Origin of the sequence: Rhodococcus sp. F64268, assembly GCF_023015605.1 — a bacterium.
GTDB lineage: Bacteria > Actinomycetota > Actinomycetes > Mycobacteriales > Mycobacteriaceae > Rhodococcus.
This window is the reverse complement of record NZ_JALKAI010000004.1, coordinates 112,802-167,838: the sequence shown is the minus strand read 5'-3', so window position 1 is coordinate 167,838 and position 55,037 is coordinate 112,802. Positions and strand designations below refer to the sequence as shown.

Annotated in this window: 63 protein-coding genes (2 of these 63 running past the window's edge); 33 read left to right on the top strand and 30 right to left on the bottom strand. The window is 66.5% G+C overall.

Features of this window, described 5'->3' with window-relative positions:
- The 3 genes from MWU77_RS11165 to MWU77_RS11155 form a co-directional block, all read right to left on the bottom strand.
- On the bottom strand, positions 1–131 hold the beginning of the coding sequence (locus MWU77_RS11165) for a MarR family winged helix-turn-helix transcriptional regulator (protein WP_247273697.1). Its footprint begins 391 nt before the window's first position; 131 of the gene's 522 nt are visible here — the first part of the coding sequence; the start codon lies at positions 129–131; the stop codon falls past the left edge of the window.
- Between the two features lie 97 nt (positions 132–228).
- Positions 229–597 carry a RidA family protein gene (locus tag MWU77_RS11160; RefSeq protein WP_247273696.1) on the bottom strand — a complete coding sequence of 123 codons (369 nt, stop codon included), beginning with the start codon at positions 595–597 and terminating at the stop codon, positions 229–231.
- A gap of 76 nt (positions 598–673) precedes the next feature.
- A complete protein-coding gene (locus tag MWU77_RS11155; protein ID WP_247273695.1) occupies positions 674–1,468 on the bottom strand; it encodes a DUF427 domain-containing protein in 795 nt (264 codons plus the stop codon).
- Positions 1,469–1,553: 85 nt separating this feature from the next.
- Between MWU77_RS11155 and MWU77_RS11150 the strand changes: the two genes are divergently transcribed.
- From MWU77_RS11150 to MWU77_RS11140, 3 genes are read left to right on the top strand one after another with little or no spacing between them, the layout of a single operon-like run.
- Positions 1,554–2,306, top strand: a complete 753-nt coding sequence (locus MWU77_RS11150; RefSeq protein WP_247273694.1) for an ABC transporter permease — start codon at positions 1,554–1,556, stop codon at positions 2,304–2,306.
- Positions 2,307–2,358: 52 nt separating this feature from the next.
- On the top strand, positions 2,359–5,541 hold the full coding sequence (locus MWU77_RS11145; RefSeq protein WP_247273693.1) for a carboxyl transferase domain-containing protein: 3,183 nt from the start codon (positions 2,359–2,361) through the stop codon (positions 5,539–5,541).
- A gap of 15 nt (positions 5,542–5,556) precedes the next feature.
- Positions 5,557–6,198 (top strand): UdgX family uracil-DNA binding protein, encoded by a 642-nt coding sequence (locus MWU77_RS11140; RefSeq protein WP_247273692.1) that lies wholly within the window; start codon positions 5,557–5,559, stop codon positions 6,196–6,198.
- Positions 6,199–6,205: 7 nt separating this feature from the next.
- Here the strand turns inward: MWU77_RS11140 and MWU77_RS11135 are convergent, their stop codons facing one another.
- The 5 genes from MWU77_RS11135 to MWU77_RS11115 are packed head-to-tail and all read right to left on the bottom strand — an operon-like array spanning position 6,206 to position 9,563.
- The gene (locus MWU77_RS11135) at positions 6,206–7,135 is read right to left on the bottom strand and encodes a CopD family protein (protein ID WP_247273691.1); all 930 of its coding nucleotides are present in this window, start codon (positions 7,133–7,135) and stop codon (positions 6,206–6,208) included.
- Between the two features lie 5 nt (positions 7,136–7,140).
- On the bottom strand, positions 7,141–7,683 hold the full coding sequence (locus MWU77_RS11130) for a copper resistance CopC family protein (RefSeq protein ID WP_247273690.1): 543 nt from the start codon (positions 7,681–7,683) through the stop codon (positions 7,141–7,143).
- On the bottom strand, positions 7,680–8,345 hold the full coding sequence (locus tag MWU77_RS11125) for a YcnI family protein (protein ID WP_169689197.1): 666 nt from the start codon (positions 8,343–8,345) through the stop codon (positions 7,680–7,682). Before MWU77_RS11125 ends, MWU77_RS11130 begins: the two co-directional genes overlap by 4 nt.
- Positions 8,346–8,374: 29 nt before the next feature.
- A complete protein-coding gene (locus tag MWU77_RS11120) occupies positions 8,375–8,869 on the bottom strand; it encodes a hypothetical protein (protein WP_247273689.1) in 495 nt (164 codons plus the stop codon).
- A 7-nt stretch (positions 8,870–8,876) separates the two neighbouring features.
- Positions 8,877–9,563 carry a DUF6474 family protein gene (locus tag MWU77_RS11115; RefSeq protein WP_247273688.1) on the bottom strand — a complete coding sequence of 229 codons (687 nt, stop codon included), beginning with the start codon at positions 9,561–9,563 and terminating at the stop codon, positions 8,877–8,879.
- 111 nt (positions 9,564–9,674) lie between these two features.
- On the opposite strand from MWU77_RS11115, the gene MWU77_RS11110 reads away from it, so the two are divergent.
- Positions 9,675–11,270: a TM0106 family RecB-like putative nuclease gene (locus tag MWU77_RS11110; protein WP_247273687.1), complete on the top strand. Its 1,596-nt coding sequence runs from the start codon at positions 9,675–9,677 to the stop codon at positions 11,268–11,270.
- Between the two features lie 28 nt (positions 11,271–11,298).
- Here MWU77_RS11110 and MWU77_RS11105 read toward each other — a convergent pair whose 3' ends face one another.
- From MWU77_RS11105 to MWU77_RS11075, 7 genes are all read right to left on the bottom strand, one after another.
- Positions 11,299–12,066 (bottom strand): SDR family NAD(P)-dependent oxidoreductase, encoded by a 768-nt coding sequence (locus MWU77_RS11105; RefSeq protein ID WP_169689201.1) that lies wholly within the window; start codon positions 12,064–12,066, stop codon positions 11,299–11,301.
- 82 nt (positions 12,067–12,148) lie between these two features.
- On the bottom strand, positions 12,149–13,366 hold the full coding sequence (locus tag MWU77_RS11100; protein ID WP_247273686.1) for an MFS transporter: 1,218 nt from the start codon (positions 13,364–13,366) through the stop codon (positions 12,149–12,151).
- Entirely contained in the window at positions 13,363–13,779 is a 417-nt protein-coding gene (locus MWU77_RS11095) for a MarR family transcriptional regulator (protein WP_247274100.1), read from the bottom strand. Before MWU77_RS11095 ends, MWU77_RS11100 begins: the two co-directional genes overlap by 4 nt.
- Positions 13,780–13,905: 126 nt before the next feature.
- Positions 13,906–14,604, bottom strand: a complete 699-nt coding sequence (locus MWU77_RS11090) for a TMEM165/GDT1 family protein (RefSeq protein ID WP_247273685.1) — start codon at positions 14,602–14,604, stop codon at positions 13,906–13,908.
- A gap of 253 nt (positions 14,605–14,857) precedes the next feature.
- The gene (locus MWU77_RS11085) at positions 14,858–15,379 is read right to left on the bottom strand and encodes a peptidase (protein WP_169689204.1); all 522 of its coding nucleotides are present in this window, start codon (positions 15,377–15,379) and stop codon (positions 14,858–14,860) included.
- 100 nt (positions 15,380–15,479) lie between these two features.
- Positions 15,480–16,340 carry an SMP-30/gluconolactonase/LRE family protein gene (locus MWU77_RS11080; protein ID WP_169689205.1) on the bottom strand — a complete coding sequence of 287 codons (861 nt, stop codon included), beginning with the start codon at positions 16,338–16,340 and terminating at the stop codon, positions 15,480–15,482.
- 115 nt (positions 16,341–16,455) lie between these two features.
- A complete protein-coding gene (locus MWU77_RS11075) occupies positions 16,456–17,079 on the bottom strand; it encodes a superoxide dismutase (protein WP_169689206.1) in 624 nt (207 codons plus the stop codon).
- A gap of 245 nt (positions 17,080–17,324) precedes the next feature.
- Between MWU77_RS11075 and MWU77_RS11070 the strand changes: the two genes are divergently transcribed.
- From MWU77_RS11070 to MWU77_RS11060, 3 genes are all read left to right on the top strand, one after another.
- A complete protein-coding gene (locus MWU77_RS11070) occupies positions 17,325–18,470 on the top strand; it encodes an acyltransferase (protein ID WP_247273684.1) in 1,146 nt (381 codons plus the stop codon).
- Positions 18,471–18,479: 9 nt separating this feature from the next.
- The gene (gene msrA, locus MWU77_RS11065; RefSeq protein ID WP_247273683.1) at positions 18,480–19,148 is read left to right on the top strand and encodes a peptide-methionine (S)-S-oxide reductase MsrA; all 669 of its coding nucleotides are present in this window, start codon (positions 18,480–18,482) and stop codon (positions 19,146–19,148) included.
- A gap of 115 nt (positions 19,149–19,263) precedes the next feature.
- A complete protein-coding gene (locus MWU77_RS11060) occupies positions 19,264–19,857 on the top strand; it encodes a hypothetical protein (RefSeq protein WP_247273682.1) in 594 nt (197 codons plus the stop codon).
- Between the two features lies 1 nt (position 19,858).
- Here MWU77_RS11060 and MWU77_RS11055 read toward each other — a convergent pair whose 3' ends face one another.
- Entirely contained in the window at positions 19,859–20,791 is a 933-nt protein-coding gene (locus MWU77_RS11055; protein WP_169689209.1) for an LLM class F420-dependent oxidoreductase, read from the bottom strand.
- 190 nt (positions 20,792–20,981) lie between these two features.
- Between MWU77_RS11055 and MWU77_RS11050 the strand changes: the two genes are divergently transcribed.
- The 4 genes from MWU77_RS11050 to MWU77_RS11035 are packed head-to-tail and all read left to right on the top strand — an operon-like array spanning position 20,982 to position 24,009.
- Positions 20,982–21,323 carry a rhodanese-like domain-containing protein gene (locus MWU77_RS11050; protein WP_247273681.1) on the top strand — a complete coding sequence of 114 codons (342 nt, stop codon included), beginning with the start codon at positions 20,982–20,984 and terminating at the stop codon, positions 21,321–21,323.
- Complete coding sequence (locus MWU77_RS11045) at positions 21,323–22,315, top strand: DUF4328 domain-containing protein (RefSeq protein WP_247273680.1); 993 nt, start codon at positions 21,323–21,325, stop codon at positions 22,313–22,315. Before MWU77_RS11050 ends, MWU77_RS11045 begins: the two co-directional genes overlap by 1 nt.
- Positions 22,312–23,085, top strand: coding sequence for a glycerophosphodiester phosphodiesterase (locus MWU77_RS11040; protein ID WP_169689211.1), 774 nt, complete (start codon positions 22,312–22,314; stop codon positions 23,083–23,085). The genes MWU77_RS11045 and MWU77_RS11040 overlap by 4 nt, the downstream gene beginning before the upstream one ends.
- A 9-nt stretch (positions 23,086–23,094) precedes the next feature.
- Positions 23,095–24,009 (top strand): DUF5926 family protein, encoded by a 915-nt coding sequence (locus MWU77_RS11035; RefSeq protein ID WP_247273679.1) that lies wholly within the window; start codon positions 23,095–23,097, stop codon positions 24,007–24,009.
- Positions 24,010–24,086: 77 nt separating this feature from the next.
- Here MWU77_RS11035 and MWU77_RS11030 read toward each other — a convergent pair whose 3' ends face one another.
- From MWU77_RS11030 to MWU77_RS11015, 4 genes are all read right to left on the bottom strand, one after another.
- Positions 24,087–24,632: a ferritin gene (locus MWU77_RS11030; RefSeq protein ID WP_374229875.1), complete on the bottom strand. Its 546-nt coding sequence runs from the start codon at positions 24,630–24,632 to the stop codon at positions 24,087–24,089.
- Between the two features lie 138 nt (positions 24,633–24,770).
- Positions 24,771–26,027, bottom strand: a complete 1,257-nt coding sequence (locus MWU77_RS11025) for an LCP family protein (protein ID WP_247274099.1) — start codon at positions 26,025–26,027, stop codon at positions 24,771–24,773.
- 166 nt (positions 26,028–26,193) lie between these two features.
- Positions 26,194–27,000 (bottom strand): CPBP family intramembrane glutamic endopeptidase, encoded by an 807-nt coding sequence (locus MWU77_RS11020; RefSeq protein WP_169689214.1) that lies wholly within the window; start codon positions 26,998–27,000, stop codon positions 26,194–26,196.
- A gap of 43 nt (positions 27,001–27,043) precedes the next feature.
- Positions 27,044–27,811: a DUF2470 domain-containing protein gene (locus MWU77_RS11015; RefSeq protein WP_247273678.1), complete on the bottom strand. Its 768-nt coding sequence runs from the start codon at positions 27,809–27,811 to the stop codon at positions 27,044–27,046.
- A 108-nt stretch (positions 27,812–27,919) separates the two neighbouring features.
- On the opposite strand from MWU77_RS11015, the gene MWU77_RS11010 reads away from it, so the two are divergent.
- Genes MWU77_RS11010 through MWU77_RS11000 form a run of 3 tightly spaced genes read left to right on the top strand, consistent with a single transcriptional unit; the run spans position 27,920 to position 30,226 of the window.
- Positions 27,920–28,597, top strand: a complete 678-nt coding sequence (locus MWU77_RS11010; protein ID WP_281499341.1) for a hypothetical protein — start codon at positions 27,920–27,922, stop codon at positions 28,595–28,597.
- 55 nt (positions 28,598–28,652) lie between these two features.
- Positions 28,653–29,567 (top strand): prephenate dehydratase, encoded by a 915-nt coding sequence (gene pheA, locus MWU77_RS11005; protein WP_247273676.1) that lies wholly within the window; start codon positions 28,653–28,655, stop codon positions 29,565–29,567.
- Positions 29,564–30,226 carry a histidine phosphatase family protein gene (locus MWU77_RS11000; protein ID WP_247273675.1) on the top strand — a complete coding sequence of 221 codons (663 nt, stop codon included), beginning with the start codon at positions 29,564–29,566 and terminating at the stop codon, positions 30,224–30,226. The genes pheA and MWU77_RS11000 overlap by 4 nt, the downstream gene beginning before the upstream one ends.
- A gap of 11 nt (positions 30,227–30,237) precedes the next feature.
- On the opposite strand, the gene MWU77_RS10995 is transcribed toward MWU77_RS11000, so the two are convergent.
- A complete protein-coding gene (locus MWU77_RS10995; protein ID WP_247273674.1) occupies positions 30,238–30,831 on the bottom strand; it encodes a TetR family transcriptional regulator in 594 nt (197 codons plus the stop codon).
- Positions 30,832–30,968: 137 nt separating this feature from the next.
- On the opposite strand from MWU77_RS10995, the gene MWU77_RS10990 reads away from it, so the two are divergent.
- The 3 genes from MWU77_RS10990 (at position 30,969) to MWU77_RS10980 (ending at position 33,412) form a co-directional block, all read left to right on the top strand.
- Positions 30,969–31,211, top strand: a complete 243-nt coding sequence (locus MWU77_RS10990; RefSeq protein WP_247273673.1) for a ferredoxin — start codon at positions 30,969–30,971, stop codon at positions 31,209–31,211.
- 4 nt (positions 31,212–31,215) lie between these two features.
- Positions 31,216–32,499 carry a cytochrome P450 gene (locus MWU77_RS10985; RefSeq protein WP_247273672.1) on the top strand — a complete coding sequence of 428 codons (1,284 nt, stop codon included), beginning with the start codon at positions 31,216–31,218 and terminating at the stop codon, positions 32,497–32,499.
- 73 nt (positions 32,500–32,572) lie between these two features.
- Complete coding sequence (locus MWU77_RS10980; RefSeq protein ID WP_169689220.1) at positions 32,573–33,412, top strand: mycofactocin-coupled SDR family oxidoreductase; 840 nt, start codon at positions 32,573–32,575, stop codon at positions 33,410–33,412.
- A gap of 100 nt (positions 33,413–33,512) precedes the next feature.
- Here MWU77_RS10980 and MWU77_RS10975 read toward each other — a convergent pair whose 3' ends face one another.
- Entirely contained in the window at positions 33,513–34,178 is a 666-nt protein-coding gene (locus MWU77_RS10975; protein ID WP_247273671.1) for a FadR/GntR family transcriptional regulator, read from the bottom strand.
- 11 nt (positions 34,179–34,189) lie between these two features.
- Between MWU77_RS10975 and MWU77_RS10970 the strand changes: the two genes are divergently transcribed.
- Together MWU77_RS10970 and MWU77_RS10965 are read left to right on the top strand one after the other, a co-directional pair.
- Positions 34,190–35,407, top strand: a complete 1,218-nt coding sequence (locus MWU77_RS10970; RefSeq protein WP_247273670.1) for an MFS transporter — start codon at positions 34,190–34,192, stop codon at positions 35,405–35,407.
- A gap of 107 nt (positions 35,408–35,514) precedes the next feature.
- Positions 35,515–36,156, top strand: coding sequence for a TetR/AcrR family transcriptional regulator (locus MWU77_RS10965; protein ID WP_247273669.1), 642 nt, complete (start codon positions 35,515–35,517; stop codon positions 36,154–36,156).
- Positions 36,157–36,183: 27 nt separating this feature from the next.
- Here MWU77_RS10965 and MWU77_RS10960 read toward each other — a convergent pair whose 3' ends face one another.
- Complete coding sequence (locus tag MWU77_RS10960; RefSeq protein WP_247273668.1) at positions 36,184–36,978, bottom strand: enoyl-CoA hydratase; 795 nt, start codon at positions 36,976–36,978, stop codon at positions 36,184–36,186.
- Between the two features lie 24 nt (positions 36,979–37,002).
- Positions 37,003–37,974, bottom strand: a complete 972-nt coding sequence (locus tag MWU77_RS10955) for an NADPH:quinone oxidoreductase family protein (protein ID WP_247273667.1) — start codon at positions 37,972–37,974, stop codon at positions 37,003–37,005.
- A gap of 167 nt (positions 37,975–38,141) precedes the next feature.
- Between MWU77_RS10955 and MWU77_RS10950 the strand changes: the two genes are divergently transcribed.
- The 9 genes from MWU77_RS10950 to MWU77_RS10910 all read left to right on the top strand — a co-directional run bounded on the left by MWU77_RS10950 (position 38,142) and on the right by MWU77_RS10910 (position 45,340).
- Complete coding sequence (locus MWU77_RS10950; protein ID WP_169689226.1) at positions 38,142–38,942, top strand: crotonase/enoyl-CoA hydratase family protein; 801 nt, start codon at positions 38,142–38,144, stop codon at positions 38,940–38,942.
- Positions 38,943–39,024: 82 nt separating this feature from the next.
- Positions 39,025–40,218 carry a thiolase family protein gene (locus MWU77_RS10945; RefSeq protein WP_169689227.1) on the top strand — a complete coding sequence of 398 codons (1,194 nt, stop codon included), beginning with the start codon at positions 39,025–39,027 and terminating at the stop codon, positions 40,216–40,218.
- Positions 40,219–40,246: 28 nt separating this feature from the next.
- A complete protein-coding gene (locus MWU77_RS10940; protein ID WP_169689228.1) occupies positions 40,247–41,008 on the top strand; it encodes a 3-hydroxyacyl-CoA dehydrogenase in 762 nt (253 codons plus the stop codon).
- Positions 41,009–41,042: 34 nt separating this feature from the next.
- Positions 41,043–41,666 carry a TetR/AcrR family transcriptional regulator gene (locus MWU77_RS10935; protein WP_247273666.1) on the top strand — a complete coding sequence of 208 codons (624 nt, stop codon included), beginning with the start codon at positions 41,043–41,045 and terminating at the stop codon, positions 41,664–41,666.
- 25 nt (positions 41,667–41,691) lie between these two features.
- Positions 41,692–42,675: a nitronate monooxygenase gene (locus MWU77_RS10930; RefSeq protein ID WP_308198791.1), complete on the top strand. Its 984-nt coding sequence runs from the start codon at positions 41,692–41,694 to the stop codon at positions 42,673–42,675.
- Positions 42,676–42,700: 25 nt separating this feature from the next.
- On the top strand, positions 42,701–43,858 hold the full coding sequence (locus MWU77_RS10925; protein ID WP_247273665.1) for an acyl-CoA dehydrogenase family protein: 1,158 nt from the start codon (positions 42,701–42,703) through the stop codon (positions 43,856–43,858).
- 23 nt (positions 43,859–43,881) lie between these two features.
- The gene (locus MWU77_RS10920) at positions 43,882–44,640 is read left to right on the top strand and encodes an SDR family NAD(P)-dependent oxidoreductase (protein ID WP_247273664.1); all 759 of its coding nucleotides are present in this window, start codon (positions 43,882–43,884) and stop codon (positions 44,638–44,640) included.
- 91 nt (positions 44,641–44,731) lie between these two features.
- Positions 44,732–45,019: a putative quinol monooxygenase gene (locus tag MWU77_RS10915; RefSeq protein ID WP_247273663.1), complete on the top strand. Its 288-nt coding sequence runs from the start codon at positions 44,732–44,734 to the stop codon at positions 45,017–45,019.
- Positions 45,020–45,178: 159 nt separating this feature from the next.
- A complete protein-coding gene (locus tag MWU77_RS10910; RefSeq protein WP_169689233.1) occupies positions 45,179–45,340 on the top strand; it encodes a hypothetical protein in 162 nt (53 codons plus the stop codon).
- A gap of 46 nt (positions 45,341–45,386) precedes the next feature.
- On the opposite strand, the gene MWU77_RS10905 is transcribed toward MWU77_RS10910, so the two are convergent.
- On the bottom strand, positions 45,387–45,725 hold the full coding sequence (locus MWU77_RS10905) for a metallopeptidase family protein (RefSeq protein WP_169689234.1): 339 nt from the start codon (positions 45,723–45,725) through the stop codon (positions 45,387–45,389).
- Between the two features lie 13 nt (positions 45,726–45,738).
- Positions 45,739–46,788, bottom strand: a complete 1,050-nt coding sequence (locus MWU77_RS10900; RefSeq protein ID WP_169689235.1) for a septum formation family protein — start codon at positions 46,786–46,788, stop codon at positions 45,739–45,741.
- Between the two features lie 47 nt (positions 46,789–46,835).
- Between MWU77_RS10900 and MWU77_RS10895 the strand changes: the two genes are divergently transcribed.
- Entirely contained in the window at positions 46,836–47,228 is a 393-nt protein-coding gene (locus MWU77_RS10895; RefSeq protein ID WP_169689236.1) for an ankyrin repeat domain-containing protein, read from the top strand.
- 11 nt (positions 47,229–47,239) lie between these two features.
- Entirely contained in the window at positions 47,240–48,502 is a 1,263-nt protein-coding gene (serS, locus tag MWU77_RS10890; protein ID WP_169689237.1) for a serine--tRNA ligase, read from the top strand.
- Positions 48,503–48,506: 4 nt separating this feature from the next.
- On the opposite strand, the gene MWU77_RS10885 is transcribed toward serS, so the two are convergent.
- Entirely contained in the window at positions 48,507–49,004 is a 498-nt protein-coding gene (locus MWU77_RS10885) for a PaaI family thioesterase (RefSeq protein WP_247273662.1), read from the bottom strand.
- 146 nt (positions 49,005–49,150) lie between these two features.
- On the opposite strand from MWU77_RS10885, the gene MWU77_RS10880 reads away from it, so the two are divergent.
- Positions 49,151–50,287, top strand: coding sequence for an MFS transporter (locus MWU77_RS10880; protein ID WP_247273661.1), 1,137 nt, complete (start codon positions 49,151–49,153; stop codon positions 50,285–50,287).
- A gap of 24 nt (positions 50,288–50,311) precedes the next feature.
- The gene (locus MWU77_RS10875; RefSeq protein ID WP_247273660.1) at positions 50,312–51,274 is read left to right on the top strand and encodes a hypothetical protein; all 963 of its coding nucleotides are present in this window, start codon (positions 50,312–50,314) and stop codon (positions 51,272–51,274) included.
- On the opposite strand, the gene MWU77_RS10870 is transcribed toward MWU77_RS10875, so the two are convergent.
- From MWU77_RS10870 to MWU77_RS10860, 3 genes are all read right to left on the bottom strand, one after another.
- A complete protein-coding gene (locus MWU77_RS10870; RefSeq protein ID WP_247273659.1) occupies positions 51,243–52,259 on the bottom strand; it encodes an enterochelin esterase domain-containing protein in 1,017 nt (338 codons plus the stop codon). The genes MWU77_RS10875 and MWU77_RS10870 overlap by 32 nt on opposite strands.
- A gap of 101 nt (positions 52,260–52,360) precedes the next feature.
- Positions 52,361–53,956, bottom strand: a complete 1,596-nt coding sequence (locus tag MWU77_RS10865; protein ID WP_247273658.1) for a Rieske 2Fe-2S domain-containing protein — start codon at positions 53,954–53,956, stop codon at positions 52,361–52,363.
- A 55-nt stretch (positions 53,957–54,011) separates the two neighbouring features.
- A complete protein-coding gene (locus MWU77_RS10860; protein WP_240959633.1) occupies positions 54,012–54,866 on the bottom strand; it encodes a hypothetical protein in 855 nt (284 codons plus the stop codon).
- A gap of 64 nt (positions 54,867–54,930) precedes the next feature.
- Here MWU77_RS10860 and MWU77_RS10855 point away from each other — a divergent pair, with 64 nt between their 5' ends.
- Positions 54,931–55,037, top strand: partial view of a lysophospholipid acyltransferase family protein gene (locus MWU77_RS10855; protein WP_169689242.1) — the 5' portion only. It continues 709 nt past the right edge of the window; 107 of the gene's 816 nt are visible here — the first part of the coding sequence; the start codon lies at positions 54,931–54,933; the stop codon falls past the right edge of the window.

Sequence of the window (55,037 nt, the reverse complement as noted above, 5' to 3'; positions counted from 1 at the left end):
TAGCGCAGGTAGGTGCGGTGGAGGCGTCCGAGTACCTCGAGGGGCGTGACGTCAAGGCCGGGCCATTCGCGAGCCCACTGACTCACGATGTCGTCGACGGCGTCATGGTCGGGTACGTTGTCGCGCCCCACGCGTGCCTCCTCGTGTCCTCGGCTTGCCGCTCGATTGTTGAGCGCCAAAGCATTGTTCACGATACGGCCTGCGCGGGGCGCGTGGGGATGTCAGGGATCAGCGTGGTGCTGTGGCAGTGGCGACTGCGTCGATCTCGACCGTCGCGCCGTATGGAAGCGCACTCACCTCGACGAAGGTCCGGGCCGGGCGCGGTTCGGCGAAGAGCCGCTCGAACTGGCGGTTGGCTTCCTCTCTCAGCGACAGGTCGGTGACGAAGTAGGTGAGTTTGACGACGTCGGAGAGCTTTCCTCCGACGACGGCGAGCCGATCGGTCATCCGGTCGATGGCGGCATCGAGTGCTTCGGTGCGGCCCTCGACGGCGGTGCCCTCGGGATCGATGGACAGCGCGCCGGAGACGAAGACGAGCCCACCGGCGACGTAGGCGGGGCTGTACGGATGGTGAGAGCTGACGGAGGTGAGTGACATCGGTGATCGCTCCTGAGGTCGGGTCGCGGTTCACCAACTATCTTAGCGCTAAAATATTATCTGTGAAGCGGACTTCTCATACCGATACGGACACGTCCACCGCGTCGTCGTAGAAACACACGTGCCCTGCGATCGGTTCCATCCCGGCGAGAGGTTCCTCGTACGACCACGCGACGTTCTCGGCGGGCTGCTGCCCCGAGAACGGCTGCTCCGTGAACGACCAGTACCGAGCCGTGCCCTTGTACGGGCATCCCGTCCGCAGCACCGATTCCTCGAGCCGGGAGAAATCCACATCGGCAGGGGGAATGTAGTAGCGCGTCGGCAGGCCTGTCTCGAAGACCAGCACCGGGTTGCGCGTCTCGGCGACGACCGTGCCGTCCACCGTGACACGGACGTGCCGGGAACTGGGAAGCGCGTCGACACGATGATGGGGGTCGCGTGGATGGGTGAACACCTCGGCCTCCTCCTCGAACCAGTGCTCGTCCTCATCGACGTAGACCGTGTCGCCCGGCTCGGGCTCGCCCTGCCGGAACCAAGCGAACGCCAACCGGTCGTCGAGGCCGTCGATGTCCAGCTGGAACACCGGCGAATACGCGCGCTGACCGTCGACCACGATGTCGTACCACTGCCACACGTCGGGACGGCTGCGGCTCGGTGATAGTGACGCCGACAGCAGATCGAAACGCACGTCGTCGCGCGGGAACGCATAGAACGGCACGGGTTTGCCCGGCGCCCACACCAGCACCGCGCGGGTGCTGTCCACAACCGTCCGCCCGAACCACTTCCCCCGGATCCTGCGCTCGCAGGGTTCGTACAGGTAGTTGTCGGATTCGAGGGTGGGCCGGGGCGCGGCGATCTTGCGGGCAGACATACATCGACCGTATCGCGCATGAACACGACGCGGCCGTATCCTGCGTGGACTTGTGGAGGCGATCTGCGGGATACGCTGCTCGGCGATGATCGATGACGCGCTCGAACTCATCCGGACACTGGTGGGAGTCGCGGTGCTCGCAGCCGTGGCCACCGCCGTCCTGTGGGCATTCGGCGTTCCGCACCGGTTTGCACCGGTGTACGCAATCGCGCGCGGCACAGTGCAACTCGCATTCGTTGCTCTCGTGCTCACGGGAGTCATCGCCGACGCCCGGTGGGTCGCGCTGGTGCTCGTGATCATGTTCGGCGTTGCGCTGTGGACCGCGTCGCGGCGGGTCGGGCGAGGAATCGGAACGACAGTGCTGGTCGGTGTGTCCATGCTTCTCGGAATCGGTACCGCTCTTGCCATCGTGTTCGTCAGCGGTGCAATCGAGCTGACACCCCGCTACGCCCTCGCGCTCGGCGGAATCGTGATCGGCGGCGGGATGACGGTCGCCGGACTTGCCGGCCGGAGATTCACCGAGATCGTCGACGACCGGTGGACCGAGGTCGAAGGGTGGCTCGCGCTCGGCGCGACCATGCGGCAGGCAACGCTCGGCCATGCCCGGCTCGCGGTACGGGCAGCGCTGATCCCGTCCCTCGACCAGACGAAGACCACCGGATTGGTGACGCTGCCGGGGGCCTTCGTCGGCGCGATCTTCGGCGGGCTGTCGCCCCTCGAAGCCGGTCGTTTCCAGGTGGTGGTGCTCGCGGCGATCATGGCGGCGGGATCGATCACCGCGGTGGTTCTCGCGATCGGCCTCGGACGTCTGCGGGTGCGTCCGAGACCCCAGGAGTGAGCTGCGGTATGAATTGAGTTCGACGTCAACTTCGACCTGGGGGTGCATAGGCATGCTGCTCGTAGCCAACCGCGGTGAGATCGCCCTGCGAATCATCCGAACGGCCACTGAACTCGGCCTCGATACCGTCGCCGTCTATGCGGAGGACGACTCCGCGAGCCCGCATGTCGGTGCCGCCACCAGGGCCGTTCCGCTCGCGGGCTCCGGGCCCGCCGCCTATCTCGACCAGGACGCGATCCTCCGCATCGCCTGCGACACGCACTGCACCCTCGTCCATCCCGGCTACGGTTTCCTCAGTGAGAACGCCGCGTTCGCGGACCGCTGCGCCGACGCGGGCGTGACGTTCGTCGGACCCGACGCGGACGCGCTGCGTACCTTCGGCGACAAGCAGACCGCCCGCGACGCTGCGGCAGGCCTGGGCATTCCCGTGGTGCCCGCGTCGGGTTCGGGTGACCCGGAGGAACTGCGCACATTCCTTGCGCAGCACCCCGACGGCATCGTCGTAAAAGCTCGCGCAGGAGGCGGCGGCCGAGGAATGCGGATCGTGCGCGACGCCGACGACCTCATCGACGCCCACCGGTCGGCCGCAGCCGAAGCGCTGGCCGCCTTCGGCGACGACCGCCTCTACGCGGAAGCGCTCATCGCGGCGGCCCGCCACATCGAAGTGCAGATCGTCGGCGCACCCGACGGCGTCGGTGGGACCGTCGCGCGTGTACTCGGCGACCGTGACTGCAGCGTGCAGCGCCGCCACCAGAAACTCGTCGAGATCGCTCCCGCCCCCGCGCTGAGCGCGGCGCTGCGACGCGACCTGCACATCGCGGCCGTCCGGCTCGGCGTCGGCACGCATCTGCGCGGGCTGGCGACCGTCGAGTTTCTGGTGGCAGGGCCGACGATGGTGTTCCTCGAGGTGAACCCGAGGATCCAGGTCGAGCACACCGTCACCGAAGAGGTCACCGGCATCGATCTCGTGACCGTGCAGATCGCGGTCGCGCGCGGAGCCGTGTTCGACGAACTGGACCTGCCCGACGGCATCACCGCGGACTCACACGGTGTCACCGGAGCACCTACCCGTGCCAGGGGAGTGGCTGTGCAGGCACGCATCAACACCGAGACGTTGCGTCCGGACGGGCAGACCGTCGCCGCGACCGGAATCCTCACCGCATTCACTCCACCTTCCGGACCCGGGATTCGCGTCGACACCCACGCCCGCCCGGGGCTCGAAGTGGGTGCCCGCTACGACTCGCTGCTCGCGAAGACCATCGCGCACGTGCGGGTCTCCGATCCTGCCGCCGCGTTCCGCAAACTCGATGCCGCGCTCGGTGAGTTCATCGTCGACGGTGTCGCCACGAACCGGGATGTGCTCCGGAAGGTACTGACCGACAGGGAATTTCTATCCGGTCAGGTCACAACGACGTGGCTCGGTGAGCGTCTCGCAGAGTTCGTTGCCCCGCACGTGGACACGGCAACCCCGGAGCAGGTACCCGAACTGAGCGCCGGTGAGCATGCGGTGTGCGCCGAAATGGTGGCCACCGTCGTCGAATCCGCTGCCGAGGGCGACACCGTGCAGTCGGGCAAACCCATCGTGATCCTCGACGCGATGAAGATGCAGCATGCGATCACCGCGCCGGGCACCGCCACCGTCGTCCGGATGCTCGTGCAGCCCGGGCAGACCGTGCAACCCGAAACGGTGCTCGCCGTGGTCCACCTCGACGACGAAGCCGGGTCGGACACCGCCGCAGCTACATTCGACCTCGATGACGAGCGCGCCGACCTCGACGAGATCCGTGCGCGACACGCTGCCACGCTCGACGCCGCCCGTCCCGATGCGGTCACCCGCAGACACCACCGCGGCAGGCGCACCGCGCGCGAGAACATCACCGATCTCGTCGACGCCGACAGCTTCGTCGAGTACGGCGGTCTCGTCCTCGCCGCGCAACGCGCACGGCGCAGCGAAGAAGACCTCATCGCGAACACCCCCGCCGACGGACTCGTAGGAGGCACGGCACGCATCGACGGAGCCGACGTCGTCGTCATGTCGTACGACTACACCGTGCTCGCCGGAACCCAGGGCAGGTACAACCACAGCAAGACCGATCGGCTCCTCGAACTCGCTGCGCGCCGCGAGGTTCCGGTGGTGCTGTTCGCCGAGGGCGGCGGCGGACGGCCGGGAGACGTCGATGTGGCGCACGGCGCGGGCCTGGAACTGTCGACCTTCCGATCGATGGCGGCGCTGCGCGGTCGGGTGCAGACTGTTGCCGTGGTGTCGGGCCGGTGCTTCGCGGGTAACGCCGCACTCGCCGGGGTGTGCGATGTACTCATCGCGACGCCCGACGCGAACATCGGGATGGGTGGGCCCGCCATGATCGAGGGCGGCGGACTCGGAGAGCACCGGCCCGAAGAGATCGGTCCGATCGACGTGCAACGCCGCAACGGCGTCGTCCACCTCGCCGCGCGCGACGAGGAGCATGCCGTCGCGCTGGCCCGGCAGTACCTGTCGTATTTCACCGTCGAGGCAACCGGATTCGAGGCGCCCGATCCGCGTCTCGCGCGACACGTGGTTCCCGAGAATCGCCTCCGCGCCTACGACGTTCGTGCCGCTCTCACTGCGGTCGCCGACGTCGATTCGGTGCTCGAACTGCGCGCGGACTACGGAGTCGGTATCGTCACCGCTCTCGTGCGGGTCGAGGGCAGAGCCTACGGTGTGCTCGCGAACAGCAGCCACCATCTCGGGGGCGCGATCGACGCCGAAGCCGCCGACAAGGCCGCTGACTTCCTCGAACTGTGCGAAGAGCATCGGCTCCCCGTGGTGAGTCTTTGCGACACACCGGGTTTCATGGTCGGTCCGGAATCGGAGAAACAGGCGACGGTACGGCGATTCGGCCGGTTCTTCATCGCGGGTGCGCGCTTGACGGTGCCGTTCGGCACGATCATCCTCCGCAAGGGATACGGGCTCGGTGCCATGGCGATGGCCGGTGGATCGTTCCACTCACCGCAGTTCACGATCGCGTGGCCGACCGGTGAAATCGGCGGGATGGGACTCGAGGGCGCGGTGCGGCTCGGCTTCCGTAAGGAACTCGATGCCGCGCCCACCGCGGAGGCTCGCGAGGAACTGTTCGGGCAACTGGTCGCGGCGGCGTATCAGCGGGGTAAGGCATTGCAGGCGGCGACGATCTTCGAACTCGACGACGTCATCGACCCCGCCCACACCCGAACCTGGATTTCTCGGCTGCGATAGGGGTACTCCACCGCCATGGTCACGTATCCCGGGGCTCAGGAATATCTCCCCGACACCCTCGACCTTCTCTCGCTCGAGACAGCGGCCCGGGGGTGTCGCGGGTGCGACCTGTTCAAGGCCGCCGAGCAGACGGTCTTCGGTGCCGGCCCGGAAGACGCACGTCTGATGCTCGTCGGCGAACAACCCGGCAACGAAGAAGACCTCGAGGGGGAGCCGTTCGTCGGCCCCGCAGGCCGATTGCTGGACAAGGCGCTCGCAGCGGCCGGTGTCGAGCGCGACACCGTCTATGTCACCAATGCGGTCAAACACTTCCGATTCGACCGGGCTGCGGGCGGGAAGCGGCGCATCCACAAGAAGCCGTCGGGCGGGCAGATCATCGCGTGCCGGCCATGGCTCGCCGCGGAACTCGACGTGGTGCGCCCCGATGTCGTGGTGTGCCTCGGTGTGACGGCTGCCCGCGCGTTGATCGACAAGGATTTCAAGCTCACCGCGCATCGGGGTGAAGTGCTGCAGCTCGACGGGCAGGTGCGGGGCACGATCGACCCGACGGTGGTGGCCACGATCCATCCGTCGGCGGCGTTGCGCGCCCACGTGGACCGCGACGACGTCTTCGAATCACTCGTGCGTGATCTTCAGCGTGCCGCCGGGTTCCTGTGAGCGGCGATCATGCGGTGGTGGCGAGCGCGGCCGCGAGCCCGAACGCCACCGACATCGCACAGACTTCGATGACGGCGTTGCGCAGGGAGGTATCGGCGGCGGCTCGGTGCACTTCGGCCGCGGGCACCCATGTGCGCCGCCAGATCCACGCCAGCGCGAGCAACGCCACGAGCACCGCCACCTTGGCGAGCAGGACGCGCCCGTAGCCGGTGTCGACGAGCGCAGCGACCGATTCGAGGCGAACCGCCGCGTCGATCACGCCGGTCACGCCGAGCACGACGACGCATATCGTCGCGAGCTTCGAATAGCGCGGCAGCAGCCGGGACCAGGCCCCGCGGCCCCGGACCAGCAGGGCGAGCGCGGTGAGCACCCCCAGCCAGACCGCGGCCGCGAGGACGTGCGCAGCGTCGAGCAACGACCCGAACGGCTGCTGCGACATGTGCCCCGTGACCGGTCGCGCGACGAGAGCGAGAGCCGCGGCGACGAGCACCGGCGCGCTCGACCACGACGCTTCGAGCCGGAAGGCGAGGGCAGCGGCGACGGTGAGCGCGGCGACGCAGACCCACGCGGCTCCCGCGACCCGGCCCGACCCTGCGGTGCCCAGATATTCGACGAAGAGTCCGGAGCTGAGCCGGACCACTGGCACATCGACGGTCGCGGCGGCCTCGAGGACGAGCTGAACGGTTTCGAGCAGCAACCACACCCCGCCGAGCACGGTGAGCGCGCGCCACACGTCGTCGCCGGACACATCGGGGCGCCTTCGACCGCGCATCATCGCCGCGAGCGTGGCGACGCCGAGCACCGTCGAGCCCACCCCGAGCGACAGCGCCCGTACCCATGCCGACAGCTCCGGCGCGGCCAGCAGCATGCCGAGCGCGACCCCAGCGACGGCGCCGGCGGCGGCCCCGAGGAGCCACCGCCGGCGAACGATCGGCACGAGTGTCAGGCCTTCGGCTTGCGCAACACGAACCACAACGCAGCGACGACCACGACCACACCTGCGACGACGAACCACCACACGGCGGGACCTCCGTCGCTGTCGGTGTCGGCGTCGGATGCAGGCGCGGCATCGCCGGCCGCGGCCTCACCTGGGGTGCCGGTGCCTTCCTGGGTAAGTGTGAAGGTGCGTGTGCCGCTGACGGGATGCCCGTCGGCCGACGTCACGCGGTAGGCGATCGTGTATTCGCCGACCGGGCCGAGGCCGTCGATCTCGACGCTGACCGTGGGCCCGTCGACGATCGGGTCGCCCTTGGACCACAACAGGCCGTCGGGCCCGACCACGGTGAGCGCTGCGAACTGCTCCTGCAACGCTTCGTTGAACGTCACGCTGACCTGCTCGGGCGCTGTCGCGATCTGCTCACCCTGCTCGGGAGAGCTGCCGAGGACCACCGAGTGCGCCGCGGCGGGGCCTGCCGCGAGCGTCAACGCGCCGACGAGCGCGACGAGAACAGTGACGAGACGCTTCCTGATTCCGGTGTCCGTCATGCTCGCCGTCCCCGGATCACAGCGCCCAGGCCCAGTGCGGCGCCGAGCGCGCCGAGCACCAGACCGATGCCGCCGAGCCACCGCGCGGTGTTGTCGGTGCTGCTGCCCGACTCGGTGGTCGCGGTGGTGTCGGTGCTGTGGGCAGCACCGCTTGCGTGCCCGTCACCGCTGCTCGCTGCAAGTGTGAGGGAGGGCGCGGGCTTCTCCGGTTCCTCGTCGCCGGTTGCGATCTGATCCCACGCGACGACTTCCCCGTCGCTGTAGGTCTGGGTTGCCGCGAACGCTACTTCGTCTTCCTCGGGGAGCGGCCCGACGGAGAGGACGAACTGCTGGAACTGGCCCGGCCCGACTTCGACGCCGGGGTCGGCAGTCCAGGTGACCGACGTTGCGAGCTGCGTCTCCGGGTTCTTCTCGACTGTTGCCGTCCATCCGGGCAGCGGCTCGGTGCGAGCGGACCGCAGACCGGGCAGTTCGACGGTAAGAGCGGTGGTGCCTGCCGTCTCGGACTCGGTGGGGACGCGGAATGTCAGGACGGAGTAGCCGCCTTGCTCGGCGCCCGGAGCGACGACGGTGACGTGGGCGGCAGCGATGCCGGAACCGGCCAGCAGCAGCGCCGCGGTGGCACCGGAGCCGACGACGGCCCGGATGAGGGTGTTCTTCATGAAGATGTGGTTGCTTTCTCGAAAGAGGATCAGGACACGGCGAACCGCGCGCCCGGTGGACCTCGTCGAGAGATGCAGGAAGGGAAAGACCTGGCGATGTAGTTGTGGGTGTCGATGCGCGGTACGAGAACCGTGGCTGCGGTGATCGCGGGACGCCACGCCCGCACGCGCCGAACAACCGAGGTACACGCAGCGTAGAGGCGGTCGGCGATGCCGATCAGCAGTGCGCACCCGACGACCGCGACCGCGTGCGCGGCCAGCATCGCCGGAGAGAGATGCAGGTGCCCATCCGACAGCGACGACAGGACGAGGTGGGTTCCGAGCTGGCCGGCGGCAAGCAGCGCGGCCGGTGACGTCCTCGGTCGCCCGGCCCCCACGATGCCGACCCCGACGGCAACCGCCGTCAGCAACGCGACGGCGGGGTTCGTCGGTATCGAACCTCCGGCCGCACCGTGCGCTGCGACGGCGAGCGCCGCGGTGGAAACCCCCGCGGTGCCGCCGAGCAGGGCCGGGTTCGTCGTCACTCGGGTGTCAGCGCACGCCGAGACGGGCCAGCAGGTCCGCCTCGATTCCGTCGAGCTCGTTGCCGATAGCGGTGTGCGCGGCCTTACGACGCGCGGCAGGCATCTGCTCTGCGGCAGACACTGCAGCGGTCAGGTCGGTGAGGCGGCCACGGATGGCCTCCGCGAACTTCTTCGTCTCGGCGTCCTTGGAATGCAGCTCCTCGGTTTTCGTGACCGACTGCTCCGCCGCCGCGATGCGGGCGCTGAGCCGCGCGCCGTGACCGGTGAACTCGCCGAGCTGTTCGACACCGACACCGAGTTTGTGGGCGCGGCGAACGTCGAGTTGCCCGCGGACAGCAGTCGCGGCCTGGTAGACGAGGGGCGCGAGCACGGGCACGAGCAGGCGGGCGACTCCGAGGTAGCGACGGATCTTCGCCGCGGTCAGGCCCTGATTCTCGGCAGCTTTCTTCTGAGCCTTGAGGGTGGCGATCTGCTCTTTTTCTACCTTGGCCTGCGACTTCACGAGCTCCTTGTCGAGCTTGGCCTGCGACTTCGCGAGTTTTTTGGCGAGCTTTTCCTGGGACTTCGCTGTACGCCGATCACTCTTGTACTGGTTCTTCGCGCCGAGCTTTGCCTCGAGCTTCGCCTTGTGCTTGAGAGCAGTGGCCTCCGCCTTGCGGGTGGCACGCCGCTTCCGCCGTGTGAACAACCCCATCGAACAGCACCCTCCATTCGGTACGACCGCAGCGCGCCCGCGCTCGTCGTCAGCCTAACGTGACGGTGCTGCTTCGAGGCGCCGCACGTCCAGCGAATACCCTGGACTGTTGTGGACAAGACCGGGGAGCAGCGACGCAGGCCCGTCTCGATCGAGGCGAGCGCGCTGACGCGGTGCCGCCACCGGGTGTTTCTCGACGCCACGTTCCCCGAGGAGCTCTCTGCGGCTCCCAGGAACCCGGGCGCTGTCCAACGTCAGGAAGCCGCCGCAGCGCACCGTGAGGCGATCCGGCAGCGGATGTTCGACGCCGACCCCGACGGCTGGGTGCACATCGTCGCGGAGGGGACCATGGCGCAGCGCGCCGACCGGACCCTCGAGGCGTGCCGATCCGGTGCCGACCGCATCTGGGGCGCGGTCCTGCCCATCGAGCCCGACACGGGCCGGCGAGGACGATCCGAGATCCTGCTCCGCGACGCGGAACGCGGCGGCTACATTCCCGTGATCGTCGTCAACCACAAGGTCACCGACCCGGGACGGGGTGCCGTCACCACCGATCTGTTCGGCTGGGCGCCGGCGGTCGACGAGAGCCGCAAGGTGCGGGCGCATTCGGGTGATCAGATGCGTGTCGCGCATCTGTACCGGATGCTCGAACGCCACGGGCTGGCCAGTCCCGCGCAGGTGGCCGGAGCGATCGGATACAACGCCGACTGCATACTCGTCCATGACCTGAGCGCCGTCCTCGACGACTACGACGCGCGGCTCGCCGATCGCCTCGACATCGCGCGCGGCATGGTGCCGACGGCGCCGTCGCAGATAGGGGAGTGCCGCACCTGCCCGTGGTGGGACAGGTGCCGTTCCGAGCTGGCCGAACGGCGCGACGTGTCGCTGGTCGCGCCGGGGCAGCGCGCCGACGTGCTGCGCGAACTCGGCGTCACCACGATCGAGGGGCTGGCCGGCTGGACCGGCGAACAACCCGAGGTATGGCCGCAAGGACCGTTCGAGGACGCGGTCGTGATCGCGAAGGCATGGCTTGCGGAGGCGCCCTTGGTGCGCCGCTACCGGCAGGTGCATGTCGCGCGCGCGGATGTCGAAATCGATATCGACATGGAGAGCTACCACGAACACGGCGCATACCTGTGGGGGACGCTGCTCAACACCGACGTGCAGTCGGCGTACAGACCGTTCTCGACCTGGCAGCCGGTGCCCACCACCGACGAGGCCCGGTCGTTCGGTGAGTTCTGGATGTGGTTGTCGGCCGAGCGTCGCGCGGCGGAGCGTCGTGGGAAGAGTTTTGCAGCCTACTGCTATTCGCGGTCAGCGGAGGACAAGTGGTTGTTGTCGTCGGCCCGCCGCTTTCACGGGTACCCGGGTGTGCCGTCTGAAGCGGAGATCAAGGAATTCATCTCGTCGCCGCAGTGGGTGGACGTCTATCAGGCCGTGACAGATCAGTTCGTATGCCCGAACGGTAAGGGCCTCAAGAAGATCGCTCCGATCGCAGGCCACCACTGGCGCGACGACGAAGCGGGCGGCGAGGCGTCGATGGCCTGGTATCGGGAGGCCGTCGGCTACGACGGCGGTGAGCCGGTGCTGTCTCAACGCACTCGCCTGCTCGAGTACAACGAGGACGACGTGATCGCCACCAAAGTTCTGCGCGAGTGGATGAGTGATCGTGCAGTGCTGGATATTCCGCATATCGACGACCTCTGATCCAACCGCGCACGAGCGGCGTAGCCGCCTATCGCGGCGCCATACGCAGCGCTCCGTCCATGCGGATGGTCTCGCCATTGAGGTAGTCGTGCTCGACGATCATCTGCGCAAGCTGCGCGTATTCGGCGGGCTGCGCGAGCCGCGACGGGAACGGCACACCCGCTTCGAGACCCTTGCGGTAGTCCTCGGTGACACCGGCGAGCATCGGGGTGTCGACGATGCCGGGGGCGATGGTGTTGACGCGGATACCGAACTGCGCGAGATCGCGTGCCGCGGGCACCGTCATGCCGTGCACGCCACCCTTCGACGCCGAGTACGCGATCTGGCCGATCTGGCCTTCGAACGCGGCAACGGACGCGGTGTTGATGATGACGCCGCGTTGGCCGGAATCGTCGACTGTGTCGGTCTTGGAGATCGCGTCGGCAGCGAGGCGCATGACGTTGAAGGTGCCGAGCAGGTTCACCGTGATGACCGTGCGGAACAGCTCGAGGTCGTGCGGGCCGTTCTTGGACAGGATTCGCCCCGCCCAGCCGACACCGGCGCAGTTGACGACGATGCGCAGCGGCACTCCGGATTCGGTGATGCGCGCAATCGCGGCGTGCACCTCGTCGCCGCTGGTGACGTCGGTGGGAATGAGGGTGACGCCCGCGGGCGCGTTGTCGCCGACCCGTTCGATGGACTGTTCGAGATCGAGTCCGAACACCGTCGCCCCGGCCTCGGCGAGGCGGCGAGCGGTAGCGGCACCGAGACCCGATGCAGCACCGGTGACGAGCGCGGCAGAACCTTGTATTTCCACAGTCTTGCTCCTGTTCCGGGGGACACGCGTTTCGCGTCGAACCTTAGCGCGACAACGTCCCCGAATCTGCTGCGTCGCTGCTCTACTGCGCCGGTCGCCGCAGTACGGCAGTGCCGGTCAGCGCGGCCACCACACACGCACCGGCACCGAGAAGCAATCCGGCACGGCCACCCCAATGTTCGACGACCCATCCGGCGATCGGGCCGCCGATCGCTGTGGATCCGAGGAATGCGACTGCCCACAGCGCCATCACCCGGCCCCGCATCTGCGGCGACGCGGCGAGTTGCAGTGTGCTGTTCGCGCTCGTCGTGAACGTGACACTCAATGCGCCGACGATCACCATGAGCCCGATCAGGACCGGTAGGGACGGTGCTGCGGCCGCGACGGCCATGGCCACGCCGAATGCGAGGGCGGCGAGCACGAGCGGCCTGATGCCCGTGCGACCCCACGTGGCGACGACGAGGCCGCCCACCACGGATCCGGCACCCATCGCGGCGGTGAGGAAGCCGTACGCGCCGGCCCCTGCCTCGAAGGTGTGGTCTGCCAAGACCGGAAGCACAACCTGGAATTCGTATGCGAGACAGCCGACGAGCGCCATCATCGCCAACGGTACGGCCAGATCGGGCGTCCGTCGCACATACGCGAGTCCTTCGCGCAGCTGACCGCGGGCGCGCGCGGTCGGGGGAGAGGGGCGCAGTTTCGACACGTCGAGGGTGAGCAGCGAGGTCACCACCGCGACGAAGCTCGCTGCGTTGAGCAGGAAGCAGATCCCGATGCCGCCCGCGGCGATGACGAGGCCGGCAACCGCGGGGCCGATCATGCGCGAACACGCGGCCAGGGTGGACTGCAGGCTCACTGCGTTGCGCAGATCCTCGGGTCCGACCATCTCGAGCATGAACGACTGCCGCGCCGGATTCTCGAAACATTGGTTGAGACCGAGCCCGAGGGCGAGGACGTACACGTGCCACAGCTGGACGGTGTCGGTGATGACGAGCAGGCCGAGGATCAGTGCGAGCAGCCCCATCGTGGACTGCAGCCCGATCATGAGCTTGCGTTTGTCGGAGCGGTCGGCGACGACGCCACCGTACGGACCGAGCAGCAGCATCGGGACGGTCTGCAGAGCCAGCACGATGCCGATCGCGGTGGCCGATCCGGTCAATTGCAGGACGAGCCACGATTGTGCGACGGTCTGCATCCACGTCCCGACGAGGGAAATCGCCTGGCCGGTGATGTAGCGGCGGAAGTTGGGACCGCGCATGGCGGCGAAGGTGGTTCCACGGAGGTCGGCGAGGACTGTCAATTGCGCGCCTCGTTTCTGCCGCACCCCATGCTCTCGGCGAGTGCTTCGAGGGCGGGGAGTGCGTCGTGCAGTGCGTCGACGTGATGTTCGTTCAGTTCGGTGAGGTGTTCGGTGAACAGCGCGGTGCGTCTGATCCGCAGTTCTTCGGCGAGCGCAGCGCCGTCGGTGGTGATGTAGGCGAGGACGACGCGTTTGTCGTCGGTGTCCGACGAACGCGACACGAGTCCGGCGTCTTCGAGTTTGCCGAGCATGCGCGAGCACATCGTGGGATTGAGGCCTTCGAGGTCGGCCAGTTCGCGTACACCGACGGTTTTCCGTCGCGCGACGGTGCCGAGGAGGGATGCCTGGGACGGGGTCAGGCTGCCGTCGCCTGCCGGTCGTGAGACACGGCGTGCGATGCGGCCGAGTGCGATGCGAAGGCGGTTGACCTCATCGGGATCGAACGATTCTCTGCTCACCGGTGTGCGCACCTCCAAGTATTTGCCTATCGGCAAGCATATACCTGTGAGTGCCGCGGCGCCGCCGGTCGGCGTCGAAGGTCACACGTGCGTGGCGGGAGCAGCCTTGGTGGGGTCGGTCCGCTTGGTCCGACGGGTGAACAGGAACATGACCAGTGCGGTGACCACGAGGGTGACGCCACCGGCAACGGGGCCGACCGCAGGTGCGTCGGGAGCGATACCGGACCCGAGCATCCACGCGCCGAAGGCGAAGAACAGTGCCGCGGCCCCGAAGCGGATCGCATTGTCCGGCAAATGTCGTCCGAGGAGGACACCCGCGACGATCGCGAGCGCGTCGGCAGCGACCATGCCCACCGTCGACCCCACCCAGACGCCGATCCAGTTGTTGTCGGTCGCGAGCGTGATGGTCGCGAGCATCGTCTTGTCGCCGAGTTCGGCGAGAAAGAACGCCGAGGTGACAGCCAGGAACGCCGACCGGGTGACACGGCCGGCCTTCGACTGCTCATCGTCGTCGAGGGAATCGCCACGCAGCGTCCACGCGCCGAACAACAGGAAGGCGACGCCACCGACGAGTGAGATGGCCACGGTCGGGATCGCGACACCGAGATAATGGCCCACCGCCACCGAGACGAGGTGGACGGCGGTGGTGGCGAACAGGATCCCCGACAACACCACCCACCAGCGATAGCGCAACGCGAATGTCATGGCCATCAACTGGGATTTGTCGCCGAGTTCGGCGATGAAGATGATTGCGAAACTCAGAACGACTGCGGACCACATGAGCGGCTTTTCCTCCTTCGTCTGTGGAGGAATCGGGCTTCCTCCGGACGCCGGACGCGTGGTGCGTCGACGACCGAAGGTCTCGCCCACCGGAGGTCGTCCGGTTCGCCGTGCCGGGCCGATGGCGGCCAGTGTGTCGACAGGGCGATTGGGGGCTACTCCCCTTCGCTTCCACGACACTAGCCCGCGGAAGCTGCGGGTGTAAAGGTAATGCTAAGTTTAGTAGAACCGAACTCTCGTTTGCGGCATAGCGTCATGCCGTGAGCAGCATGGCCAGAACTGCGGTGTCGGGATCCCTGTCGGGATCCACGTTCACCTTACTGACCAGCGACGTCACGGTTCCGTCCGCTTCGGCCTCCACCCATGCGGCGCGATGGTCGAGCCCGAGATACGGCAACCCGGGCAGGAGCACACACCCCGAGGCTGCGCCCGCATTCTCGGGCAACGACGGCGTGGTCTCCGACGGAGGGTGCAGCATGATCAGTGCAGGGGGCTGATGCTGCGCGAAGCATCCCGGCTCTACGGCGGTCTCCCCGAGGACCGGTCCGGCGGCAAGGACCAGCCCGACGGTGCCCGGCTCCGGATCGTCCGGAAGTTCCTCACGGACCCCGAACACCGTCGAGGTCGGCAGCAGTCCCGGCAGCGAGGCCACACGCACGGTCAGCGCGAGCAGCTGTGCCCATTCGCGGGTGGTCGAAGGCCACCGTCCCGTCACTACGAATCCCCGCAGCGACCCACCGGAATGAAACGCGGCAATCCCGATCCGATCCCTCATGGCGTCCCTCCGATCCCTCTCGGGCGATGAGGGAAGAATGCCCGTTTTTCTCGTTGGCACACAAGAGGCGTCGAGTGCCAGGTGTATTCGGTACCCGGTGTCAAGCGTGTGGCCGGCCCGGCACGTCGACACGCAGCCGCACGATCGCCCCGGTGCGTTCTCGCGCCGCGACCTCGGGCTGCCAATTCTCGGCGGTGCAGACGAACAGGTCGCGGCCGTCATGACCGCCGAGTGCCACCGCATAGGGATTCGCGACGGGCACCCGATCGGTGATCGCCCCGGACTGCGACACCCGGATCACCTCGTTGCCGAACGGCGATGCGACCCACACGGCGTCGTCCCGGTCGATGGCGAGCCCGTCCGGGAACACCGACCGATCGAACTCGATCAGCGTGCGACGGTCGGTGAGGGAACCGTCGTCGCCCACCGTGAATGCGGTGAGCCGGCCCGGGATCGCGCGGGTCTCGGCGACGACGAGCGTGCGACCGTCGGCCGTCGCGACCATCCCGTTGGCGAACAGCAGGTCGTCGGCGACAGCCCGGACCGTTCCATCCGGTTCGACGAGCGTGAGCACCGCGGGCCGGACCGGGTCGGGTGGGGCGCTGCCGTCGCCGTAGTTACCCACATATGCGCGACCGGCACCGTCGACATACATGTCGTTCAGATGCCAGGTCGCGAACCCCGACAGATCCGCATGCGGGGCGAGCGTGCCGTCGGACTCGCGCCGCATCACCGTGCGGGTGTGGCCGACGGCGACGAGCAGGCGCCCGTCGGGAAGGAACCCGAGCCCCGCTGGGTGCCCGTCGATATGGGCGACGATCTCGGACGATCCAGTGGACGGATCCAGGCGATGTACGTCGTTCGCGTACACATCGGAGAACCAGAGGCGGTCGTCGTGCCAACGTGGGCATTCGGGAAATGCCAGGCCGGAGCACACCGTGTCGAGCGAGGGAGTCGTCATGGCCGCACACGATAACTGTCGGCCGGAGGCGATGGTGTCCCGAAACGCTGAATGTCCCGAAACGCTGAAGAGGGCCACCCCGCGGGGTGACCCTCTTCTTCCATGGTGCCGGTGACTAGACGATCAGGCCGGCGGTCTGGGTGCGCGCGCGCTCGAAGCGAGCCTGCACGTCGGCCCAGTTGACGATGTTCCAGAACGCCTTGACGTAGTCGGCCTTCACGTTCTGGTACTGCAGGTAGAACGCGTGCTCCCACATGTCGAGCATGAGCAGCGGGGTCAGGCCGATCGAGATGTTGCCCTGCTGGTCGTAGAGCTGGACGATGATCAGACGCTGCCCGATCGAATCCCACGCGAGGATCGACCAGCCGGAGCCCTGAATGGAGTTCGCGTTCGCCGAGAAGTGATCGCGGAACTTGTCGAACGATCCGAATGCGTCGTCGATAGCTGCTGCGAGTTCACCCGTCGGCTTGTCGCCGCCCTCGGGGGAGAGGTTCTGCCAGAACACCGAGTGGTTGGTGTGGCCACCGAGGTGGAATGCGAGGTCCTTCTCGAGCTTGGTCGCCTGAGCGGCCATGGTGCCGTTCTCACGGGCCTCGGCCAGCTTCTCGAGTGCAGTGTTGGCGCCGGCGACGTAGGCCGCGTGGTGCTTGTCGTGGTGCAGCTCCATGATCTTCGCCGAGATGTGCGGCTCGAGCGCTGCGTAGTCGTAGGGCAGTTCCGGAAGCGTGTACTCAGCCACGAAGGGTCCCTTCTTTGCGGGCCTGTGAGCCCGTTCGATTTTTTCCGTGCCTATATGGGTATCCACCCAAACCCATAACTACACGCTGCGCAACATTCGGCCTCACGCGGGACGTCGTGCCCTACCGGGGACGTGCGGGGAACGGTATGCGCAGAAAACGGAACGGAATCGCCCCTACCTGCACCGACTCTCCGGATCGCGTGTGCGATTGGGAGCGCTGGTGAACGGGACCTTAACATTGTGGGGTGTCACGGCCGCTCTTCGACGTTCCGGCACGCGGAGCCGAGGCACCACGTGTCCAGCTGCCCGGGCTCGACCTGCTGAGATTCCTCGCCGCGATCGCGGTCGTGTACTCGCACATCTGCTTCTACCTGATCGACGATCTGGGCACCGGCTGGTGGTTCATCGACGTCACCCACATCGTGTTGACTCAGGGCGTCGGTCTCAACATGCACCTGTCGTTCGTCGGTGTCTCGGCGTTCATGATGCTCACGGGGCTACTCATCACGCGGTCTGCGATCCGTCAGCCGCCAGGTCAGTTCCTCATCGCACGGGCGGCGCGGCTCGTCCCCGCCTTCTGGGTGTGCATCCTTGCGGCGATACTGCTGGTCCGTTTCGGCATCAACGGCATGTTCAGCGGCCACACCACCGTCACCGGCGGCGAGGCCGCCCTCAGCTTCTTCCTCGGTGCGTTCTTCCTGAAACCGCAGGTGGCGGTGCTCGGAGTCGCGTGGACGCTCGCGGTGCAGATCATGTTCTACCTGTTCTGCGTGAGCGGGCGATCGCTGCTGCGGACCAAGCCCATCGTCATGCCGCTGCTCGGGGCAGCGCTGTGCATGCTCGTGATCATCTACAACCTGTACGTCCCGGAGCCGTACACGGTGCCGTTCCTCTCGAAGATCGCCGCGACGCTGCCCACTGTGTTCCTGGGTCAGATCGCCTATCTTGCGTGGGCGCGGCTGATCTCCGTCCGCGGCTTGCTCGTGGCTCTGATCGCCCAGGTTCAGGTGATCGTTCTCGCCACCGACATGCAGGTGTACTGGGCAGGCAGCCACTATCTGTGGACCATCTGCGTGGTATTCGCGGTCGTGGTCCTGCTGTCCCGGTACGACGGCAGGCTCGGTCGTCTGCGCGTCGTGCACTGGGTCTCGACCCGCAGCTACGCGATCTACCTCGTGCACACGCTCGTCATGTACCGGATCTACGAGAACACCGTCGGATTCGTCGGTATGACAGGTGCCGTGATCTGCCTGATCATCGGTGTCGCGCTGGTTTCCGAGCTGGTATATCGCGGCGTCGAAGTGCCTGCGGCGCGGTGGATCGGCAGCAGGTGGCTTCACTCGAAGCGGCCCGCTGCCGCGGAAAAGGTCGCAGCGCGGACACACGCGTAGCATCGGGTCATGTCCTGGTTCGACGACATCCTCGCCCATGCAGGCTCGAAGTCCCAGATGGTCGCAGCCGAAGCATCGCTGCCCGGACGGTCGGAGCCGATGCCGGTTCCCGAGACGCATCACGTCAACGGTCACCGCATCGTGCCGCCCTTCCCCGAAGGCCTCGCCACCGCCGTGGTGGGTATGGGGTGCTTCTGGGGAGCCGAGAAGGAATTCTGGCAGCTCGACGGCGTGTATTCGACCGCTGTGGGATACGCAGGCGGCTACACCCCCAACCCCACGTACGAGGAAGTGTGTTCCGGTCGCACCGGGCACACCGAGGTCGTGCTGGTCGTCTTCGATCCCGAGGTGATCGACTTCGAGGGGATTCTGAAGCAGTTCTGGGAGAACCACGATCCCACCCAGGGCATGCGACAGGGCAACGACCACGGAACCCAGTACCGATCGGCCGTCTACACGTTCGACGAATCGCAGATCGAGGTCGCCGAGGCGACCGCAGAGTCGTTCGCGACGCGCCTCGCGGAAGCGGGATTCGGCAAGATCACCACGGAAATCGCTCCGCTCACCCAGTTCTACTACGCCGAGGATTACCACCAGCAGTACCTCGCGAAGAACCCCAACGGGTACTGCCCGGTTCACGCGACGGGTGTGAGCTGCCCGGTCGGTCTCGGGGCATAGTAGCGCTGTGCGCAACCGCACAATGTGAGATGGATTGGGATACCTTGAATTTCGCCCGGTCGGCGAGCACTCTGGAGTGTAAGAGTGTCGACCGGGGGAAGGATCGGGGTACCGAATGACGTCCACAGGGGGATATCTACGGCGCACCCGCCGGAGTCTGCGTGGGCGTAGTCCCCTCGTCCGCCGCACCGACCGCTTCGAAGCCCGTGTCTTCTCATTGCTTGTCGCCGCGATGCTCATCATGGTCCCCGTCGCCGGGATCGTCATCGCGAACGTCCAGAACACTCAGGTCGCGACGGCTCAGCAGCAACTCGCCGAACGCACCATGGTCACCGCCACGCTCGACGCCGACCCCGTGATAGCCAACGCGGGCTGGGGAGAGTTCTCCTACGTCGCACCCTCGACCGCCCCCGCCACCTGGGAGTTCCGCGGCGTCTCGCACCACGGCGACGTACAGATCACCGGTTCCGAGGGTGCAGGCGACGAAGTGCAGGTGTGGGTGGATCGCGCAGGAGCGGTGACGCTGCAACCGATGAGCGTGTCCGCCGCCGAGTTCTCCTCGGTACTTGCCGGTGTCGCGGTGTACATGGTCGCGCTGGTGACCGCATGCGGTCTGTTCGCACTCGCGCATTGGGGCATCGAGCGTGCCCGCAGCCGCGAGTGGAGCCGGGAAATCGAAGCGTTCCTCGGCTCCACCAGCAGCCACTGATCTAGAGCGCTGCTACCGCAGGCATGACCTCCTGCGCGACGAGTTCGAGGTGGTCGAGGTCGGCCAGATCGAGCACTTGCAGGTAGATCCGCTGTGTCCCGATATCTGCGTAAGTGCGGATCTTCTCCACTATTTCCTCCGGGGTCCCCGCCAGCCCGTTCTCACGAAGCTCGTCGACCTCGCGGCCGATGCGCGCGGCACGGCGGGCGATTTCTGCTTCGTCCCTCCCGCAGCACAACACGAGCGCGTTCGACAGTGTCAGCTCGGCGGGATCGCGTCCCGCGTCGCGGCACGCCTGGCGCACGCGCTCGAAAAGGGTCGCCGAGCCTTCCACCGAATTGAACGGAACATTGAATTCGCTCGCATAGCGCGCGGCCAACGCCGGCGTCCGCTTCTTCCCCGCGCCACCGATCACCACGGGGATCTTTTGCTGATGCGGCTTCGGGAGGGCCGGTGAATCCACGATCCGGGTGTGCGCGCCGTCGTACGAGAATTTCTCGCCGACCGGGGTCTCCCACAGGCCGGTGGTGATGGCGAGGGCGTCCTCCAGACGGTCGAATCGCTCTTTGATCGGCGGGAAGGGAATGCCGTACGCGGAATGCTCCTCCTCGAACCAGCCGGCGCCGAGCCCGAACTCGACGCGGCCGGAACTCATCGCGTCGACCTGAGCGACCGAGACTGCCAGTGGGCCGGGGTGGCGGAAGGTCGCCGAGGTCACGAGGGTGCCGAGCCGGATCGTCGACGTGTCGCGGGCGAGTCCGGCAAGCGTGATCCAGGCGTCGGTGGGGCCGGGAAGGCCCTCGGTGTTCATCGCCAGGTAGTGGTCGGATCGGAAGAATGCGCCGTAGCCGAGCCGCTCGGCAGTCTGAGCGACTGCGAGCAGATCCTCGTAGGTTGCTCCCTGCTGTGGTTCCGTGAAAATCCGTAATTCCATTACTCGATTGTTCCAGGAGTCCACGTACCGGGAATTGTGAGCGGTCTCGAGCGATGAATTCGACGGTTGGGTAACCCTGGGGATGAACCTGTGGAAACTGTGGATAACTCCTGCGCGTGGGCATTGTGGAAACTCATTACGGTATGCCGCGCGGCTGCATCGCATATCGGCGCGTGCCACTATTGGAATCGTGAGTTCTTCCGATGTGCCCACCGTGTCGGTGGACGAGGTTCCCGAACCGGGCCCCGACTCGGTGCTCCTCGACGTACGAGAGGACGACGAGTGGGCGCTCGGGCATGCGCCCGGCGCACTGCACATAGCGCTGGCCGATGTTCCCGCCCGCCTCGAGGAGATCGATATCGACGCCGAGGTCTACGTGGTGTGTCGCCAAGGGGGCCGCTCGCTCGGCGCCGTCGAATATCTCAACCGGATCGGATACGACGCCTTCCAGGTGGCAGGTGGAATGGTCGCGTGGCAGAAGTCGAACCGGCCTCTGACAGGTGACGGCGACGACCCGGCGAAGATCTATTGATGGCCGCCTATCAGATCTGTGTTCGCTGCGAGAGCCGCTGGCCCGTGTCCTACCAGGCGCGCCAGTGGTGTCCCTCGTGTCGCGGTCTGCTGCTCTCACCCGTCGATACCCACGTTGCGGTTCCTCCGAACCGACGAAACTTCCGGTGGGTCGTCCGGTCGCCGCAGAGCAGCTCCGCCGAACGGACTGCCCCCCGCGCCGCACAGCCCACGGCGACACCCGCTTACGACGAGATTCCGCGGTGGGGACTACTCGACCGGCCACGACCGCACGCTGAGGAGCCGACCCGAGCCGAGACGCTCGCCGGCCTGGCACCCACCCTGCTGGTGGGCACGGCAGTGGTATTCGGGCTTGCGGCGGTTGCCGAGCTGGCGCGATACGTGTTGCTGCTGGTAAATCGCACGCGGCTGATCGAGCCCATCGTCCTGGCGTTGTCGGACTCGGCCGTGTGGGCGACCCAGATCGTCGGTCCACTCGTCGCACTCGCTGCCGCGGTCGCGTCGGGTCTACGCCTGATCGAGGTTCGCCGCCGAGTGTTCGCAGAGCACGACACCTCGGATCCCCGGTCGCCGGGTTCGTTGTTGTTCGGTGTTGTGGTGCCCGGCGTCAACCTCGCGCTCCCCGGCGTCTTCCTCACCGAGATCGCCTACGATAGGCCGCGGCTCCTGCGTGCCGTCCGGATCTGGTGGGTGCTGATCGTGTCGAACGCGGTGCTGTTCGTATTCGTGCTGTTCTGGCGTCAGCGCGACTCGCTGCAGGCCAGGGCCGACGCGGTCCTGTTGACCGCCGTCGTCGCCGGCCTCGCCGCGGTGGTCGCATTGGCGACGCTGTACGTGCTCCGCTTGTGTGACGGAGCCGACCTGCAGGGCAGGCCACTGCAACAGCGCAGGTTCACCACGGCGACCGGGCCGGTATACGCGCCGATCGCCGAGATCGTGCCGGCCTCGGCCGTTCGGGACGACGAGCCCCGGATTCCGGCGGTGACGCCGTGACCGAGTTCGCGGTGCCGCGTGTCGTTGCCCACCGGGGTTCGTCCGCAGCCAAAGCAGAACACACCTTGGCTGCCTACGAACTCGCGCTCGAAGAAGGCGCCGACGGGCTCGAATGCGATGTGCGGCTGACCCGAGACGGACATCTCGTGTGCGTCCACGACCGCACGATCGACCGGACCTCCACGGGCACCGGTGTCGTGAGCGAAATGACGCTCGCGGAGTTGTCCGAATTCGACTACGGCCGGTCGGGGGAACCCGCGGGCCTGCTCACGTTGGCTCAACTCATCGAACTGATGATGGACTTCACGAGCGTGCCGGTGAAGTTGTTCGTCGAGACCAAGCATCCCGTGCGGTACGGCGCGCTCGTGGAGGCGAAGCTGCTCGCCGAACTGTCGCGGTTCGGGCTGGCGACACCACCGTCAGCGGATTTCTCCCGGGTTGTGGTGATGTCGTTCGCCGCGAGCGCTGTCTGGCGGATCCGTAGACAGGCGCCGTTGCTGCCCACAGTCCTGCTCGGAGAGACGTCCCGTTACCTCGGCGGCAGTGCCGCCACAACGGTCGGTGCCACCGCGATCGGTCCGTCCGTTGCGACATTGCGTGAACACCGCGACCTCGTCGACAGGGCTGCTCTCGCAGGTCGGGCCACCTACTGCTGGACGGTCGACGAACCCGAAGACGTGGAGTTGTGCCGCACCCTCGGGGTCGGCTGGGTGGCCACCAATCACCCCGGACGCACCAAGGCTCAACTCGACGCGGTGCCCGGCGTGTAGTTTTGCGCCGTGGCGAAGAAGAGCAAGAGAAACAGCGGACCCAAGCCCGGCAGCAATCGCGCCGCCAAGCTCGAGCAGCGCAGGCTCGAACGGGAAGCAGCGTCCGGCGCGTCGTCCCGACCGTTCGAGGGCCTCGCGCTCGAACTCGACCTCGTGGCGTTGCGGGAGTTCGTGCCGTCTGCACTCGTCGACCTTCCGGTCGCGGGTGGCGGCCGCCGAGTGATCGGTGCAACCATCCTCCCCGGCGGTGTCGCGGCACTTGCGCGTGAAGAGGGCGACGAGGTCGTCGGGTACGTCGGACTGCAGTTGGCGACGTTCGGCCCCGATCCGGCCGGTGAACTCGGTGCGGCACTGGAGTGGGCCCTCACCGCTGAGCCCGGGACGTCATTGAAGGTGGCAGAGCCGACAGCGGACTCGGCGCGCCTGCAGGATCTGCTCGCCGCCGACGAGCTTCCGTCGATCACTGTGCACCAGGATTTCCAGTGGTGGATCCCTGAAGGTGTCGAGGCCGCTCCCGATGTCGCGCAGACGCTGCAGCAGGCGAACGCTGCTGTGATGCCGTCGGCACGTCTCGACGGTGAGGGTCTCGTCGCTGCGTGGTGGGTGGATACCGGAGAGAAGGCACACCTGCGCTGGATTCGGCCCGAGGACGAAGACACGCTGATGACGGCTCTGTCGCGTGTGCATGCTGCCGGTGGTCTGCATCTCGGTGAGGGTTCGCGGTTCGCGGGTTCGTTCCGCACGCACGGCCTGCTGGTGCCCGTGTTCGATCTCGATCGTGAGAAGCATCCCGACGAATGGGTCGCGGCGACGCTCGAGCTCGATACGCGCCTCGCTGCGGCGCTGGGCGACGAGTCGCCGCTGACCGTCGCCGAGCGGGGCTCACGCGACGGCCTGCGAAGCCGCCAGGTCACGCTGCGCTGACCCAGAATGGCCGAATGTCACCTTCATACAGTCGGACTGAACGAAGGTGACATTCGGTTTGTCGGCAGCGGGGCTGGCTAGATGCTGCCGCCTGCGGCGAGCGGAGCGTTACCGTTCCGCCCTGCGGTCTTCGAGTTGAGCTCGCGAGCGACGAAGTCCTCGAGGTTGAACAGATTCTCGCCTGCACGATCGGCGACGGTCAGCAGCGTGGTGACGGTTGCGACCTCCTCGACCTGCTCTTGCAGGAACCACTGCATGAACTGCTCGCCGAGGTAGTCGCCCTCGTCGCGGGCGGTGCGAGCGAGTTCGACGATCTGTTCGGTGACGGCCTTCTCCTGCTCGAGCGCCAGCGCGATGGGCTCACGGGCACTCTCGAACATCGATTGGCAGGCATCGACGCCGGTGAGGTCGACGGCGATGTCGCGATCGAGGAAGTACTGGACGATCATCATGGCGTGGTTGCGTTCTTCGACCGCCTGCGCGTAGAAGTGCTTCGCGAGCTGCGGGAGATCCGCGTTGTCGTAGAAGATCGCGATCGCGATGTACTGATGCGATGCGTTGAACTCGTTGCGAATCTGGTCGTGCAGAAGCGACTGGAATTTGGTCGTACGAGATTCGCCCATTGTTGTCATGACTGCGACGTTAATGCAGGTCAGGGATATTTTCATCCAAGCATTGGCTAGACTGATTTCTCCGAGTATTGGCTAACCTGGGCCCTTTCAGGATTGGCTAACCCAAGATCATCTCGGGATGAACGGCGGTCAGGGCGCGGGTGCGAGCAGATCCGCGGGGATCTGCTCGTCCTGCTCGAGCGCGCCGAAGAACTCGATGGCGCGCTCCCGATCCCACAGCAGGACGTTGCCGACCCCGTAGACATCCTCGAAGCCACCGACGGGCACTGTCGCAGTGACCGTCTCGCCGCGCATCGCCCACGCGAGCCGGCCGAGATCCCACAGGTGGTCGCCGTCGTCGACGCGCACCGACGCTGCCGCACCCGAGACCAGCGGCCACAATCGGAACGGGTTGAGAAAGGTGGAGGGGCCGGTCGCCTTGCTCAGCAAGGCCGACATGAACAGCCGCTGGTTGTTCATCCGATCGAGATCGGCGAGCGGTGTGGCGCGGGTGCGCACGAAACCGAGCGACTGCGCGCCGTTCAGTTCCTGACAGCCCGCTTCGAGTTGCAGACCCGCCAGCGGATCGTCGATCGGATACGGGACACAGATGTCGACGCCGCCGACCGCATCGACGATCGACGCGAACCCACTGAATCCGATCTCGGTGTAGTGGTCGATGTGGATTCCGGTTGCTCCCTCGACCGTCTGGACGAGCAACTGCGGCCCACCGAGCGCGAACGAGGCGTTCAGTTTGTCCTGTCCGAATCCGGGGACGGACACGTACGAGTCGCGGGGGAGGCTCACCATCGTGGTGGCGCCACCTCCGCTGGGGACGTGGACGAGCATGATCGTGTCGGTGCGATCGGGGCCGACATCGCCGCCGGTCGCGAGTTCCTGTTCCTGCTCGGGGGTGAGCCCGATGCGGCTGTCGGAGCCCACCAACAGGAAATTGGTTCCGGGGGTATCGCCGATACGGCCCTCGTAGTCGGCGAGCGCATCGATGCGGTCGAGTTTGCCGTCGAAGTAGACGACACCCGCGACCGCCGCGATGAGCAGGACGGCGAGCAGCGCGCCTACGCGGCGCAGGGTCCGCCGGACACCACCTGGTCGTCTGCGTCGCGGTTCGGGCTCGGCGACCGGCGGGCGCCGCCGGCGCGGAGGCGCAGGAGGCGGTGGGGGCGGTGCTGTCGCTGCACGTCGCTTGTCGACGAACGGTTCGGGTTGCTGCCGCCGCTGATGTTGTTGTTGCGGCCGATGCTGCTGCGGCGGCGGAGGCTGCCGTCGGGGCGGCGGTTGTTGCCGTGGAGGTGGCTGCCTTCGCGGGGGTGGCGGCGCGGCGCGGCGCTCGGACCCGGGTGCCTGCGACCAGGCCCGCGGCGGCGCGGGCGGGTTACGCCGGATCACCTGATTGCCTTCCGGAGGAGGAGGCGTGGCGTGCGGCGGGGCGGGGCGGCGCATCGGTGGTTGCCGACGCGGCGGCGGCCCCTGGGGTGGGCGCGGCCGGTTCCGAGGGTCGGGGTGGTCGCCGTTCACCCGGACAACTGTACGTTCACGGCAGTCGGTCGCATGTTCAAGACAACCATGAGACGTGCTCCCGCAGTGCTTGGTACCCGATGAACGCGACGCAGTCGATCAGCGCGTGGGCGATCACGAGGGGCCACAGTTTCGAGGTGCGTTGCCAGTACCGGCCGAACACCAGGCCCATGATGACGTTGCCGAAGCCGCCACCGAGTCCCTGGTAGAGGTGGTAGCTGCCGCGGAGCAGGGCCGAGGCCAGTAGCGAGCCGTTCTCCGACCATCCGAGCTGCCGTAGACGCGTGATCAGATACGCGACGACCAGTATTTCTTCGGCGCCCGAGTTGGCGATGGCCCACAACACTTCTGTGGGCAGGCGCCACCAGTAGTCGGCGAGGATGCTCGGCGCCACGTTGAGGTTGAGTCCGGCGGCACGTGCCCCGAGGTACAGCGCGAGGCCGGGCAGCCCGATGAGTGCGGCGAGCCCGGCGCCTGGAAGCCAGTCGCGGCGCAGTAGTGGACGCGCGAAGCCGATGATCTTCGGGCCGTGGCCGCTGCGCCACAGGAGATAGAGGCCGAGTGCGGCCCATGCGAGCAGGCGGACGATGCCGAGGAGTTGTCTGGCGAGGTCGATGAACTGCTGTGACGACCGCGGGGCATTCAGCGCGACTGTCTGATCGGATAGCGGCTCCGGTGCAAGGGCGGCTTCCAGTAGCGACAGGATCGACGACAGGCCGCTGAGCCCGAAGGTGACGAGCAGGACGATCGCGATTTCGATCCACAAGGCCCGACGTTCGGCAGCATCGAGCGGTGTGCCGGGATTCTGCCGGGGTGGATTGAGCCAGGCGCGGATCGTCGTCACGGGAGCGATTGTGCCCGAACGTGCTGCGGGGCCGATTCTGCGCTCAGTGAGTAGCGCGCATTCCGTTCATGAACGGGCATCCGACGAGCATGCGCAGTGCCTTGCTCAGTCCGCTCGGCTCGTCGACGGGTTCCGGGAAGGGGATGCGAACGTCGTGGTCACCGTTGCCCGATTCGATGCGCAGGCGCAGGCCGTAGCGGTCGAGGCCGAGGGGCCGGATTCGGCCGGTGCGCGCCGACGGCGGGATTCTCCTGGCGATCCGGGCGAGGATGTCCGCGTGATCCTGTTCGAGGTGTTCGAGCCACGCCGTCTCGTAGGTGGCGAAGGGGTCGGGGGCGGCGTCGAACACGTCGGGAAGGTCGACGGATTCGGCTCCGGTGGTGTCTGCGGCAACCACGGATGTGAGTCGGAGCACCAGTAGTTCGGAGTTGTGGCCGACGTCGAGGAGTTCGGGGTGCGGAAGGATCTCCGCGACGTCGGCCGCGATCTGTCGCGGCTCGTCGACGGGGAACAGGTTCCCGCTGAGCCAGATCAGCGACCGGACGGGGTTGCGCAGATTGAGGGGCGAGTGGTCGGTGAGCTCGAGCATCGCGGGTAGGCCTGCGGCTCCGGACTGCCAGGCGAGTGCGACCGCGGTGGTCTCGGCCGGTACGACGATCGCGATGTTTCCGTCGTCCTGTAGGAAGTGGACGGTCGTCGGGATCGGGTCGCAACCGTCGATCGCAAGGTAGGTGGTGTCTGCGCGGATGAGAGCGGTGCGCACGCGTTCCGCGGTGGTCGGCGCCGGAATGTCGGTCGTTTTGGTCTGCATGCGGGCCCTCCTTCTTAAGTAGGTGAGGCAAACCTAAGTCATTGTGACGGTGGTCGCAAGGGTTACCGCGTTAGCCTGAACAACGTGTCGATCCCACTGCCCCTCGGAATGCCGCCGTCGCGCGAAGAACCCCGTGGTCTGCTCGACGCGCTGCTCTCGCGTCGCTACGAGACGCTGGAGGCTGCCCTCGCTGTCTCGGGGCCGGAACTGGCGGCACCGATCGTTCCCGCGAGTGAAGTCGCGGAGTTGCCCGATCGCGGTGTGATCGTCGAATTGGATGCCTCGGGTGAAGCCCCGTCACCTGCAGGCCGGCGACCCGTTCGCTACCAGCTCGACTGCACCCTCGACGACCTCGACGACGTGCTCGCATTCACCGCTCCCGCGCCGCTGGCGGTCTACGTGCAGGTAGACGACCCGGCCCTTGCCGACTCGAGCCTGGCCGACACGGCTCGCGCACTCACCGAGGCCGGGCACATCCCCGGGTTGCCGACCGGCCGTGCACCGGGCGCCGTTGCCGATTTCCTCGCCGTGCTCGCACATGCCGACACCGGATTCGTCGCCCGTGCGGAATCAGCATCCGACGTGCTTGCACTGCTTTCCGGTACGGCGGCAGCGCTCAGTGGATTCGACATCCGCGGTGCCCTGACCGCGCCCGACGCCGACCGCCTCGGTCGCTTGATCCCCGAGGCCGCCGAAGCATTGCGGGAGATCCTGCTCGCTGTGGAAGTCGACGACCTCGACGCGGTGCTGGGTGGACTACGGACGGCGGGTCTCTCCCCACGCTGACAGGGTTCATTTCGATGACGCATCCCGGCAAGCGGCGGTGCGTAATCTGTAAGCCGTGCCCCGTATCGCGTATTTCGGACCGACCGGAACCTTCACCGAAATGGCCCTCGCCCGTTTCGAGGACTTCGGCGTCTTCGACGAGCCCGTCGAGCGTGTACCCGCGGCCAGCCCTCCGGCCGCACTGCAGTTGCTGCGCGACGGCGAGGTCGATGCTGCAGTGGTTCCCATCGAGAGTTCCGTCGAGGGGTCGGTACCGCCGACGATGGATGCGCTCTCGATCGGGCCCCGCTTGCAGATCGTGGCGGAAACCGAGCTCGACATCGCCTTCACTGTCGTGGTGCGCTCGGGGACGACCCTCGACACGATCGAGACCATCGGCGCCTACCCGGTGGCGGCGGCCCAGGTTCGGCAGTGGGTCAGCGACACGTTGCCGAACGCCACGGTCGTGGCCGCATCCTCCAACGCGGGCGCGGCCGAGGATGTGGCGGCGGGCAAGGTCGACGCGGGAGTATCGACGGCGCTCGCCGGTCAGCGGCTGGGTCTCGAGGTCTTCGCGGATGGCGTCGCGGACTTCGCAGGAGCCCGAACACGTTTCGTCCTCGTCACCCGTCCGGCACCGGTGCCGAAGCGCACCGGCCGCGACCGCACGTCGGTGATCCTGCAACTTCCCCACGAGCCGGGGTCACTGGTCCGTGCGATGACGGAATTCGCGACGCGCGGCATCGACCTGACCCGTATCGAGTCGCGGCCGACGCGAAAGGAATACGGCACCTACTTCTTCCACTTGGACTGTGTGGGACACATCGACGACGCACTCGTCGCAGAAGCGCTCAAGGCGCTCCACCGTTTCGCCCAGGTGCGGTTCCTCGGTTCATGGGCGGCGGTGTCCGAGCCGGGTGTCGCACCGGTGTCGGACGAGGAGGACGCACAGTGGCTGGAACGATTGCGACGCGGAGAGGAAATCAGTTGAACGGGAAATTGATCCTGGCCCGGCACGGCCAGACGGTGGCGAACGTCGAGAAGCGCCTCGACACGAAACTCCCCGGGGCGGAGTTGACCGAGCTCGGAATCACGCAGGCGAAGACGCTCGGCAAGAACCTCGTCGAACGCGCGCCGACGCTGCTCGTGTCGTCCCAGGCCATTCGCGCAAAGCAGACAGCCCTGCATGCGCAGGATCCGGTGGGGCTTCGAGCGTCTGCGCGTGACGGGCTGCACGAGGTGCAGGTCGGCGAACTCGAGGACCGCGACGACGAAGAGTCGCATGCGATGTTCGTGAAGGTCTACCAGTCGTGGCACGACGGCGACCTACGTGCCCGGGTCCCCGGCGGCGAGAGTGCATTCGACGTCCTCGACCGATTCGTGCCGGTGCTCGACGAGCTGCGCGCAGACTACCTGGAGGCAGGATCGGGCGACATCGTCGTGGTCAGCCACGGCGCTGCCATCCGCCTCGTCGCGTCGTACCTCGGGAAGGTGCCCGGCGGTTTCGCAAGCGGAAACCACCTGGCCAACACCGACACCGTCGAACTGGAGCCGGTACCCGGTGGTGGATGGGAGTGCGTGCGGTGGGCATCGGTCCACGCGCCGTTCCACGACACTGCCCGCGCCGGAGCCGACGACCCTATGGGCTGACGGGGGCATGCTCATTCGTCTCGGAGTGAGGCCTGATAGCCGGTCGTGAGCCAGAAGACCGTGCGATCGATCGTGGGCACGATCTCGGTGATGTCGACGTAGCCCGCGTTGCAACGCCCCACGAGGCCGTAGACGACGCTGGAGAGGATCGATTCGAGCTCCGCGACGAACTCGGGATCCACATCCGACAGCACTGCCATGCCGATGGGTACGACGGGGTCGAAGCCGCGCACAGCGAGGCTCTCGCCGCCCGGCGCGGCCCGGACGCGAAAATATGCGAAGAGCATCTCGGGATGCTGTTCCCACGGCTCGAAGATTGCGCGGATCACTCGCATCATCGCCGGGTGTAGTGGTTCGCCGGGGTCGCGGCTCTGTGTGGCCAGCTCGGTGTAGTTCGACTTCATCCAGTGTTCGATCGCGGCAAGGATCAGTTCTTCGCGCGTGGCATACCGCTTGTAGATGGTGGTCAACGAGATCCGTGCCCGCCGTGCCACCTCGCGCAGTTGCACCGCGTCGTAGCCGTCGTTCTCGAGAAGCTCGACGACCGTCGCGAGCAGCCGTTCTCCGGTCCGGTCCGGTTCGCCAGTGATCTCTGCGTTCTCCATGTTTGTGAATTTCCTTGCCCTATGGGGATAACGGGGTTATCGTCTCGTCAGTAACGTTGTTACTCAGCCTACCTCCGGCGCGACGTGCACGCGTCTGTCACGCCACCCGGATCCGCACTCACCATGGGGAGCGCCCTATGACGGGAACGCCCGAGTACCTCCACATCGATCGTGAGATGTGCGAGGCGCATGCGTTGTGTGTCGAGATAGCACCCGAGATCTTCGATCTCGCGGACGACGACATCGCAACCTGCGACGAACATCCACCGGCAGCGCTGTGGGCCAAAGCGCGTTCGGCAGTCAGTGCATGCCCGCGCCAGGCCATCAGCATCTCCGAGGACGTGCCCGCCGCGTCACCTCGTTCACCGAAAGGCCAGTGATCCGATGACCGATCTCGCCTCTGCCGACTACTTCTCCGATGGAGAACTCGCGCAGAATCCGTTCGAATACTTCGACCATCTCCGAAGCATGAATCCTGTATTTCGCGAACCGAACTACGGGGTAGTGGTTGTCACCGGCTATCAGGAGGTGGTCGAAGGATTCAAGAACTCCGACGCTCTCTCTGCAGTCAATGCGATCGGTGGACCGTTCCCTCCGTTGCCGTTCGAACCCGAAGGCGACGACATCACCGACCAGATCGAGGCGCATCGTCACCTGTTTCCGATCTCTGAACACATGGTGGTGATGGACCCACCCGATCACACACGGGCGCGATCCCTGCTGGGCCGACTCCTCACACCGAAACGCCTCGTCGAGAACGAGGAGTATCTTTGGACGCTGGCGGATCAGCAGTTCGACGAGTTCATCGACAACGGGAGCTGCGAGTTCCTCGGCGAGTACGCCAAACCGTTTGCAACGCTGGCGATCACGGACCTGCTCGGTGTCCCTGAAGGTGACCGCGAAGACTTCCGTCGCGCGCTGGGCGCCGGAGAACGTCCCGGAACCCGCGTCGGATCGCTCGATCACGAGCCGGTGGGTATCAACCCGCTGGAGTATCTCGACGAGAGATTCACCGGCTATCTTGCCGACCGGCGTCGTGAGCCCCGCGGCGACATTCTCAGCGGTCTTGCTACGGCAACGTATCCGGACGGATCAACACCGGAGCTCATCGAGGTGGTACGACCCGCCACCTTCCTGTTCGCTGCCGGCCAGGAAACGGTGACGAAGCTCCTCAGCTCGGCGCTGCGGGTGCTGTGCGAACGGCCGGAGTACCAGCAGATGCTTCGCGAGGATCGCAGTCTGATCAAGCCGTTCATGGAGGAGTCGCTCCGATTCGACAGCCCGACCAAGATCGACTTCCGTCTCGTGCGTAAGACCACGACGATCGGTGACGTCGACGTCCCGGCGGGGACGATCGTCATGCTGAGTCTGGCAGGTGCCAACCGTGATCCGCGAAAGTTCGAAAACCCCAATGAATTTCGACTCGATCGTAAAAACTCACATGAGCACATCGCGTTCGGGCGTGGACTGCACACGTGCGCGGGTGCACCGCTCGCCCGAATGGAGGGCCGGGTCACTCTGGACCGGCTTCTCGACAGGATGAGCGACGTCAGGATCAGCGAGGGGCGACATGGATCGACGGACGAACGGACATTCGTCTACGAGCCCACTTTCCTCCTGCGGGGTCTCGTCGACCTGCACATCGAATTCGAGAAGGCCCTGAAATAGCCCGAACGGACAGGGAAAGTTCGAAAAATACTGCATCGAGCGGTCGTTCGATGCACGACGCGAGAGGTGAATCATGGCAGGCAGGGTTGAAGGCAAGGTCGCACTCATCACGGGTGCAGCGCGCGGTCAGGGGCGTAGTCACGCGGTGAGGCTCGCGCAGGAAGGCGCAGACATCATCGCACTCGACATCTGCGGTCCGGTCAGAGAGGATGCGCAGATCGCCCCGGCATCGCCGGAAGATATGGCCGAAACAGTCGAGCTGGTCAAGGGTTTCAACCGTCGCATCGTGACGGTCGAAACCGACGTCCGCGACTTCGACGCGGTGAAGACCGCGGTGGACACCGGCGTCGAGCAACTGGGCCGACTCGACATCGTCGTTGCCAACGCCGGAATCGGGACCGGTGGTGCACCGCTGCACGAGACCGACGAGTTCGACTGGCAGGAAATGCAGGACATCAATCTGTCGGGAGTGTGGAAGTCGGTGAAAGCCGGTGTGCCGCACATGATAGAAGGAGGCAGAGGTGGCTCGATCATCCTGACGAGTTCGGTCGGGGGATTGAAGGCCCACCCCAATATGGGGCCGTATATTGCTGCGAAGCACGGCGTCGTCGGCTTGATGCGCTCGTTCGCGGTCGAGCTGGGACAGCACTTCATCCGGGTCAACACCGTTCATCCCACGAACGTGAACACACCGATGTTCATGAACGAGGGTGCGATGAAGATGTTCCGTCCCGATCTCGAGAACCCGGGCCCGGAGGACATGAAGGTGGTGGCCCAGCTGATGCACGTGCTTCCGATCGGCTGGGTGGAACCCGAGGACATCAGCAATGCCGTGCTGTTCTTGGCATCCGACGAATCGCGTTACGTCACAGGACTCACCTTGTCGGTCGATGCGGGAAGTGCGCTCAAGTAATCCTGCGGACAGTGGTCGAACTTTATCTCGGAATTCTCACGCGGCAGAGGATCTCGCTGTGAAGTAGCGCGAACCAGCCGTATGCCGCGCCGGTCCACCCTCATTCCATCACTTCGGCGAAGAGCGCTCGCGCAGCTGCCGTTGCGGCGGCCTCGTCGCCCCCGATCACAGCGGTCACCAGGGCGGTGTGCTCGTAGTGGAATCCTCGTCCGGTCGTGTGGATGTGTCGGTCGACGGTCTGCCGGATCGACGGCAGCAGTGAATCGTAGAACTCGAGGTACACGGCGTTGTGACTGGCTTCGACGATGGCCCGGTGGAGTGCGATGTCTGCTTCGACCGCTGCATCGGTATCGGATTCGGCGAAGCGGTTGTTGCGTTCGTCCAGGAGCTTCTCGAGGCGCGCGACATCGTCGGAGGTACGTCGGCGCGCTGCGAGGACAGCCGCGGTGACGTCGAGTGTCTGTCGCAGTTCCTGCACGTCACGCTCGTGTGCGGTCGCGAAGTACTTGCCGAGGGTGCCGCCGATGTCGGAGGTCGCGACGACATAAGTTCCCGAACCTTGACGGCGTTCGAGGAGGCCTGTGTGCACGAGGGCCTGCACGGCTTCGCGGACCGTGTTGCGACTGGTTCCGGTGAGTGCCGACAGTTCCGGCTCGGTGGGAATGCGATCTCCGACGGCCCAGCGTCCGGCGCAGATCTCCGCGCGGAGTTGCTCGGTGACCTGCGAGATCAGGCTCGTGCGCCGAACGGGTTGCCCTAAAGTCATCCGGTCATCCTATGATTTCTGGCGTGAATGTTCTACGCGGCCGCCTCCTTGTCTTTTGTGCGATCGCGATGTCCGCACTCGTGCTCCGACTCGCCGTCACCTCCTTCAGTCCGCTCGCATCGCAGATTCGGGAGGAGATCGGCTTTTCGTCGACCGTCGTGGGTGTATTCGGCATGGTGCCGACCGCCATGTTCGCGTTCTTCGGGATCTGTACTCCCTTCCTGGCCCGACGGTGGGGTCTCGAACAGACAGCGCTGATCGCGATGCTCATGGCCGGTATCGGAATGGCGACCCGGGCGTTCGTGGACGACACCTGGTCGCTGCTCGCTCTCTCGGCCCTGGCCCTCGGTGGGATGGGCATCGGCAACGTCGTCATCCCGCCGCTCGTGAAGCGGTACTTCTCCCACCGTCTGGCATTCGTGAGTTCGGTGTACATCGTCGGAGTCCAGATCGGCACCATTGCACCGGCTTTCGTTGCGGTGCCGCTTGCAGATGCATTCGGGTGGCGCGTGTCGATCGGAATCTGGGCGGTCGCCGGTTTCGCCGCGGCGCTGCCGTGGATCGCAATTCTGGCTCGCCGGCGCGGGGCCGCTGCGGAGGAACACCACGGAGCTGCACCGCAGGTACAGGGCAAGGTCTGGCGTTCGCCGGTGGGATGGGGCATGGCCGGGATGTTCGGCATGACCTCGCTGGTCACCTACTCGATGTTCACGTGGATCCCGGACATCCTCACCGACGCGGGCGCCACTCCCGCGTTCGGCGGCGCGATGGTGGGTCTTTTCTCGTTCATGGGCTTGGTGTCCGCTTTCGGCGCCCCGTCGCTGTGCGCGCGGATGCGGAACCCGTTCCCCGTGGTGCTTGCGTCCGCGTCGTGCTTCTTCATTGCGTTTCTCGGGCTGTGGCTGGCCCCGATGAGCGTGCCGATTCTGTGGATCGTGTTGCTCGGCCTGGGGCCCAGCACCTTCCCCATGGCGTTGACCTTGATCAACCTGCGGACCCGCAGCCACATCGGATCTTCCGTCCTGTCGGGATTCACACAGGGCGTGGGCTATGCCGTCGCGTGCCTCGGCCCGTTCCTGTTCGGGGTGCTCCACGACGCCACATCGGGATGGGGTGCGTCCTTCGCCCTGCTCGGCGTGGCCGTCGTGGTGCTGGTGACCGGGGGCTACCAGGCCTGCAAGCCGCGTGCGCTCGAAGACACCTGGCATCCGGTGGAGTCACGTGTGTGACGCGGGGATGCCGCGTGAGGCCACTGACGGCTGTGCATGTTCGCATGTCGGCACAGGTATCCTCGAGCCGTCCGGGTATATAGCGATCGATAGGTTGGATGCGTTTCATGGGGAGTTCGACCGACGACACAGTTACCGCGGAAGAGACGGTCGCGCCCGACTGGCGCACCCTCGAGCCGATGGAGCTCACCCCGATCCTGTCGGCGAGCCTCGATGCGTTCTACGAAACCGGCTTCCACGGCACGTCGGTGCGTGAGATCGCGCGACGCGTCGGCGTCACGGTGCCCGCGTTGTACTACCACCACGAGAACAAAGAGGGCCTGCTCATCGCGCTGCTCGAGCTGTCCACGAGCGACGTGCTCTCACGCTCGCACGCGGCCGACGCCGAGGGCGGCACCGACCCGGTTCAGCGTCTGTCGAACGTCATCGAAGCCATCGTGCTGCGCATGACGATGCGCGCACGGCTCGCGGCGATCGAAGGTGAGGCCCGCTACCTGAGCCCCGACAACCGCCAGCGTTACCGCGCGGTCCGCAAGGGCATCGAGGAGATCGTGCGGCGGATCGTCGAAGAGGGAACCGAGTCGGGATCGTTCGACGTCGAGGATGCCGCCGAGACCACCCGCGCTCTGCTGGGAATGTGTCAGTCGATTCCCCGCTGGTACCACGCCGAGGGCACGCTGAGCCCGCCGGAGGTCGCGAAGAAATATGTGAAGATCGCTCTGAAGATGGTCGGGGCCCCGCGCGCCTGACGAGGCCCCGACGATCCGTTCGTCCGATCAGAGATCGCGGAAGTTCGCCGGCCGCTTCTCCTGGAATGCGGTGACCCCCTCGGCGAACCCCGGCCCGGCCAGTAACGTCATCTGGCCCTCGAACTCGCGGCCGAAGGCGTTCTCGAGTTCGGTGAGGGTCGCGTCATTGATCGCGTGTTTGGTGGATGCCAGGGCGTCCGTGGGTCCGTCCGCGAGCCGCCTTGCGAGTTCCTCGACCTTGCTGTGGAATTCGTCATCGGCGTAGGTGTCCGCGATCAACCCTGCGGCGACAGCCTCGGGAGCCGGGAGCCGTTCGGCGAGCATCGCCATCTTCAACGCGCGGGCGCGTCCGACCGACGCGGCAACCAGTGCGGTGGCGCCGCCGTCGGGCATCAGGCCGATTTTGGTGAACGCCAGCAGGAAGTACGTCGACTCCTTCGCGACGGTGAGGTCGCACGAAAGTGCCAGCGACACACCGACACCCGCTGCTGCCCCGTTGACGGCACCGATGACGGGGCGGGGGAACGCTCGGAGCAGGCCCGCCACCCGGTTGGCGGCGTCGATGGTGTCGGTGGTCGGCGGTGCCGAGAGGTCGCGGCCGGCGATGTCGGCGCCCGAGCAGAAAGCCCGGCCGGTACCGGTGAGGACAGCTGCGCGAACCGAGTCGTCGGTCGCGTACTTCTCGAAGGCGTCGCCGATCGTGTTGAGGGTCTCGGCCTTCACGGCGTTCATGCGCTCGGGGCGGTTGAGCGTCACGCGCAGGATGCCGTCGGTGACATCGACGGCGACCTCGGGCAGATCGGTGGACGGGTTGTCGGTCATGGGGAAATCCTTCGGATATCGATATCAGGGGTGGAGTGAGAGTGCGACTTTTCCTGTCGCCGAACGGTTCGCGAGTGAGTGCAGTGCGCCCGCTGCCTGGGTCAGGGGATAGACGGTGGGCTCGGGAACCTGCAACTCTCCGGAGCTCAGCAGGGGGCCGAGCGTCTTCCACTGCTGTGCAGGGTAGTCGGGCAGCTGGCGGATGTGTTCACCCCATCCGGCGCCGACCACCGAGATGTTCTTCAAGAGAAGGCGATTGACCTTCACCGTGGGAATCTTGCCGGCGGTGAAGCCGAGGACCACGGCGCGTCCGCCCGGAGCGAGGCTGCGAAGGCTGTCGGTGAACCGGTCGCCGCCCACGGGGTCGAGCACGATGTCGACACCGCGGCCGTCGGTGAGTTCGAGTGCCTTGTCCTTGAATCCGTCGACGGCGATGGTGTGGGTCGCCCGGTTCGCCCTTGCTACCGCCGCCTTCTCGTCGGTGCTGACCACCGCGATGGTTTCTAGGCCGAGTGCCGCGGCGACCTGGAGGGCGGCGACACCGAGGCCACCTGCGGCGCCGTGGACGAGCACGGTCTCGCCGGAGCGGTACCGTGCGCGTTCTTCGAGAGCGAAGTGGGCCGTCAGGTAGTTCAGGGGCATTCCGGCCGCCGCCGTGAGCGACACGTCGTCGGGAAGGGGGAACACGGAGCGGGGGTGGACGGCAACCGTCTGCTGCCACGACCCGGTGTTCACGAGGACCGCTACGCGCTGGCCGGCGCTGAACCCGCTGCCTTCGGGCGCGGAGCGGACGACTCCGGCGCCTTCGGATCCGAGGACGCAGGGGAGTGGGCGTACCACCTGGTAGCCCGCGCTGGTCTGGAGGAGATCGGGGAACGAGACACCGGCCGCGTGCAGGTCGACGACGACGTCGTCGGGGCCGGGTGTGGGTTCCGGTATGTCGACGGTGTGCACACCGTCGGGTCCGGTGTTCTCGGTCAGATGTGCAGCATGCATGGGTCTCCCGCCGTGGTCGCCGAGTCGATGTTCGCGCTCACGGCCAATCATTACCAGACGAAACTGATCGGGCGCTAGATAAAGCCGGCCCATTGCCCGAGCGCTCGTTCCGTGGTACTCCTTTAGCGATCGATAAGTAACAGATTCTGGGATCCGAAGGGGCACGCATGGCCGACGACACGACCACGACGGACGCTGCAGCGCTGTACGAAGTGCGCGGTGGGGTCGCAATCATCACCCTGAACCGGCCGAAGGCACTCAACGCCGTCAACGGCGCGCTGTCGACCGCCGTCGGCACATACCTCGAGCAGGCCGAGAGCGACGCCGACGTCCGCGTCATCGTGATCACCGGCTCCGGCCGAGCCTTCTGCGCGGGTGCCGACCTGAAGGCCATCGCATCGGGCGAGGACACCTCGGCTGCCGGACACCCGGAGTGGGGCTTCGCCGGATACGCGCAGCACTGGATCAGCAAGCCCACGATCGCGGCTGTCAACGGATTCGCGCTCGGCGGCGGAACCGAACTCGTTCTCGCCAGCGACCTCGCGGTGGTCGACGAAGAAGCCAAGCTCGGACTGCCCGAGGTCAAGCGCGGCCTGTTCGCCGCAGCGGGCGGCGTGATCCGGCTGCAGCAGCAGATCCCTCGTAAGCTCGCTCTCGAGCTCGCCCTCACCGGAGAGCCCATCTCGGCCGCACAAGGCAAGGAGTACGGCCTCGTCAACCGGGTCGCTCCGGCAGGTACTGCCCTCGACGTCGCCCTCGGGATCGCCGAAACCATCGCCGCCAACGCGCCGTTGTCGGTGCGCGAATCGAAGTCCATGATCTACCGCACCGCGAACCTTCCCGACTGGGAGGACGCGGCGTGGAACGCCAACGTCGAAGCACTGAAGATTGTCTTCAGCAGCGAGGACGCCATCGAAGGCCCCACCGCGTTCGCGCAGAAGCGCCAGCCCGTGTGGAAGGGCCGCTGACCGGAGAGCCCGGCCCGGTGTCGCGGCGACCGCTCCTGCGACACCGGGTCGCACCAAACCCCGCGAAGATTCAGGAGTCACCATGACCAACGCAGTCATCGTCGATGTTGTCCGCACCGCGGTCGGCAAAGGCAAGCCCGGAGGCGCACTTTCGGGTACACATCCCGTCGAACTGCTCGCGCACGTGCTGCGCTCGCTCGTCGAGCGCAACGGCATCGATCCCGCTCAGGTCGACGATGTCATCGGCGGGTGTGTCAACCAGGCCTCGGAGCAATCGCTCAACATCTCTCGCACCGCCCTTCTCGCGGCAGGCTTCCCCGAATCCGTGCCTGCCACCACGATCGACCGTCAGTGCGGTTCGAGCCAGCAGGCAGCCCACTTCGCGGCGCAGGGCGTCATCGCCGGTGCGTACGACATGGTCATCGCGTGCGGCGTCGAATCCATGAGCCGCGTCCCGATGGGCACCTCGTCGATGGGCAAGGACACCCACGGTCCGAGCATCCGCACGCGTTACCCGGACGGCCTGGTCAACCAGGGCATCTCCGCCGAGCTGATCTCGGCGAAGTGGAAGTTCGACCGCGACGCGCTCGACGCGTTCTCCGCGCAGTCGCACCAGCGTGCCGCTGCCGCCATTGCCGCCGGGCACTTCGACAAGGAGATCGTCCCGATCGAGGTCACCAATGCGGCGGGCGAGCAGGTGCAGCACACGGTCGACGAGACCGTGCGCGCCGCAACGACCGCGGAAGGACTGGCCGGTCTGAAGCCGTCGTTCTACACCGAGGAGTACGCCGCACGCTTCCCCGAAGCGCAGTGGATCATCACCCCCGGAAACTCGTCGCCGCTCACCGACGGCGCCTCGGCCGCGCTGATCATGAGCGAGGAACTCGCGAACAAGCTGGGCCTCACCCCACGTGCCCGTTTCCACTCGTTCTCCGTCGCCGGTGACGACCCGGTCTTCATGCTCACCGCGCCGATTCCGGCCACGAAGAAGGTCCTCGCCAAGTCCGGCCTGAACATCGACGACATCGACGCCTACGAGGTCAACGAGGCCTTCGCGCCCGTGCCGCTTGCGTGGGCGCACGAGTTCGGCGCCGACCCGGCCAAACTCAACCCGTGGGGCGGCGCGATCTCGCTCGGCCATGCGCTCGGCTCGTCGGGCACCCGCCTGCTGAGCACCCTCGTCAACCACCTCGAAGCCACGGGTGGTCGTTACGGACTCCAGACGATGTGTGAGGGCGCGGGCATGGCCAACGCCACCATCATCGAACGTATCTGAACTGCAACAACTCTCGAAAGGATTCTCAATGATCGTCAACGACAGCGTTGCCGTCGTCACCGGAGGCGCTTCGGGCCTCGGTCTTGCCACCACCAAGGCGCTGATCGACGACGGAGCCACCGTCGTCATCATCGACCTCCCCTCTTCCAACGGTGAGGCCGTCGCCAAGGAACTCGGCGACCGTGCGCGCTTCGCGCCGGCCGACGTCACCGACGAGGCAGCAGTCGTCGCGGCTCTCGATCTCGCCGAGTCGCTCGGACCGCTGCGTGTCGCGGTGAACTGCGCAGGCATCGGCAACGCGGTCAAGACCGTCAGCAAGAAGGGCGCGTTTCCGCTCGACGGCTTCAAGAAGGTCATCGATGTGAACCTGATCGGCACGTTCAACGTGATCCGATTGGCCGCCGAGCGCATCTCGAAGACCGAACCGGTCGACGGCGAGCGCGGCGTCATCATCAACACCGCTTCGGTCGCAGCCTTCGACGGCCAGATCGGGCAGGCCGCCTACTCCGCATCCAAGGGCGGCGTCGTCGGTATGACCCTGCCGATCGCACGCGACCTCGCGTCGCTGCTCATCCGCGTCGTGACCATCGCTCCGGGCCTGTTCAAGACCCCGTTGCTCGGCTCGCTCCCGGAAGAGGCCCAGGCTTCGCTCGGCCAGCAGGTTCCTCACCCCGCGCGTCTGGGTGACCCCGCCGAGTACGGCGCTCTGGCCGCACACATCGTCTCGAACCCGATGCTCAACGGCGAGGTCATCCGCCTCGACGGCGCTATCCGCATGGCACCGCGCTAGGCACGCAGCACACACGAGTGAGAGGAGGGGGTCGATGACCGCGCAGCCCGAGACCGGGTTCACCGATTGGCGGGTCTTCGAGCCGTTGCGGTACGACCCCATCCTCGAACACGCGCTGGAAGCTTTCAGCGAGAACGGCTTCCACGGGACAACCGTGCGCGACCTGGCCCGCCGGGTCGGTGTGACGGTGCCCGCGTTGTACTACCACCACGAGAACAAGGAAGCCGTTCTCGTCACCCTGCTCGACGCTGCCGTCCTCGACCTCATCGACCGTGTCCTGGCCGCGGTCGCGGACGGCGGCGCGGACCCGGCCGCCCGGTTCGCCAATGCCGTCGAGGCGATCGTTCTGAACATGACTTACCGGGCGAAGCGTTCCGGTCTCGATTCCGAGCTGCGGCACGTCTCCTTCGAGAACCGCCGCACCTATGCCGCTACGCGCAAACGACTCGAACTCATCATGCTCGACCTCGTCCGTGACGGTACCGAGGCGAGAGTATTCGACGTCGACGATGCGGAGGAGACCGTGCGGGCCATGCTCGGCATGCTCCAGTCCATCGCCCGCTGGTACCAGATCGACGGCCCACTCACCCCGGCGCAGGTCGCGGACCGCTACATCGTGATCGCACTACGCATCGTGGGCTACCACACCACTATCTGAACGTCTCACTGCGAGGAGATCTTTCGTGCTGTCCACAGCCTTCACCGAAACCTTCGGAGTTCGTCACCCCATCGTGCAGGGCGGAATGCAGTGGGTCGGCCGCGCCGAACTGGTCGCCGCCGTCGCCAACGCCGGTGCACTCGGCATGATCACGGCGCTCACCCAGCCCACCCCCGAGGATCTCGAGAAGGAGATCGCCCGCACTCGCGAGCTCACCGACCAGCCCTTCGGTGTCAACCTGACGATCCTGCCCTCCATCACGCCGCCGCCCTACGACGAATACCGCCAGGTCATCATCGACTCCGGTATCAAGATCGTCGAGACCGCGGGATCCAACCCCGCGCCGCACCTCCCCGATTTCCACGCCGCCGGGATCAAGGTGCTGCACAAGTGCACCAGCGTCCGCCACGCCGTCAAGGCGCAGGACGTCGGTGTCGACGGCATCAGCATCGACGGCTTCGAATGCGCGGGCCACCCGGGCGAGGACGACATCCCCGGACTCGTCCTCATCGCCGCGGCAGCGGAGCAGATCACCATCCCCATGATCGCCTCGGGAGGCTTCGGTGACGGTCGCGGTCTCGTCGCCGCACTCGCGCTCGGTGCCGACGGCATCAACATGGGCACCCGTTTCATGTGCACGGTCGAATCGCCGATCCACCAGAAGATCAAGGAAGCGATCGTCGAGGCCAAGGAAACCGACACCGAGCTGATCTTCCGGCCGCTGCGCAACACCGCCCGCGTGGCGAGCAACACCGTCAGCCGCGAGGTCGTCGAGATCCTCGATCGCGGAGGGCAGTTCGAAGACGTCCGTGAACTGGTCGCCGGTGCGCGTGGGCGTCTCGTGTACGAGAACGGTGACCCGGAGGCCGGTATCTGGACCGTCGGCACCGTCCAGGGCATCATCCACGACATTCCCACCGCAGGTGAACTCGTCGAACGCATCGTCGCCGACGCAGAAGCCCTGATCTCCGAGCGTCTCGCGGGCCTGATCGACCGCGTAAACGCCTGATACACGCTTATTGCCAGGAGAATTCATGAAGCGTACCCATTTCGAAGGTGATCACGAGGCGTACCGGGAAACGGTGCGTGAGTTCTACGCTCGCGAGGTCGAACCGAACTACGAGCGCTGGGAAGAGGAACGGCTCATCGAGCGGTCCGTGTACCTGGCCGCAGGCAAGGCAGGGATCCTCGGCCTCGGGGTACCCGAGGAATTCGGCGGGTCCGGTGTCACCGACTACCGGTTCCGTCAGATCGTCCAGGAGGAGACGGCCCGCACGAACACCACATCGTTCGGCGCGACCCTCGCCCTGCAGGACGACATCGCCATTCCGTACCTGCTGCACCTGGGCACCGAGGAGCAGAAGGCCCGCTGGCTGCCCCGCATGGCCTCCGGCGAGATCATCGGCGCCATCGCAATGACCGAACCGGGCGCGGGCTCCGACCTGCAGGGCGTCAAGACCACCGCTGTTCGCGACGGCGACGAGTGGGTCATCAATGGCCAGAAGACCTTCATCACCAACGGGATCCACGCCGACCTGGTCATCGTGGTGTGCCGCACCGACCCGAGTGCCGGGTCGAAGGGATTCTCGCTCATCGTCGTCGAGCGCGACGCTCCCGGCTTCAGTCGCGGACGCAAGCTCGACAAGGTCGGTCTTGCCGCGCAGGACACCGCCGAGTTGGTGTTCGAGGATGCGCGCGTGCCCGCCGAGAATCTGCTCGGCACCGAAGGGCGCGGCTTCGTCCACCTCATGGAGAATCTGCCGCTCGAGCGGATCGGTATCGCCGTCAGCGCCATCACGTCGGCGCGTGCGGCCTACGAGTGGAGCAAGCAGTACGTGTTCGAGCGCAAGGCGTTCGGCAAGCCGATCGGCGATCTGCAGAACACCCGCTTCGTGCTCGCCGAGATGCTCACAGAGATCGAGGTGACCGAATCTCACATCGACCGCTGCATTCTCGCGCTCAACGCAGGGGAACTGACAGCGGTCGATGCGTCGAAGGCGAAGTGGTGGGCCAGTGAGCTGCAGAAGCGTGTCGTCGACCGGGGCGTGCAGCTGCACGGTGGCTACGGCTTCATGATGGAGTACGCGATCGGTCGCGCGTATCGGGATGCACGCATCCAGACCATCTACGGCGGCACCACGGAGGTCATGAAGGAAATCATCGGCCGCGATATCGCCGCCGAGTTCAAGTAAGCGAGTTGCGCATGGGGAGCGGCATGTTCGATCTGACGGGTAGACGCGCACTGGTAACCGGTGGATCGGCCGGCCTCGGGCTCGGTATGGCGCGCGGACTCGCGCGCGCCGGCGCCGATGTCGCCCTCTGGGGCCGTAGCGCAGACAAGCTCGCTGCTGCGGCGACCGATCTCGGGGATTTCGGCACGAAGGTCGTCACCCGGTCGGTCGACGTAGCAGACGAGCAGGCGGTGATCGACGGTGTCGCCGACACCGCCGCTGCTCTCGGTGGGCTCGACATCGTCGTCGTCAATGCCGGTATCACGGGGCCGCTGCAGAAGTTCCCCGAATCGTCGACGGAGCAGTATCGGAAAGTGGTGGCGACCAACCTCGATGGTGCGTACTTCACGATGCGTGAGGCGTCGAAGGTCCTCGTCGCGCAGGGCACCGGCGGGTCGATGATCGTGACGTCGAGTCTCGGTGCACTCCAGGGGGCCGGTCGCAACCAGGCGTACGGTGCGACAAAGGCCGCGGTGCTCGCGATGGCCAATGGATGCGCTGTCGAGTTCGCGCGGTTCGGCATCCGGGTGAACAGTGTCCTGCCGGGCTGGATCGCCACCGATCTCACCGGGCAGTTGCAGGAATCCGAAGTCTTCAACAGCAACGTGATCTCACGGGTTCCGCTCGGCCGATGGGGTACGCCCGAGGACTTCGAAGGCATTGCCGTCTACCTGGCGAGCGATGCGTCGCGATTCCAGACCGGAAGCACGACCCTCATCGACGGCGGATACAGCATGTTCTGAGGTTCTGCTTCGTTCGGGTCCGGCCTATTGCGCGGCCAGGAGCGATCGGGAAATGTAGAGCAGGAAAATCGTATTCTACGAAAGGGAGAACATGGCGCTCACCGCACTGCTGGAGCTCGAGTTCAAGGCCGACGCGCTGGACGATGCGAAGAAGGTCATGACGCGAGTCCTCGACGAGACCCGGGCCTTCGACGGTTGCGTCGGTATCGAGATCCTGGTGGACCAGAAGAACGAGGCTCGCTGGGTCGTCGTCGAGAAGTGGCAGTCGCGGGAGCACGACACCGCGTACCGCAAGTTCCGTGCGGGCGAAGGCGCGATCACCGATCTCGGGCCGCTGCTCGCAGGGGCGCCGAAGCTCACCCATTTCGACGAACTCTGACCGTCGCCAGAAAGCCGGGCGGGACGCGCACACGAGCGCGTCCCGCCCGGCTTTTCGTCCGCCGGGTTCGGTCAAGCCGGGGCGGACAGTTATGGTGAAGGTCGGAAGTGCCGGACCGACCGCACTTCGCTGTGAGATCGAGCGTGGAGGTAATCGGGCATGTTTGAACTGATCGGCATGATCATCGTGGTCGCGTGTGTTGCCGTCGTGGTCGCCTGCTGCCTGATCCTGCTCGTGGCGTCGACCATCGGCCCCCACTTCCTGCTTGCCTCGGACAAGAAGAACGCCGAGGTCGAGCGGAATACGCCCGCCCGCGTCTGACCCCGCCCCACCGAGCAGGAGTCCGACCGAGCAAGAGTTCGAGCGCCTACCCCCAGCCCAGCTGGTGGAGGCGCTCCTCTTCGATTCCGAAATAATGCGCGATCTCGTGCACGACCGTCACCGCGACTTCGTGCACCACATCGTCGTCGGTGTCGCAGATGTCGAGGATCGCGTCGCGGTAGATCGTGATCGTGTCGGGTAGCGACCCGGCGTAGTGGCTGTCGCGTTCGGTCAGCGCGATCCCCTGGTAGAGACCGAGCAGGTCCGGCTCGTCCTCGTGTCGCGGCTCGACGAGCACCACCACGTTGTCGATTGCCCGTGTGAGTTCCGCGGGAATCTCGTCGAGAGCGTCGGAGACAAGTCCGTCGAAGCGCTCATCGCTCATCTTCACCATCGGGTCAGGCCCCCGGCAGGGGAGCCGCACCGGGTAGCGGCGTGGGAAGCGACCTGCCCTCGGGCTGCGCAGGCGGCGGAATCGGCGGCTGCCCGTCGATCAGGATGTCGCCCTTCGCGCTGCCCGTGATGGAAGCGAATCCCCCGCCCTCGACCTGCTTACCGACAGAGCAGTTGACCTTGCGGCTGCCCGCCAGCCAGCTGTCGAAGTTCAAGTTGTCCCAGAACAGCGTCAGCGTCTTGTTCCGCAGCGCCTCCGGGTCGCCCAGGTACTCGTTCACTCGCTCCGTGCAGGTCTGCTCGAGGTAGGCATCCTGGTCTTCGACGCTCGGCAGTCCGCCCGGAAAATTCTCGGCCAGGTTCACCGTCGCAACTACTTCGAAGGCGTGCGGCTTCGCGCAATCGACGGGATCGGCCGGGACCCCGTTGTTGATGCCGATGCACAGGCCGACGTCCCACGCGCGGGACTGGTCCTGGTCGGCGACCCTGCCCTCGATGGGCAGCAGGTTGCCGGTGGTCGACGAGAACTGCAGCCCGCAGCGCAGCGTCCGTTCGCCGGCAGCCCACCCCGCTTCGCCGGGATTGATCAGCCCGATGCTGAACTTGCCGTGCGGATCGAAGCGTCCGCCCAGGTAGTCCATCGCCGCAGGTGCGCACTGCTCGTCGCGGAGCTCGGTGAACCGCATGACCGATGGGAAACGTGAACCCGGTCCCCATTCCGCCCCGGGGAACACGCTCAGGTCGATGTCCTCGACCACCTCGAACAGGTGGGTCTGCTCGCAATCCACCTTCGTGAGGTCGCTCGCATCGAGCGCCGTCCAGGTCAGGCAGTCTCCGCTGGTGGCGGTGCCGAACGCGTCACCGGCGACGGCGCCGGTCGACGGGGACGCACCGCTGTTGTTTCCGTCGACGGTATCGGCGCCTTGGAAACCCGCGACGACGAACGTCGCGATCGCGGCGAGGACCGCGCCCGCAGCTACGAACACCAACGCGCGTCGCGTCAGCTTTGCTGACGGCGGACGCCGTACCGGCTTCTTCTTCTTGTCTTCGGCCATCACCTCCCATCATGCCCTGGCCCGGTCCGTACAGGTAACGTCGGTTCATGGCCGACGACCAGATCGATCCCCGCATCCAGGAGATCGCGCAGCGTTGCTTCGATGCTGCGCGCGCAGGCGACAGCGAGACCTTGGCGACGTATATCGAGGCGGGTGTCCCCGCGAACCTGACGAACGGGGCCGGTGACACCCTCGTGATGCTCGCCTCCTACCGCGGGAACGCCGCTGCGGTGCGCGTTCTCGTCGACCACGGCGCGGATGTGAACCGGGCGAACGACCGCGGTCAGACTCCGCTCGCGGGCGCGGTGTTCAAGGGCGAGGAGGAGGTCGTGCGGATCCTCACAGAGGCGGGCGCCGATCCGATGGGCGGGCAGCCCACCGCGGTGGATGCGGCGAAGATGTTCGGGCGCGAAGACTACCTGCAGCTCTGGCAGAGGTAGGCTTCACCTTCGTGATCGACCTCAAGTTCCTCCGCGAGAATCCCGACACCGTTCGCGCCTCGCAGCGCACCCGAGGCGAGGATCCCGGCCTCGTCGATGCGCTGCTCGATGCGGATGCCTCCCGTCGCGCCGCTGTGCTGGCGGGTGACAACGCCCGTGCCGAGCAGAAGGCGCTCGGAAAGAAGGTCGGCAAGGCATCCCCGGAGGAACGGCCCGCACTGCTCGACGGCGCGAAGGAACTCGCGGCCCAGGTGAAGACGCTCGAAGCCGAGCAGAACGCCGCGCAGGAAGCGCTCGAGCGGGCGCACATGGCGATCTCCAACGTCGTCCAGGAGGGTGCTCCGGCCGGCGGTGAGGACGATTTCGTCACCCTGGAGACGGTCGGTGACCTGCCGACGTTCGACTTCGAGCCGAAGGATCACCTCACGCTCGGTGAGTCGCTGGGCCTGATCGACATGGAACGCGGCGCCAAGGTCTCCGGTGCGCGCTTCTACTTCCTCACCGGCTACGGTGCGCTCCTGCAGCTCGGTCTGCTCCAGCTCGCTGCGCAGAAGGCCACGGCCAACGGTTTCACCATGATGATCCCGCCGGTGCTGGTGCGCCCCGAGATCATGCGGGGCACCGGCTTCCTCGGGCAGCACGCCGACGAGGTGTACCACCTCGAGGACGACGACCTGTATCTGGTCGGTACCTCCGAGGTGCCGCTTGCGGGGTACCACTCGGGCGAGATCCTGGACCTGTCCGCAGGCCCGAAGCGGTACGCCGGGTGGTCGTCGTGCTTCCGCCGCGAGGCAGGCAGCTACGGCAAGGACACCCGCGGGATCATCCGCGTGCACCAGTTCGACAAGGTCGAGATGTTCGTCTACTGCAAGCCCGAGGACGCGACGGAAGAGCACCAGCGGTTGCTGACGTGGGAACGCGAGATGCTCGCCGCGATCGACGTGCCGTACCGGGTCATCGACGTCGCAGGCGGCGACCTCGGATCCTCGGCAGCCCGTAAGTTCGACTGCGAGGCATGGGTTCCCACTCAGGAGCGGTACCGCGAACTGACGTCGACGTCGAACTGCACCACATTCCAGGCCCGTCGACTCGGTGTCCGCTATCGCGACGAGAACGGCAAGCCGCAGACCGCCGCGACGCTCAACGGAACGCTGGCCACGACACGCTGGCTCGTCGCGCTCCTCGAGAACCATCAGCAGGCCGACGGCACCGTCAAGGTTCCACCGGCATTGGTTCCGTTCGTCGGACGAGAGGTCCTGGAGCCCGTCGGATAGCGGGTCAGCTCAGGATCAGGCACGACGTGGAGCCGGTCGCGACCAGCCGCCCCTGATCGTCGCGCGCTTCGCCGCGCGCAGTCGCGGTGCGGCGCCCCGCGTGTTCGCAGAATCCGTGCACACGGAGGACATGGCCGGGCTGCACTCCTCGCAGGTAGCGCACCTGCAGATCGAGGGTCGTGTATCCGACGCCCGCATCGAGCGTGCTCGACACCGCGAAACCCATCGCCGTGTCGAACAGGGTTGCGAGGACTCCGCCGTGCACGCTGCCCACCGCGTTCGCATGGAACTCCTGCACCTCGAGGGTGATCTCGACGAACCCCTCCCGCGCGTCGGTGACGGTGAAGCCGAGCGTCCGGGATGTCGGGTGATGGGGAATGCTGCCGTCGATGAGACCGCGCAGGAAGTCGAGTCCCTGCATGTCGCGGTTGGCGGCCGATGTAGGCGCCGGATCGTCCCAGGTGTAGGTGCGTTGCCGGTTCTGTTCGTTGTCCTCGCTCACAACTGACGACGGTATCGGACAGTCACGTCGCTCGTGACACGCGCGAGATCGGGTGTCATGCTGGAGCCATGCGCCGACGATGTTGATTCGACCGTTCGACTTCCCTGTCCGCCCGGGCGGTCGCCTACTCGGCCACCCGCGAGCTCGTGCCGCTCTACGGTCTGTACGCGTTACTTTTCGAAGACCACGGGCTGAGTACTGGCAGCATCTCGTTGCTGTTCGTGTTGTGGTCCCTCGTCGCGTTCGTGTCGGAGGTTCCGTCGGGCGCGTGGGCGGATACGGTGTCGCGCCGGGGTCTGCTGTTCGGCAGCGGCGTTCTGTTCACCGCGACCTTCACGATCTGGATGATCTGGCCCACCGTCTGGGGTTTCGCGCTGGGTTTCGTGCTGTGGGGGATCAGTGAATCCCTGAAATCGGGCACATTCGAGGCGCTCCTCTACGACGAACTCGCGGCGCTCGGCGCGGAACACCGATACGCAACGGTCTCGGGTTACGCGAATGCAGGCGAGATGGTGTGCGCGTTCGTCGCGATCCTGTCGGCGGCACCCCTGTTCGGACTGGGCGGCTACGCACTCGTCGGATGGTTGTCCGTGGCGCTCACCGTCGCGAACGGGCTGCTGGTCCTGACATTGCCGTCCACACCTCGGGTGAGGGACACCGACGATGCCGGCGGCGGCCCGGTGCTCAGCCGTTATGTGTCGGCGCTGCGCGAGGGCACGTCCGAGGTCCGCACCGACAAGGTGGTGCGCCGCGCGGTGCTGCTCGCCGCCGCTCTGCTCGCCGGTCTTGCGTTCGACGAATACTTCGGCCTGCTCGCTCGGGAAGGCGGCGCGCCCACCGAGCAGGTGCCGGTTCTGGTGGCGCTCACGGTGATCGGCCAGGTGGTCGGTGCCGCGACCGCGGGCCGGACCGCTTCGATGAGCGGCCGGGTGATGGGCGGGGTGGTGATCGCGGGGGCAGTTCTCCTCGCCGCCGGTGCGCTCGCCGGTGGTGTCGGCGGCTTCATCGCGATCGGGCTCGGGTACGGCGCAATCCACAACACCGCCATCGTTGCCGAGGCCAGGTTGCAGGACACGATGTCGGGGCGCACTCGCGCGACCGTCACCTCGGTCGTGGGGCTGACGAGCGAGGTGATGTCGGTCGGTGTGTTCGCGTGGTTCGCGGTGGGCTCGGCATGGATTCCGCTGTCTGCGCTTGTGGTGTCGACGGTATTGCCGCTACTCGTGGTAGGTATCACTGCCGTCCGATGGCTGCCCGACCGGGGCTCCTCAGCAGCTTCTTAACCGGAGGCTCTAGCCTCGACGCACATGCGTGCACGTCTGCTCACCATGATCACCGCAGTTTCCGGGCTGGCCCTTGTCGGCGCCGGCTCGACCTTCGCCTACCTCGATTCGCCGGAGGCCACCGTCACCGTCGCCGAACAGGAGACGGGCGGCACCGGAGTCGACGACGCCCGCAGTACGTTGCAACAGGCGAGTCTCCCGCTGTCGATCCTCGACGGTGGCGTCGGCCAGCTCACCGACGGCAGCCGCCAACTCGACGATGGCGCACAGCAACTCGCCGACGGACTCGGCCAGGCCAGGGCGGGAGGAGAGCAGCTCGCGGGCGGACTCGACCAGCTGGAGGGCGGCGTCGGTCTGCTCGGCGACGGCGCCTCCCAGATCAGCGGAGGGGTCGACGAGGTGGTCACCCGGCTCACCGGATTCGGTGAGATGCAGGGCAGTGTCACCACGCAGCTGACGAGCGTCGCCGACACACTCGATCTGTCCGGTGACCCCGTGTCGAGCTCGGCGTCGGCGGAGATCAGAGGGCTGGTCGGTATGTTGAACACCCAGGGTCTGGGACCCGAGACGATGGACCAGCTGGGGCAGCTGCGCAGCGGCGCGCAGCAACTCGCCTACGAACTGACCGACCCGAACGCACAGTTCGTCGCCGGTATGACGCAGGCCGCAGACGGATCGCGGCAGCTGCGCGACGGCCTGATCCTGCTGGACGACGGTGGCAGGCAACTGACCGACGGCACCGGCCAGCTCGTGGCGGGTGTCGGACCGGTGAGCAACGTCGTGCAGAGCATCTCGGGCAATGTCCGGGACGCGACGGAGGCACTGCCGCAGTCCGGTGACGCGCAGGCCGCCGCACCCACCGTGGAAGCCGGGGACCGTCAGTGGTGGCCGTTCGCGCTGATCGCAGGCGGCGCGGTGCTGTTGCTCGTGCCGGCGTTCGCACCGCGCCCCGCGGTCACACCGATTCCGAGCGCCCCGACTGTGTGACCCGCAATTCTGTGATCAGGACGGGCAGCCGCTCGCGCCACTGAACCCAGTCGTGACCACCCGCGAAGGTCCCCGAACGAATCGGGTGCCCGGCCGCGGCCAGTCGATCGGCGGCGCCGGCGACCTCGTCGAGCATCATCCACTCGAGTGAACCCACCTCGCTGAGGATGGGCACGTCGCCGCCAATGTCGGCCTTCGCGAGCGTCGGAACATCGTGCCCCTGCTCGTCGTGCCACCACATCGACGGTGACAGGCAGGCTGCGCCGCGCACGGCATCGGGCCGGGTCAACGCGAAGAACATCGACGCGAGTCCGCCGTACGAGCAGCCGCCCACCGTCACGGGCTCGCCCGCGTATGCGAGGAGGTCGTCGCGGAAGCGCGGGTTGGCGGTCAGGTCCGACGCCCGCACATTACGTTCCTGACCGTCGGCGCTCACGTGGTCGACGACGAGCACCCGTGCAGGGGCGTGCTCGGGATCGTCGAACGCGGCGAGCACCCGGTGACGGCGGACCTCGTCGCCGTCGAACAACACGACGGTGCCGTGACCCGGTACGGGCGGCACGTAGGTGCCGACGCGACGCGGAGTGCCGTCGAGCTCCACCGTTTCGGTCGTGAGGATGCCTTCCGGGAGTGCGCCCGTCCGGAGTCGCTGTGGCTCGGCGTCGGGGGCAGCTCCTTCGAACGATCCGATGGCGCCCCGGCGGAAGTCGATCCACCACTGACGCTGATTCGCGTCGCCGTCCGGAACCGTCAGTGGGGCGTTCGACGGAATGAATGTGTACGCGCCGCGCCACCCGGCCGGAACCCGAACGGACAGGATCCACAACCCCGAGTCCGTGTCTCGGAGCATGCTTCCGGCATCGATCCGGCTCCGGTCGGTGACGCAGTTTACGTCGAGGAACACCGCGGTCGTCGAGGGTGGCAATGCGGCGTCACCCACTGCGAACGTCGCAATCCAGTCGGTGCCGTCGGAGGTGAAGACCACGGTTCGGTCACCCTGCAGCGCATCGCGGACGGCACTCGGAGTGGGGACGGAACGATCGGGGGCCGGTCGTCGCTTCCTCGGCGAGGGCGCGGAAACCGGCATCAGAGTTTGCTGCTGCGCAGCTCGTGACCCTTGGACGTCTTGCAGCGACCCGAGTCGAGATCCCACTGCCAGCCGTGGAGATTGCAGGTGAGGGTGGTGCCGTCGACCACACCGAACTTCGACAGATCTGCCTTCAGATGCGGGCAGCGACGCTGAATCTCGTAGCCGCCCAGCTCGATCGACGCCGTGTCGTCGTGCGCCTCGGCGAACCAGCCGTCCGCGTAGGCGATCCGCTCATCGGTGAGGCACTTGAAGAACGTGTACAGGAACTCGTTGTACCCGCCGATGCGCCACGCCGTGAAGCGGGTGGACAGGAAGATCGTGTTGACCCAATCGGGTTCGTCGTCGCGCAGGACCGTCCGCACCAGCTCCGGTGCGATGCGGAACCCGTAGCGGTACTTGCCTTCTCCCTCGATGGGCTCGCGCACGGCCCGCTTCGGGAAATCCAGTACGACGGTCTCGGCGTCGTCGCCCGAACCCATGACCAGACCGACGGGGTAACCGATACCGTCGCAGATCAGATCGGACTGCGCCATGATCGGCTCGAACTTCGCCTTCAACGCAGGCAGCAACGGCTCACCCTCGGCGGGAGCCCACGTCGCCTTCTCCGCCGCGATGATCGGCGCGAACCGCTTCGCCATGTCCTCGATGTAGGCGGCCTTGTTGGTGAAGATCGCATCGACCTGCTCGTCCGGGATCGGATGCGTGAGGGTCATCTGATCCTTGCCGACCAGATCCACCGTCGATCCCGGGATCATGAGCAGGCCGCCGTCGCGCCCGTGGATGCGCAGTTGTTCGAGGAACACGTGCTGGTCGGGGAAGATGTTCCCCTCGTCGCCGTGGTCGTCGTTGAGGTCGCGCAGATCGTCGTCGAGGAACACCGGCGGCCCTGCGGACGGCACGATCCAGGTGGCTCCGACCTGCTCGATGTAGCTGCGGCAACGGTCCATGCCACGTTGACGCTTCTGCTTGCCGAAATTGGCCTTGGTCTTCTTCGGGATGTCGTAGACCATCGGGTACCAGATGGCACCCGAATACTGCAGCAGATGGATGTCGATGTGGCCGAACGCCTCGTGCATCGGATCCATGTCGATCGGCCGCGCGTCGTTCATGTTGAACACGGTGGTCGAGCCGTCGGAGACGACCAGACCCGAGTCACCGATCGGCCCGTCGGCGGGTGCACGCAACGCGATGATCATGATGTCGAGCTCGCCCGGCCCGACGGGGGCCTGCGGAGCGACATCGATACCGGCAGCGGAGATCCGATGCTTCACGGAGTCGGTGGTCTCGAAGAATTTGGTGAAGCCCAGTGCCTCGAGTTCACGCCGCAGATCCGGCACCGGGTAGTCCGGCAGCAGCACCGTCGCATCCTTGTCGACGTACTTGCTCAGCGTGCCCGGATCGAAGTGATCCTTGTGCAGGTGCGACACGTACAGGTAGTCGACGTTGCCGAGCTCTTCCCAATCGAGCCCGGTGTTGTCGGGAAACGGCACCCATGACGCGAAGTACGCGGGGTTGATCCAGGGGTCGCACAGGATGGACCCGGCCTCTGTCCGGATATGGAACCCTGCGTGTCCGACGCTGGTGATCTGCACTGCGTTGCCTCCTGACGAAGCTGGCCGACGTGGTCTCCAGGGTAGGCGGAGCCGATCAGTCCACTGCGCCCAGGCAGTATCCGTTCGAGGCGATTGTGACGTAGACAACCAGGTCACGAGCGGTTCCGTCCTCGACGACCGGGATGGACACCGTCCCGTACACGTCGTCGATAGGAGCGAAGGTCGCCGAATCCGCGTCGAAGGTCGTCACGCCGTCGAGGGTGTCCGGATCGGTCGACAACGGTGGCACGCCCGGGTTTCCGGTGCCCCACGGATCCCAGATTCCCATTCCGGGGCAGATCAGCGGGTAGTCGTCCTCGGTGTCTTCCGGGGCCACCGGATCGCCCGTGGTGCGTCCGAGGAACCGCTCCACCGCGTAGACGGCGTCGTCCTCGGTGTAGATGTCGGCGTCGCCGGTCGGGTGGACGTAGGGGCAGGCGTAGCCGGAAGAGATCTCACTGCGCAGCACCGATACGTCGGTGCCGTCCGCGGACCACGTCACCGTGAACTGGCCGTCGAGTCCGGGCTGTTGCACCGCGGCGCTGATCGCGTCGACGTCGGCGTACATCTCCTCGGCCCGTTCGGTCGCGATCGTCCAGCACTTACCGGTCACGTCGTTGCCCGCCAGCAGATCATTCGTCCACGCCTGCAGTGCCGCGCCGGCTGCGGCGTTGCCGGGTACGTCGCCGACCGTGACCGCAGACGGGGCGGCCTCTGTCGGTGCAGCCGCGGCGGCCGTCCCGTCATCTGCGTCGTTCCCGGTGCCCGACGAGGACACTTCGGGTGGTTGGGGGGTCTCGGTGGGGATGCCGGACTGCCCGTCGCCGGCGCATCCCGTCGCGGTCAGGGCCAGTGCGACAGCCGCGCCTGCGACGACGAACAGATGGGATTTTCTGGTGGTGCTGGTCAATACTCTCGCCCCTGATGTCGATCGCGGTCGGTCCGATGCGGTGGACCCGGCTACGCTAACCGACGTGGAACCCTTCTACCGGACCATCATCGGCGTGGCACGCACACTGTTCGCGGCGCAAGGCCTGAAATTCACGATCTCCGGGGCAGAGCACATCCCGGCGACCGGGGG

Bases quoted from the DNA above. Each gene is read 5' to 3' on its own strand.
- MWU77_RS11160 (WP_247273696.1), bottom strand. From the start codon at position 597: ATGTCACTCACCTCCGTCAGCTCTCACCATCCGTACAGCCCCGCCTAC.
- MWU77_RS11155 (WP_247273695.1), bottom strand. From the start codon at position 1,468: ATGTCTGCCCGCAAGATCGCCGCGCCCCGGCCCACCCTCGAATCCGAC.
- MWU77_RS11150 (WP_247273694.1), top strand. From the start codon at position 1,554: ATGATCGATGACGCGCTCGAACTCATCCGGACACTGGTGGGAGTCGCG.
- MWU77_RS11145 (WP_247273693.1), top strand. From the start codon at position 2,359: ATGCTGCTCGTAGCCAACCGCGGTGAGATCGCCCTGCGAATCATCCGA.
- MWU77_RS11140 (WP_247273692.1), top strand. From the start codon at position 5,557: ATGGTCACGTATCCCGGGGCTCAGGAATATCTCCCCGACACCCTCGAC.
- MWU77_RS11130 (WP_247273690.1), bottom strand. From the start codon at position 7,683: ATGACGGACACCGGAATCAGGAAGCGTCTCGTCACTGTTCTCGTCGCG.
- MWU77_RS11125 (WP_169689197.1), bottom strand. From the start codon at position 8,345: ATGAAGAACACCCTCATCCGGGCCGTCGTCGGCTCCGGTGCCACCGCG.
- MWU77_RS11115 (WP_247273688.1), bottom strand. From the start codon at position 9,563: ATGGGGTTGTTCACACGGCGGAAGCGGCGTGCCACCCGCAAGGCGGAG.
- MWU77_RS11090 (WP_247273685.1), bottom strand. From the start codon at position 14,604: ATGTGGTCCGCAGTCGTTCTGAGTTTCGCAATCATCTTCATCGCCGAA.
- MWU77_RS11085 (WP_169689204.1), bottom strand. From the start codon at position 15,379: ATGAGGGATCGGATCGGGATTGCCGCGTTTCATTCCGGTGGGTCGCTG.
- MWU77_RS11080 (WP_169689205.1), bottom strand. From the start codon at position 16,340: ATGACGACTCCCTCGCTCGACACGGTGTGCTCCGGCCTGGCATTTCCC.
- msrA (WP_247273683.1), top strand. From the start codon at position 18,480: ATGTCCTGGTTCGACGACATCCTCGCCCATGCAGGCTCGAAGTCCCAG.
- MWU77_RS11060 (WP_247273682.1), top strand. From the start codon at position 19,264: ATGACGTCCACAGGGGGATATCTACGGCGCACCCGCCGGAGTCTGCGT.
- MWU77_RS11055 (WP_169689209.1), bottom strand. From the start codon at position 20,791: ATGGAATTACGGATTTTCACGGAACCACAGCAGGGAGCAACCTACGAG.
- MWU77_RS11045 (WP_247273680.1), top strand. From the start codon at position 21,323: ATGGCCGCCTATCAGATCTGTGTTCGCTGCGAGAGCCGCTGGCCCGTG.
- MWU77_RS11030 (WP_374229875.1), bottom strand. From the start codon at position 24,632: ATGGGCGAATCTCGTACGACCAAATTCCAGTCGCTTCTGCACGACCAG.
- MWU77_RS11015 (WP_247273678.1), bottom strand. From the start codon at position 27,811: ATGCAGACCAAAACGACCGACATTCCGGCGCCGACCACCGCGGAACGC.
- MWU77_RS11010 (WP_281499341.1), top strand. From the start codon at position 27,920: ATGCCGCCGTCGCGCGAAGAACCCCGTGGTCTGCTCGACGCGCTGCTC.
- MWU77_RS10995 (WP_247273674.1), bottom strand. From the start codon at position 30,831: ATGGAGAACGCAGAGATCACTGGCGAACCGGACCGGACCGGAGAACGG.
- MWU77_RS10990 (WP_247273673.1), top strand. From the start codon at position 30,969: ATGACGGGAACGCCCGAGTACCTCCACATCGATCGTGAGATGTGCGAG.
- MWU77_RS10985 (WP_247273672.1), top strand. From the start codon at position 31,216: ATGACCGATCTCGCCTCTGCCGACTACTTCTCCGATGGAGAACTCGCG.
- MWU77_RS10980 (WP_169689220.1), top strand. From the start codon at position 32,573: ATGGCAGGCAGGGTTGAAGGCAAGGTCGCACTCATCACGGGTGCAGCG.
- MWU77_RS10975 (WP_247273671.1), bottom strand. From the start codon at position 34,178: ATGACTTTAGGGCAACCCGTTCGGCGCACGAGCCTGATCTCGCAGGTC.
- MWU77_RS10970 (WP_247273670.1), top strand. From the start codon at position 34,190: ATGATTTCTGGCGTGAATGTTCTACGCGGCCGCCTCCTTGTCTTTTGT.
- MWU77_RS10965 (WP_247273669.1), top strand. From the start codon at position 35,515: ATGGGGAGTTCGACCGACGACACAGTTACCGCGGAAGAGACGGTCGCG.
- MWU77_RS10960 (WP_247273668.1), bottom strand. From the start codon at position 36,978: ATGACCGACAACCCGTCCACCGATCTGCCCGAGGTCGCCGTCGATGTC.
- MWU77_RS10955 (WP_247273667.1), bottom strand. From the start codon at position 37,974: ATGCATGCTGCACATCTGACCGAGAACACCGGACCCGACGGTGTGCAC.
- MWU77_RS10950 (WP_169689226.1), top strand. From the start codon at position 38,142: ATGGCCGACGACACGACCACGACGGACGCTGCAGCGCTGTACGAAGTG.
- MWU77_RS10945 (WP_169689227.1), top strand. From the start codon at position 39,025: ATGACCAACGCAGTCATCGTCGATGTTGTCCGCACCGCGGTCGGCAAA.
- MWU77_RS10940 (WP_169689228.1), top strand. From the start codon at position 40,247: ATGATCGTCAACGACAGCGTTGCCGTCGTCACCGGAGGCGCTTCGGGC.
- MWU77_RS10935 (WP_247273666.1), top strand. From the start codon at position 41,043: ATGACCGCGCAGCCCGAGACCGGGTTCACCGATTGGCGGGTCTTCGAG.
- MWU77_RS10925 (WP_247273665.1), top strand. From the start codon at position 42,701: ATGAAGCGTACCCATTTCGAAGGTGATCACGAGGCGTACCGGGAAACG.
- MWU77_RS10920 (WP_247273664.1), top strand. From the start codon at position 43,882: ATGTTCGATCTGACGGGTAGACGCGCACTGGTAACCGGTGGATCGGCC.
- MWU77_RS10915 (WP_247273663.1), top strand. From the start codon at position 44,732: ATGGCGCTCACCGCACTGCTGGAGCTCGAGTTCAAGGCCGACGCGCTG.
- MWU77_RS10910 (WP_169689233.1), top strand. From the start codon at position 45,179: ATGTTTGAACTGATCGGCATGATCATCGTGGTCGCGTGTGTTGCCGTC.
- MWU77_RS10905 (WP_169689234.1), bottom strand. From the start codon at position 45,725: ATGAGCGATGAGCGCTTCGACGGACTTGTCTCCGACGCTCTCGACGAG.
- MWU77_RS10900 (WP_169689235.1), bottom strand. From the start codon at position 46,788: ATGGCCGAAGACAAGAAGAAGAAGCCGGTACGGCGTCCGCCGTCAGCA.
- MWU77_RS10895 (WP_169689236.1), top strand. From the start codon at position 46,836: ATGGCCGACGACCAGATCGATCCCCGCATCCAGGAGATCGCGCAGCGT.
- MWU77_RS10875 (WP_247273660.1), top strand. From the start codon at position 50,312: ATGCGTGCACGTCTGCTCACCATGATCACCGCAGTTTCCGGGCTGGCC.